The organism is Bacteroides sp. (assembly GCF_030151085.1).
GTDB lineage: Bacteria > Bacteroidota > Bacteroidia > Bacteroidales > Bacteroidaceae > Bacteroides.
In genome coordinates this window covers 1-57,671 of sequence record NZ_JASLER010000060.1, presented here as the reverse complement: position 1 = coordinate 57,671, position 57,671 = coordinate 1, and the positions used below count along the sequence as shown (strand labels likewise).

The 57,671-nt window shown below is 40.4% G+C and carries 39 protein-coding genes and 1 pseudogene (1 of these 40 running past the window's edge); 29 read left to right on the top strand and 11 right to left on the bottom strand.

Features of this window, described 5'->3' with window-relative positions:
• A protein-coding gene (locus Q1W14_RS12500) for a hypothetical protein (protein WP_300701923.1) crosses the window boundary here: on the top strand, positions 1 to 630 show its 3' portion. 567 nt of this gene lie to the left of the window's left edge; the window shows 630 of its 1,197 coding nt (coding positions 568–1,197); the start codon falls outside the window, past its left edge; it ends in the stop codon at positions 628 to 630.
• A gap of 288 nt (positions 631 to 918) precedes the next feature.
• Here Q1W14_RS12500 and Q1W14_RS12495 read toward each other — a convergent pair whose 3' ends face one another.
• The gene (locus Q1W14_RS12495; RefSeq protein WP_300701854.1) at positions 919 to 2,388 is read right to left on the bottom strand and encodes a family 10 glycosylhydrolase; all 1,470 of its coding nucleotides are present in this window, start codon (positions 2,386 to 2,388) and stop codon (positions 919 to 921) included.
• Positions 2,389 to 2,524: 136 nt separating this feature from the next.
• Here Q1W14_RS12495 and Q1W14_RS12490 point away from each other — a divergent pair, with 136 nt between their 5' ends.
• The 3 genes from Q1W14_RS12490 to Q1W14_RS12480 are packed head-to-tail and all read left to right on the top strand — an operon-like array spanning position 2,525 to position 4,683.
• Positions 2,525 to 3,955 carry a carbon starvation CstA family protein gene (locus tag Q1W14_RS12490; protein ID WP_300701852.1) on the top strand — a complete coding sequence of 477 codons (1,431 nt, stop codon included), beginning with the start codon at positions 2,525 to 2,527 and terminating at the stop codon, positions 3,953 to 3,955.
• Positions 3,955 to 4,176 carry a hypothetical protein gene (locus tag Q1W14_RS12485; protein WP_300701850.1) on the top strand — a complete coding sequence of 74 codons (222 nt, stop codon included), beginning with the start codon at positions 3,955 to 3,957 and terminating at the stop codon, positions 4,174 to 4,176. Before Q1W14_RS12490 ends, Q1W14_RS12485 begins: the two co-directional genes overlap by 1 nt.
• Positions 4,177 to 4,197: 21 nt before the next feature.
• The gene (locus tag Q1W14_RS12480; RefSeq protein WP_300701849.1) at positions 4,198 to 4,683 is read left to right on the top strand and encodes an outer membrane beta-barrel protein; all 486 of its coding nucleotides are present in this window, start codon (positions 4,198 to 4,200) and stop codon (positions 4,681 to 4,683) included.
• Positions 4,684 to 4,778: 95 nt separating this feature from the next.
• Here Q1W14_RS12480 and uvrA read toward each other — a convergent pair whose 3' ends face one another.
• Positions 4,779 to 7,556, bottom strand: a complete 2,778-nt coding sequence (uvrA, locus tag Q1W14_RS12475) for an excinuclease ABC subunit UvrA (RefSeq protein ID WP_300701848.1) — start codon at positions 7,554 to 7,556, stop codon at positions 4,779 to 4,781.
• Between the two features lie 243 nt (positions 7,557 to 7,799).
• On the opposite strand from uvrA, the gene Q1W14_RS12470 reads away from it, so the two are divergent.
• A complete protein-coding gene (locus tag Q1W14_RS12470) occupies positions 7,800 to 9,749 on the top strand; it encodes a HAMP domain-containing sensor histidine kinase (RefSeq protein ID WP_300701847.1) in 1,950 nt (649 codons plus the stop codon).
• A gap of 39 nt (positions 9,750 to 9,788) precedes the next feature.
• Positions 9,789 to 11,300, top strand: a complete 1,512-nt coding sequence (locus Q1W14_RS12465; RefSeq protein ID WP_300701846.1) for a family 10 glycosylhydrolase — start codon at positions 9,789 to 9,791, stop codon at positions 11,298 to 11,300.
• 79 nt (positions 11,301 to 11,379) lie between these two features.
• Here the strand turns inward: Q1W14_RS12465 and Q1W14_RS12460 are convergent, their stop codons facing one another.
• From Q1W14_RS12460 to Q1W14_RS12440, 5 genes are all read right to left on the bottom strand, one after another.
• Entirely contained in the window at positions 11,380 to 11,928 is a 549-nt protein-coding gene (locus Q1W14_RS12460) for a chromate transporter (RefSeq protein ID WP_300701845.1), read from the bottom strand.
• 52 nt (positions 11,929 to 11,980) lie between these two features.
• Positions 11,981 to 12,523 (bottom strand): chromate transporter, encoded by a 543-nt coding sequence (locus Q1W14_RS12455; RefSeq protein ID WP_300701844.1) that lies wholly within the window; start codon positions 12,521 to 12,523, stop codon positions 11,981 to 11,983.
• A 22-nt stretch (positions 12,524 to 12,545) separates the two neighbouring features.
• Positions 12,546 to 16,583, bottom strand: a complete 4,038-nt coding sequence (locus Q1W14_RS12450) for a response regulator (protein WP_300701843.1) — start codon at positions 16,581 to 16,583, stop codon at positions 12,546 to 12,548.
• A 178-nt stretch (positions 16,584 to 16,761) separates the two neighbouring features.
• The gene (gene purL, locus Q1W14_RS12445; RefSeq protein WP_300701842.1) at positions 16,762 to 20,466 is read right to left on the bottom strand and encodes a phosphoribosylformylglycinamidine synthase; all 3,705 of its coding nucleotides are present in this window, start codon (positions 20,464 to 20,466) and stop codon (positions 16,762 to 16,764) included.
• A 140-nt stretch (positions 20,467 to 20,606) separates the two neighbouring features.
• Positions 20,607 to 22,865, bottom strand: coding sequence for a family 20 glycosylhydrolase (locus Q1W14_RS12440; protein WP_300701841.1), 2,259 nt, complete (start codon positions 22,863 to 22,865; stop codon positions 20,607 to 20,609).
• A 139-nt stretch (positions 22,866 to 23,004) separates the two neighbouring features.
• On the opposite strand from Q1W14_RS12440, the gene Q1W14_RS12435 reads away from it, so the two are divergent.
• From Q1W14_RS12435 to Q1W14_RS12420, 4 genes are read left to right on the top strand one after another with little or no spacing between them, the layout of a single operon-like run.
• Positions 23,005 to 23,658, top strand: a complete 654-nt coding sequence (locus Q1W14_RS12435) for a LysE family transporter (protein ID WP_300701840.1) — start codon at positions 23,005 to 23,007, stop codon at positions 23,656 to 23,658.
• A 34-nt stretch (positions 23,659 to 23,692) separates the two neighbouring features.
• Positions 23,693 to 24,229 carry a DUF4924 family protein gene (locus tag Q1W14_RS12430; RefSeq protein ID WP_300701839.1) on the top strand — a complete coding sequence of 179 codons (537 nt, stop codon included), beginning with the start codon at positions 23,693 to 23,695 and terminating at the stop codon, positions 24,227 to 24,229.
• A 48-nt stretch (positions 24,230 to 24,277) separates the two neighbouring features.
• The gene (gene rfbD / locus Q1W14_RS12425) at positions 24,278 to 25,132 is read left to right on the top strand and encodes a dTDP-4-dehydrorhamnose reductase (RefSeq protein WP_300701838.1); all 855 of its coding nucleotides are present in this window, start codon (positions 24,278 to 24,280) and stop codon (positions 25,130 to 25,132) included.
• 21 nt (positions 25,133 to 25,153) lie between these two features.
• The gene (locus Q1W14_RS12420) at positions 25,154 to 26,728 is read left to right on the top strand and encodes a peptide chain release factor 3 (protein WP_300701837.1); all 1,575 of its coding nucleotides are present in this window, start codon (positions 25,154 to 25,156) and stop codon (positions 26,726 to 26,728) included.
• 114 nt (positions 26,729 to 26,842) lie between these two features.
• On the opposite strand, the gene Q1W14_RS12415 is transcribed toward Q1W14_RS12420, so the two are convergent.
• On the bottom strand, positions 26,843 to 28,846 hold the full coding sequence (locus Q1W14_RS12415) for a HAMP domain-containing sensor histidine kinase (protein WP_300701836.1): 2,004 nt from the start codon (positions 28,844 to 28,846) through the stop codon (positions 26,843 to 26,845).
• Between the two features lie 110 nt (positions 28,847 to 28,956).
• Between Q1W14_RS12415 and Q1W14_RS12410 the strand changes: the two genes are divergently transcribed.
• Complete coding sequence (locus Q1W14_RS12410; RefSeq protein ID WP_300701835.1) at positions 28,957 to 29,937, top strand: hypothetical protein; 981 nt, start codon at positions 28,957 to 28,959, stop codon at positions 29,935 to 29,937.
• Positions 29,938 to 29,948: 11 nt separating this feature from the next.
• Here Q1W14_RS12410 and Q1W14_RS12405 read toward each other — a convergent pair whose 3' ends face one another.
• Positions 29,949 to 30,416, bottom strand: a complete 468-nt coding sequence (locus tag Q1W14_RS12405) for a YdeI/OmpD-associated family protein (RefSeq protein ID WP_300701834.1) — start codon at positions 30,414 to 30,416, stop codon at positions 29,949 to 29,951.
• A 277-nt stretch (positions 30,417 to 30,693) separates the two neighbouring features.
• On the opposite strand from Q1W14_RS12405, the gene Q1W14_RS12400 reads away from it, so the two are divergent.
• On the top strand, positions 30,694 to 30,906 hold the full coding sequence (locus Q1W14_RS12400; protein WP_300701833.1) for a hypothetical protein: 213 nt from the start codon (positions 30,694 to 30,696) through the stop codon (positions 30,904 to 30,906).
• 82 nt (positions 30,907 to 30,988) lie between these two features.
• Entirely contained in the window at positions 30,989 to 31,639 is a 651-nt protein-coding gene (locus Q1W14_RS12395) for a DUF234 domain-containing protein (protein ID WP_300701832.1), read from the top strand.
• Positions 31,640 to 32,006: 367 nt separating this feature from the next.
• On the opposite strand, the gene Q1W14_RS12390 is transcribed toward Q1W14_RS12395, so the two are convergent.
• Positions 32,007 to 32,384 carry a hypothetical protein gene (locus Q1W14_RS12390; RefSeq protein WP_300701831.1) on the bottom strand — a complete coding sequence of 126 codons (378 nt, stop codon included), beginning with the start codon at positions 32,382 to 32,384 and terminating at the stop codon, positions 32,007 to 32,009.
• 36 nt (positions 32,385 to 32,420) lie between these two features.
• On the bottom strand, positions 32,421 to 32,609 hold the full coding sequence (locus Q1W14_RS12385; RefSeq protein WP_300701830.1) for a hypothetical protein: 189 nt from the start codon (positions 32,607 to 32,609) through the stop codon (positions 32,421 to 32,423).
• Between the two features lie 540 nt (positions 32,610 to 33,149).
• On the opposite strand from Q1W14_RS12385, the gene Q1W14_RS12380 reads away from it, so the two are divergent.
• The 16 genes and pseudogenes from Q1W14_RS12380 to Q1W14_RS12305 form a co-directional block, all read left to right on the top strand.
• A complete protein-coding gene (locus Q1W14_RS12380; protein ID WP_300701921.1) occupies positions 33,150 to 33,614 on the top strand; it encodes an HU family DNA-binding protein in 465 nt (154 codons plus the stop codon).
• Positions 33,615 to 33,785: 171 nt separating this feature from the next.
• Positions 33,786 to 34,766, top strand: coding sequence for a restriction endonuclease subunit M (locus Q1W14_RS12375; RefSeq protein ID WP_300701829.1), 981 nt, complete (start codon positions 33,786 to 33,788; stop codon positions 34,764 to 34,766).
• 4 nt (positions 34,767 to 34,770) lie between these two features.
• Positions 34,771 to 38,700, top strand: coding sequence for an Eco57I restriction-modification methylase domain-containing protein (locus tag Q1W14_RS12370; protein ID WP_300701828.1), 3,930 nt, complete (start codon positions 34,771 to 34,773; stop codon positions 38,698 to 38,700).
• Positions 38,701 to 38,860: 160 nt separating this feature from the next.
• Positions 38,861 to 39,118, top strand: coding sequence for an OadG family transporter subunit (locus Q1W14_RS12365; protein WP_294586037.1), 258 nt, complete (start codon positions 38,861 to 38,863; stop codon positions 39,116 to 39,118).
• Positions 39,119 to 39,156: 38 nt separating this feature from the next.
• Positions 39,157 to 40,992 carry a biotin/lipoyl-containing protein gene (locus tag Q1W14_RS12360; protein WP_300701827.1) on the top strand — a complete coding sequence of 612 codons (1,836 nt, stop codon included), beginning with the start codon at positions 39,157 to 39,159 and terminating at the stop codon, positions 40,990 to 40,992.
• Positions 40,992 to 42,227: a sodium ion-translocating decarboxylase subunit beta gene (locus Q1W14_RS12355; protein WP_300701826.1), complete on the top strand. Its 1,236-nt coding sequence runs from the start codon at positions 40,992 to 40,994 to the stop codon at positions 42,225 to 42,227. Before Q1W14_RS12360 ends, Q1W14_RS12355 begins: the two co-directional genes overlap by 1 nt.
• Before the next feature lie 253 nt (positions 42,228 to 42,480).
• Positions 42,481 to 43,071: an RNA polymerase sigma-70 factor gene (locus tag Q1W14_RS12350; protein ID WP_300701919.1), complete on the top strand. Its 591-nt coding sequence runs from the start codon at positions 42,481 to 42,483 to the stop codon at positions 43,069 to 43,071.
• Positions 43,072 to 43,234: 163 nt separating this feature from the next.
• On the top strand, positions 43,235 to 44,260 hold the full coding sequence (locus Q1W14_RS12345; RefSeq protein ID WP_300701825.1) for a FecR family protein: 1,026 nt from the start codon (positions 43,235 to 43,237) through the stop codon (positions 44,258 to 44,260).
• A 136-nt stretch (positions 44,261 to 44,396) separates the two neighbouring features.
• Positions 44,397 to 47,831, top strand: coding sequence for a TonB-dependent receptor (locus Q1W14_RS12340; protein ID WP_300701824.1), 3,435 nt, complete (start codon positions 44,397 to 44,399; stop codon positions 47,829 to 47,831).
• 15 nt (positions 47,832 to 47,846) lie between these two features.
• A complete protein-coding gene (locus tag Q1W14_RS12335) occupies positions 47,847 to 49,763 on the top strand; it encodes a RagB/SusD family nutrient uptake outer membrane protein (protein ID WP_300701823.1) in 1,917 nt (638 codons plus the stop codon).
• 21 nt (positions 49,764 to 49,784) lie between these two features.
• Positions 49,785 to 50,543 (top strand): DUF3823 domain-containing protein, encoded by a 759-nt coding sequence (locus Q1W14_RS12330; RefSeq protein ID WP_300701822.1) that lies wholly within the window; start codon positions 49,785 to 49,787, stop codon positions 50,541 to 50,543.
• 139 nt (positions 50,544 to 50,682) lie between these two features.
• Positions 50,683 to 52,656, top strand: coding sequence for a glycoside hydrolase family 97 protein (locus Q1W14_RS12325; protein WP_300701821.1), 1,974 nt, complete (start codon positions 50,683 to 50,685; stop codon positions 52,654 to 52,656).
• A 40-nt stretch (positions 52,657 to 52,696) separates the two neighbouring features.
• Positions 52,697 to 54,145 carry a glycoside hydrolase family 125 protein gene (locus Q1W14_RS12320; protein ID WP_300701820.1) on the top strand — a complete coding sequence of 483 codons (1,449 nt, stop codon included), beginning with the start codon at positions 52,697 to 52,699 and terminating at the stop codon, positions 54,143 to 54,145.
• A gap of 44 nt (positions 54,146 to 54,189) precedes the next feature.
• The gene (locus tag Q1W14_RS12315) at positions 54,190 to 56,130 is read left to right on the top strand and encodes a glycoside hydrolase family 172 protein (RefSeq protein WP_300701819.1); all 1,941 of its coding nucleotides are present in this window, start codon (positions 54,190 to 54,192) and stop codon (positions 56,128 to 56,130) included.
• Between the two features lie 37 nt (positions 56,131 to 56,167).
• Positions 56,168 to 57,307, top strand: a complete 1,140-nt coding sequence (locus Q1W14_RS12310) for a DUF4185 domain-containing protein (RefSeq protein WP_300701818.1) — start codon at positions 56,168 to 56,170, stop codon at positions 57,305 to 57,307.
• Between the two features lie 25 nt (positions 57,308 to 57,332).
• Positions 57,333 to 57,671: pseudogene (locus Q1W14_RS12305) on the top strand (glycoside hydrolase family 92 protein); the annotation flags it as partial.

The following is a 57,671-nucleotide window of genomic DNA, read 5'->3' as shown; positions in this document are numbered from 1 at the left end:
TGGTGTCGTCATGTCTTGAATGAACAGCAAGGTATTATCGGGCAACCTGTATGTAATAAGGTCGAAGATTTTGCTCTTGAATTTTATTCCGACGGGCATGGTAAGATACTTTTTACCGGTTATTCTCTCTTCTCGACTAATGGAACAGGAGCCTACCTTGGCAATCTGTTGGTATCTCCAGAACAGGTGGAGAGCTGGATAACTGCTTATTTTCCATTGGATACTTTGGTGCGGGTACGTGAAAGGGTACAGAAGTTGTTATCCACGGTGTTTGGAGAAGCTTATACAGGATATCTGGGTGTAGATATGATGGTTTGTCGTGATGAAGAAGGAAGCTATCTCATTCATCCTTGTGTAGAGATCAATCTGCGTATGAATATGGGGGTAGTGGCACATCTGTTTCGTGAAAATTATGTAGCGCCGGGCACAACCGGTAACTTTAAAATTGATTATTATCCTACGAACGAAGCTTTGCAGGACGTACATAAAAAAGCGATGGCAAGGTATCCTATTGTGATTGAGAACGGACGTCTGGTTTCCGGTTATCTTCCGTTAGTACCGGTTACGCCGAAAAGCCGGTATTGTGCTTATGTATTATGTTATGTAAGTACGACGGGAAATGTAAAATGAGTTTTCTGATTTACTTGTTCTATCCTTTAAGGTATCTATACCGTGTGGAAAACACATCTATACCTAAGGTATTAAAGTCTTATACCGAGAGATGAAAAGATCCGGATGTATTACACAAAAAGATCCCCATCTTTTACCCTAAAAGACCCGGAACTTTTTTATAAATAGACCCGGATCTTTTCATCTCTCGATATACGACTCTGAGGCGTTAAGTACTAATGAGAGATATACTACGTCCATGCATGTCAGAGACTGCAAAGGTATTCAAGAAATGAATAAGACTATAAATCAATTTTTTGCGTGAAGTATTTGGCTACTTTTACTTTCGTTTCCGCAGCGATCTATAGCCGTAACGGCAAAATATTTCTTAGTTGTCCACGGGCGTATCGGAGCATATAGGAACTCTGTACCCTGTACACGTTGTGCCAGAATGTTTTCAGGGTTGGAGGTATCTACCGGAAAAGTATCCGAACCGTAGATGACATAAGTCGGTGCGTTTCGCTTATCATTATCGGTAGCAGGTTGCCAGCGCAGTAAAGTGTAGCCATCTCCTTGATGCTCAATACTAAGATTGGTAGGAGCAGTGGGAGGGACATTATCAATCCACGGCATAGCGGGTTGCAAGGCTTGAGCGGTATAATAATTTTCTTCCAAAATATCATAAAGATTCTGGGTATTATCCATCAAATACTTGACGCGATAATGCGCTTCGCCATCCAGCTTTTGCGCACGGATAAAATTAATCTGGCGCTCTATTTCATCTATGGTCCAGTTTCCTTCATCAGGATGGAGGAAATAAATGCCGAGTCCGGGGATAATCTGTCGTCCGTTACTTTGCTCTTTCCAGTCGAGAGCGAAAGGATAAAAACCGTTGCCACGGAAATACATCATAGGATAAACCTGGTCTTGAATGCCTTCTCCCAACCATCCTTCTACATCTTGGTTAACCGTATGGAAAGCATTCCATCCGCGTGAAGAGTATCGGGAAGTATCACGATATTTTCCTACAGGGCAAGTACTTACTTTTACCCACGGTTTCAGGGCTTTTACACCTTTATATATATAGCGTACAATTTCTGTGATATTATCCCGTCTCCATTGGGCGAGGCTGCGTCCGTTGCTGTACTTCTTATAATCGTAACTATCAGGAAAGCGGGGTGCATTCTCCGGATAACGCAGGTAATCGAAGTGTACTCCGTCTACATCGTAACGCTCTACTACCTCACGTACCAGGCTCATCAAGTATTCTTTGGTTTGCGGATGACCGGGATTGAGGAAATATTCACGTTTATAGGGTACGCAAATATCCGATTTCCTTTTGGTTACCGATTCATTGCCTAAAGCGGCGACATGCTTGCGGTTTCCTAAAGGGATAGTCACCATCCAAGCATGGCATTCCATTCCCCGTTTATGGCATTCTTGAACGGCAAATTCAAGTGGATCATAACCGGGATTACCTCCGGTTTTGCCCGTCAATATGGAGTTATAAGGTTCGATGGAAGACTTGTAGAGCACGTCTCCACGAGTCCGGGTCTGAAATAGTATCGTATTGAAATTGGCAGCTTTAAGCTTGTCCAGTATCTCGATAAGCTCGTCCTGTTGCTTGCGTATGCCTTCGGGAGAAGTGGCACGAGTGCGGGGCCAATCCAGTCCATAAACGGCGGTGATCCATGCTGCGCGTACCTCATATTTGGGAGGTTGTGCGGCAAGAGGTAGGATGAATGCAATATATAATAAGATAAAGATTATTCGTTTCATATAAAATTTTCCGTTTTCAACTTTTAGCGAAGCTGAACTTAACTAAATTGGGGCGAAGATAAGCAAAACACCTGATAAATTTGTGGAGTTTAGATAGAAACTATTACATTTGCATACTTAAAAAGATTAACACGTCATGATTACATTTACACTTTGTTTGTTGACATTGATTGTGGGTTATTTTGTTTATGGACGTTTTATTGAGCGCATATTCGGTCCGGATGACCGAAAGACTCCCGCTTTGACAAAAACTGATGGGGTTGACTATATTCCTTTGCCTACGTGGAAAATTTTTATGATTCAATTCCTCAATATTGCTGGCTTGGGACCAATCTTTGGGGCTATTATGGGAGCCAAATTCGGTACTGCCTCTTATCTATGGATTGTATTTGGAAGTATTTTTGCCGGTGCGGTACATGATTATTTTGCCGGTATGCTTTCTTTGCGTTATGGTGGTGAAAGCCTCCCGGAAATCATCGGGCGTTATCTGGGATTGACCACCAAACAAGTAATGCGTGGCTTTACAGTAATCCTGATGATATTGGTAGGAGCTGTGTTTGTAGCTGGCCCCGCAGGGCTATTGGCAAAACTGACGCCTGAACATCTGGATACTACTTTCTGGATTATTGTTGTTTTTGCTTATTATATATTGGCTACTTTACTACCTGTTGATAAGATTATAGGTAAGATATATCCACTTTTTGCTGTAGCTTTACTATTTATGGCTGTGGGAATTTTGGTAATGCTTTATGTACACCATCCTGTTTTGCCCGAAATTTGGGAGGGTATACAGAATACACACCCTAATGCTGCTTTACTGCCTATCTTCCCAATTATGTTTGTCAGTATTGCCTGCGGAGCAATTAGTGGTTTTCATGCTACACAAAGTCCGCTTATGGCACGTTGTATGACAAGCGAGCGTCATGGCCGTCCGGTATTTTATGGGGCGATGATCACCGAAGGTATTGTTGCTTTGATATGGGCTGCTGCCGCTACATACTTCTTTCATGAAAACGGAATGGGCGAGACGAATGCCGCCGTTGTAGTAGATGCTATCACTAAAAATTGGCTGGGAACTGTAGGAGGTGTACTGGCTATTCTTGGGGTGATTGCGGCCCCAATCACCAGTGGCGATACGGCTTTCCGTTCAGCTCGTCTTATAGTAGCAGATTTCTTGGGATTGGAACAAAAGTCTATGTGCCGTCGTTTATATATATGTATTCCTATGTTTGTTGTAGCGATTGCACTTTTGCTTTACAGCATGCGTGATAAGGATGGTTTCGATATGATCTGGCGTTACTTTGCATGGACCAACCAGACATTGGCTGTTTTTACTTTATGGGCAATTACTGTTTATTTGGTGCGTGAGAAAAAGGGACATATTTTTTATGTTACTTATCTTCCCGCACTATTTATGACGGCAGTATGTACTACGTATATCTGCGTGGCACCTGAAGGATTTGGGGTTAAGCCGCAGGCATCCGGAATTATTGGTATTCTGGCTGTGGTAATAGCAGCCATCTGGTTTAATATCTGGTATTTTAAGACGACTAAAAAACTTTGGTAATGAAAAAATTTAAAAAATCTACCGGCTTAACTTTGGCCTTACTTATTTATGTTACTGCAACTGCGGCATATTTCTTGCCCCGTAATACAGAAATCAGTAATACAGAAAAGTATGTTACCGTTGCTGTTTCCTATATTATTGTTTTAGTGTTGTGGCTGGTTCTTCGTAAGAAGGAAGAGCTACAGAGGAAACGGCGTGAAGAAGATAATAAACTACATTAATTTACTCAAAAACCAAACAAGATGAAAAAACTTGCATTATTCGTTTGCTTGATCGTTGTCACAGTAGCAGCTCAGGCACAGTTTGAAAAAGGAAAATGGATTGTAAATCCGTCAATCACAGGTTTAGAACTATCACATGACACAGGAACTGACAAGACGAGTTTTGGCCTTGAGGCTAAAGGTGGTGCATTCTTGCTGGACAACGTTGCACTGTTGGTAAATGCCGGTGCTTCTTGGAATGCCGGTGGTTCTGATATTGATGTCTATACTCTCGGTGTCGGTGGACGTTATTATTTCAACAAGATAGGTGTATATCTTGGTGCTGATGTGAATTTAGATCGTTGGGACTGGAGTGGCAGTGATGATACGAAGGTATCATTTGGCTTGGAGGCAGGTTATGCTTTTTTCATTACCCGTACAGTAACTATTGAACCTGCTGCTTACTGGAATGTAAATGACGACCGTTCCAAGTTTGGCCTAAAGGTCGGATTCGGCTTGTATTTCTAATAAATTTAGCTACTATATCGTCCCCTAAGATGATTTTATTCATCATAGGGGACGTTTTATTTTGTCTTATGAGACGAATTATTATGTCATGATAATTAGTTTACTTGCAGTTTATCTTTCAGAAATTGCCCGGTATAACTGGCAGCGCAATCAGCCACTTCTTCCGGTGTACCCGATATTACAAGATTTCCACCTTTGTCTCCACCTTCAGGTCCCAAATCAATCACATAATCCGCACACTTTACCACATCAAGATTGTGTTCTATGATAACGATGGTGTGACCGCGACGTATCAAGGCGTCGAATGCTTCGAGCAATTTTTTGATGTCGTGGAAGTGCAGACCTGTAGTAGGCTCATCGAAGATGAATAGAGTAGGATCTGCTTTTTCCTGGCTGAGGTAGTATGCTAGTTTTACACGTTGGTTTTCACCGCCCGAAAGGGTAGAGGAAGATTGTCCTAGTTTGATGTAACCTAAACCGACATCTTGTAGTGGCTGCAATTTCTTGACAATTTTCTTCAGTCCATGTTTGGTGAAGAATTCCACGGCTTGATTTACTGTCATTTCCAGTACGTCAAAAATATTGGTATCATGGAACTTTACTTCCAGTGTATCGGCTTTAAAGCGCTTGCCGTGGCAAGATTCACATTCTAATACCAAGTCAGCCATGAATTGCATCTCTACAGTAATGGTTCCTTCACCTTTACATTCTTCACATCGTCCGCCTTCACTGTTGAAACTGAAGTAACCGGGACTATAACCCATTTGTTTGGCAAGTGCTTGGTCTGCCCATAGCTTGCGGATTTCATCGTAAGCTTTTATATAGGTAACGGGGTTACTACGTGACGATTTACCAATCGGGTTTTGGTCGACAAATTCTACATTGCGCAGATTCTGCAGGTCTCCGCTAATAGATACAAACTCACCCGGGCGCTCGCTGCATTCATCCAGTTCGCGTTTCAGAGCCCGGAAAAAGATGTCGCGCACCAATGTACTCTTACCCGAACCACTGACACCGGTTACTACGGTCATCACATTCAGTGGGAAACGTACATTTACACCTTTCAGATTATTCTCGCGAGCACCTTTTATTTCTATATAATTGTTCCATGGACGGCGATGTTCCGGTATCGGGATGATTTCTTCACCTAACAGATAGCGTACAGTGTAGCTGTTACTGTCTTTTTGCAGGTCGTTCATATCGCCCTCATAGACCACTTCTCCACCAAGGCGTCCTGCTTTGGGACCTATATCGATGATATAGTCTGCTGCACGGATTATCTCCTCATCATGTTCTACAACTACCACTGTATTTCCCAATTGTTGTAACTGTCGGAGTACGTGAATCAGTTTATCTGTATCGCGACTATGCAACCCGATACTTGGCTCATCGAGTATATAAAGACTTCCCACCAAGCTACTACCCAATGAAGTAGCAAGATTGATACGCTGGCTTTCACCACCGGAGAGCGAATTACTTAAGCGGTTCAAGGTGAGGTAGCCTAAACCTACATCTAGCAGGAATTGGATGCGACTGTTTATTTCTAATAAAATGCGACGTGCTACATCGGCATCATGCTGTTCCAGTTTCAGATTGTCGAAGAATAGTTTTAACTCAGTGATCGGCAAATCAACCAATTGAGAGATATTATGACCGCCTACACGTACATAGCCGGCTTCCGGTTTCAAACGGGTTCCATGACACTTCGGACAGAGCGTTTTGCCACGATAGCGGGCAAGCATGACGCGATATTGTATCTTGTATTGGTTCTCTTGTACCATTTTGAAGAAAGCATTGATTCCTTCAAAATAGGGAGTTCCCTCCCACAGCATGCGGCGTTGCTCGTCAGTCAGTTCATAGTAGGGAGTAAAAATCGGGAGACCGGCTTTTTCTGCACCATGTATTACCATATCACGCCATTCACCCATCTTGTCACCCCGCCAACAAACTACGGCTCCATCGTATACTGATAAGGAACGGTTAGGTATTACCAAATGCTCGTCAATACCAATAACACGACCAAAACCTTCGCATTCAGGACAAGCACCGATAGGGGAGTTGAAAGAGAACATCTGGTCATTGGGCTCTTCGAAAGTAATGCCGTCTGCTTCGAATTTAGTGCTGAAACGATAAAGACAAGTACTGCCATCCGACTGATAGAAGCGCAGGAGACAGGAACCATCGCCTTCATACATCGCAGTCTCTGCCGAATCGGTTAGGCGGCTAATGGAATCTTTTTCCGAAGAAGCCACCATACGGTCGATTAGTAAAAAAACAGTATCACCAGCTTTAGGCTTATATTCATCAATACGCACCATCTCACCATTCACTTCCAGACGATTGAAGCCCTGCTTCATATCTATCTCCAGCTGTTGCTGCATGGTACGATCTTCACGCAATAGGACCGGAGCGAGTACAGTATACCTTGTACCTTCGGGATATTCCAACATACACTTTACGATGTCTTCCGCCGAGTGCTTCTTAACTTCTTGTCCACTGACAGGACTGAAAGTTTTTCCAACGCGGGCATAAAGTAACCGTAGGTATTCGTATATTTCAGTTGAAGTTCCTACTGTAGAGCGTGGATTACGACTGCTGACTTTTTGTTCGATAGCAATAGCTGGTGGAATTCCTTTGATAAAGTCGCACTCCGGTTTACTCATACGACCTAAAAACTGGCGGGCGTAACTGCTGAGGCTTTCCACATATCTGCGTTGCCCTTCAGCATATAAAGTGTCGAACGCAAGTGAAGATTTACCGGAACCGGACAAGCCAGTGATGACTACTAACTTATTACGGGGAATCTCTACGTCGATATTCTTCAAGTTGTTGACGCGAGCTCCTTTTATGATAATTGATGTATTTTCTGCCATATCAGGGTCACTTAAGTGATTTAGGATGCAAAGATAATGCAAACCGAGAGCAGAATAAAATGAACTCGTTCATTTTTTATGCCGAGGTGCAGCTTATCTTCGCTTTTGAGGCAAAGATAACCACAACCGCGAAAAAATCCATAACATTGGCAAGGTTAAGATTTGTTATACTTTCAATTGACTGCTAAATTACTTTAAATAAAAGCATTAAATTCGCCTCAACTCTTATTTAATTATCCGGACATGATAAAGCATAATGCGAAATTGTTTTTTGCAATACTGATCCTGGGAATTTATCCTTTAGTATTGCAAGCTACTGATATTCATGGAGAAATGAAAATTCTGGCAGATAGCGCAATAAATATGTTGGGGCAAAAACAATTGCCTGCTGTGAATGCTCGATGGATGAAGCTGGCAAAGCAACAAAATGATACGACGCAGATTGTTTATGCCTATAACAACCTGACTTCGCATTACTATCAATTAGGGGATATCGATAGCCTACAGAAGTACACTTATGAATATATGGATTGGTGTGAGAAATACAACTACTCCCAAGAACGTTATACATCTTGGCGTCAGTATATTCAGCGTATGACGGAGAAAGGTATGCAGGAAGAGGCCATGGCTGAAACTGCTAAACTGCATGATGATGCTAAAAATGCAAAAGATAAATACGGATTGGCTTGCGGCGAAATGTGTATCGGTTATAACCATCGTGTTTTTGGAAACAATGTGCAGCTTTGTATTGAATCCTATAATAATGCTTTGAAACTCTTCGAGGAAGGTGATTATTATCGTGATGCCAATGTGGTTCTACTCAATATTATTCAGACTCATCTTTCTCGCAGTGAATATGTTGATGCCGAAAATTATCTTAATAAATTGACTCAACTGGAAGATAAGATGAATCGGAAAAAGATAGCAATAGATCCTTCTCTTCATTTGCGTTTCTGTGAGTTTCGTGTAATCAGCTTGCTTGCAAATAAAGGTAAAGAAGCAGCGGAACCTTTTATCAAGGAAACCGATAAATACTATCGGCAAAATCCCGGAAGTTCTACTCTGGAAGCATGGTATGGTTATAAAATTATGTGCTGCCGTATATTGGGAGATTTAAAGGAGAATATCGCCTATGTAGATTCTCTTATGAACTATCAGAAATCTTTAGGACTTTGTTATCCCTACAATTATTATATGAAAGCCCAATTGCAAGAGCAATTAGGTGATTATCATGCAGCGTGCCGGAACTATTCATTGTATGCTACTGTAAACGATTCTGTTCGAACTGCTGAGTTGGATGATAAATTAAGCAAATATACTGCCCAGTTTGAGGTGGATCGTTTGAAGATGGAAAAGCTTGAATTAAGTGCCAAACTGAGCCGTGAAAGATTAGTGGTAGCGTTAGTGGCAGGCGGTTTAATCTTTTTGCTATTGTTGATTATCACCTATCTATATGTTCGCACACTTTCAATGAATCGTAAATTGAAAGTCGCACGTTTGGCAGTACATAAAATGAGCCATGTGAAAAGTTCTTTTATTCAGCATATCACACATGAAATCCGTACTCCGCTGAATTCAATCGTGGGTTTCTCCACGTTATTGTCTGAAGGAGGGCTTGATGAGCCCGAAAGAATAGATTATGCTGCTCAGGTAGAGAGTAACAATATTTATCTGTTAGGATTGATGGAGAATATACTTATCATTGCAGATATGGATTCTTTGGCTGTAGATAAACCTAGGGAAGTAGTAAATATTGATGCATGCATCCGGGAGTGTGCCGGTGAATTGCGTTCTGTCCTTAAACCTGAGGTTAAATTAGAGTGCATGCCAATGGTGGATACTTCAACCATTTTTACGGTACATTCATGGTTGAAGATCGTATTGATGTCTTTACTGGATAATGCTGTGAAGTTTACCGAGAAAGGTTATATCCGTATATCATGTAGCGAAGATAAATCACATCGGATATTGCGTATCATGATAGAAGATACGGGAATTGGACTTAGACCGGAAGAGGCTGAACATATTTTTGAACGTTTCTTCAAAGTAGACCTTTTCACAAAAGGTTCCGGTTTAGGACTTGCTATCGCTCATGAAATAACAGAAATGGTGGGAGGACGTGTTTATTGGGATTCCACTTATCAGGATGGATGCCGTTTCGTGATAGAATGGCCTATGTCGGATAAACCTTGAAGATGAATAATTTGTATATTGTAAAACTATAACTAGAAAATGAGAGTAAAATCCCTTTTATGTGCATTCCTCCTGTCATTAGTGGCTGGAGGAATGTTTGCGCAAATGCAGAAGGCGTCTGCATATCCTAAACGTGAATTTCGTGCTGCTTGGATTCAGTCGGTAAACGGACAGTTTCGTGGTGTACCTACTGAGCAATTAAAGAAGACGTTGATTGGTCAGTTGAATTCTTTGCAAGGTGCAGGTATCAATGCTATAATATTTCAGGTGCGTCCCGAAGCGGATGCTTTGTATGCTTCTCAATTTGAACCATGGAGCCGTTTTCTTACAGGAGTACAAGGCAAAGTACCGGAACCTTATTGGGACCCTATGCAGTTTATGATTGAAGAATGTCATAAACGTGGAATGGAGTTTCATGCATGGATTAATCCCTATCGTGTAAAGACTACCTCAAAGAGTGAGTTAGCTCCTACTCATATATACAATATCCATCCCGAATGGTTTGTTACTTATGGCGACCAATTGTTTTTTGACCCTGCATTACCTGAAAGCCGACGTCATATTTGTATGGTTGTGAGCGATATCGTATCTCGTTATGATGTGGATGCCATTCACATGGACGACTACTTCTATCCTTATCCTGCCAAAGGAAAAGATTTCCCGGATGATGCCAGCTTTGCTCGTTATGGCGGGGGATTTACCAATAAAGCAGATTGGCGTCGTAGTAATGTAAACGTTTTGATTAAGAAGATACACGAGACTGTACGTGAGATTAAACCATGGGTGAAGTTTGGGGTTTCTCCATTCGGCATTTATCGTAATGAGAGCAGTGACCCGCTGGGTAGTAAAACTAAAGGTTTGCAGAATTATGATGATTTATATGCAGACGTTTTGCTGTGGGCGCGTGAAGGCTGGATCGATTATAATATTCCTCAAATTTATTGGCAAATAGGACATCCGGTTGCCGATTACGAAACATTGGTGAAGTGGTGGGCTAAGAATTCAGAAAACCGTCCCTTGTTTATTGGTCAATCAGTAATGAATACGGTGCAGAATGTCGATCCGATTAATCCTAAAATGAATCAACTTCCTCGTAAGATGGCTTTGCAACGTGCATATCAAACAATAGGCGGTAGTTGCCAGTGGCCTGCAAGTGCAGTTGTTGAAAATGCTGGTAAATATAGGGATGCTCTGATAGCCGAATATCATAAATATCCTGCTATTCCCCCTGTCTTCGACTTTATGGATAATAAAGCACCAGAAAAAGTACGTAAAGTAAAACCGGTTTGGACGGCAGATGGCTATATTCTATTCTGGACGGCCCCAAAGTATAAAGAAGAAATGGATCGTGCGGTGCAATACGTTATTTACCGTTTCGATGCCAATGAAAAGGTGAATTTGGATGATCCTTCTCATATCGTAGCTATTACTCGTGATAGTTTTTATAAGTTGCCATATGACAATGGAAAAACGAAATATCGATATGTAGTAACGGCGCTCGACCGCTTGCATAATGAATCGAAGTCAGTGGGAAAAAAGATCAAATTATAGGCCTACACCCTTTCTGTACTAAGGCTACACCCTTTGCCCCAAATGGCTACACCTTTTGGGGTAAAGGGTGTAGCCATTTTTAATATAGTATAAGTCCTGCTATGCCACATGCTATAATCATCAGTATAGGGTTGGCTTTATATTTTCTGGTGCCGACAAAAGCTACAATAAAAATGAGGCAACTAATAATGAACGAATACATATCATTCTGTGGAGTGCTAAAGTTCTCTGAATTCATAAGTACTAAAGCTGCAGAAGCCAACAGACCCACTACTGCGGGACGAAGTCCACTAAATATAGCTTCTACAATCGGGTGCTTCTGATATTTTAGAAAGAACTTACTGATAGTTAGCATTAGAATAAAAGATGGAAGCACTACAGCAAAGGTAGCAACTATGGAACCCCATACGCTGCCGGATGCGGTAAATCCTACGTAGGTAGCAGAGTTTATACCTATCGGTCCGGGAGTCATTTGGCTGATAGCCACAATATCTGTAAACTCTTGTGCAGTGAGCCAACCATAACGAGTTACCACTTCACCTTGTATCATTGAAAGCATAGCATATCCACCGCCGAAGCCAAATAGGCCGATCTTAAAGAAAGTATAGAAGAGTTGTAAGAAGATCATGATTTTAGTAATTAGTAATTAATGATTAGTGATTAATGCGCAACCTTAATTTTTAGTTTTTCGGGCAGCGTAGGCGTCCGTAAAAATATCCTCCTACACCTGCTGCAATGATAATCCAAATAGGAGAGAAGCCCAGTAACCAAATGAGTAGGGCGGAAACAATCGGAATCCAGATGGTATAACGATTGATTTTGGCTGATTTAGCCATGCTAAAAGTAGGTGCGGCAATCAATGCAACTACAGCAGGACGAATTCCTTTGAAAATACGCTCTACAATCGTATTATCTTTGAAATTATGGAAGAACAATGCGATTGTGAGGATGATGAGGAATGAAGGCAATATGGTGCCCAAAGCTGTAATAATACTCCCTCGTAATCCGCGCAACCGATAGCCTATAAAGATTGATATATTCACAGCAAGAATACCCGGAGCTGACTGTGAGATGGCAAGCAGATCAATAAAATCTTCCTTGGCTATCCAATTTCGTTTAGTTACAATTTCGTTTTCAATAAGCGGTACCATGGCATAGCCGCCTCCTATAGTAAAAGCTCCAATTTTGAAGAATATGGTGAATGCTTCTAAATAAATATTCATTTTCATCACTTTATCGCTACTATCACTCTATCGTTTTATCACTTTTGCTTCCGTTTTCTTTTGCATATTGGCTGGGACTTACCTCAAAATGCTTCTTAAAGACTTCACGGAAGTATTTGGCATCACTGAAACCAGTCATTTCTGCAACTTCGGTGACAGAATACTTTTGCTCTTTCAATAGTTGGGCAGCACGTTTAAGGCGAATTACCCTGATATAATCTGCTGGTGATTCGTCCGTTAAGGCCTTTATCTTGTTATAGAAACTTGTACGGCTCATGTTCAACAAGTTACAAAGTACATCTACATTGAAACTTGGATTGTCTAAGTTGTCTTCTACATGTTTCTTGACAGTTGCTATGAACTTCCAGTCTAAGTCAGAAGAGCAATTGATACATTCTATGTCATGTTCATCGTCATTTAGATCCAGATCAGCGTATTTCCGACGTAGCAAGGCGCGGTTAGTCAAGAGGTTAGTAATAGTAGCACGTAATATTCCGATATTGAACGGCTTCACTATATATTCATCTGCTCCTACCTGCAAACCTTCAATCACATTCTTGTCATTATTCAATGCTGTGAGCAGGATAATAGGGATGTGGGAGGTGTCAATATCATTTTTCAGTACTTTACATAACTCATCACCTCGCATTTCGGGCATCATAATATCCGAAATGATTAGGTCGGGTTGGAACTCTTTGACAATAATAAGTGCCATTTTGCCATTCGAACATATCTGAATGATATATTGGTCAGATAATGTATTACGCAGATATTCTCTTAATTCATCATTATCCTCTACAATAAGCAACTTTGAGCGTTTATCGTTGGCCTGTGTCTGTGACAAGGTATCATCATAACCATTTGTAGCGGATGGTGTGGGTAATGGAACGTTAACAGGTACTCCCGAAGATGTGTAAACCACTCTTTCTGCATTTGGTTTAGGACGTCGGATAGCTTTTCGATAATGTCTTTCTCCTTTAGGGAAAGTTACTTTTACTGTAGAACCTTTTCCTTCTGTACTGTTGAAATTGAGCTTGCCTTTGTGTAAATGAACAAGTTTATAAACCAGAAGCAATCCAATACCACTACCTGTTACTTTAGAGTTAATAGCATTACTACCTCTAAAGTGAATCTTGAATAATTTCTTCTGCTCTGAAGCCGGAACACCGATACCGGTATCTTTTACTTCAATACTCCATGAGTCTTCCGTATCCGCGGCATATATGCTTACACTTCCTCCGTCAGGAGTATATTTTAATGCATTGGAAATTATATTCTTCAAGATTGAATCCATCTTATCTTTATCCAACCAGATATTAAGATAGCGGAAATTACTTTCGAAAGTAAAGTTGATATGCTTGACATCTGCGTACGGACGGAACGCATTCACGGTCTCTTCCATATAAGTGCTTAGTTCATATTCGGAAACATATAGAGTTCCTGAATAAGTATCTGCACGTTCAAAATTGATTAAGTTAGTAGTAAGGCGCAATAAAGCATTCACATTACGCAAGGCAGTATTCATGTTATTACGTCCACTATCGGTCAGATCTTCGTGATCAATAAGTTCTTCTAATGGTGCTTTGATAAGGGTAAGCGGAGTACGTATATCATGTGCCGTATTGACAAAGAAACGTATTTTTTCATCAGAAACTTTTCGTTGCTTTCGTAATATAATGACACGAAGTGCAATACTTGCAATAGACACGATGACAATGGCATACAACAGAAGTGCCCATATACTGAACCAAATGGGCTGTTCAATAATGATATCCATTGTACGTTCTTCCAAGACAACGCGGCGGTCTTCATTAGAAATTGCACGAACACGCAATTTATATTTACCGGGACTTAAGTTTGTAAAGCGGATAACATTCTCTTGTCCGGGCCGACTCCAACCATCATAAAAGCCTTCTAGCTTCCAAGAATACAAAATAAGTGACGGGTAATCGTAATTAATAGATGATACCTGCAATGAAAAGATATTCTGATTATATTTCAATTGTAAGATCTTAGTCTTATCAATATCCAGTTCCAGTGGTGAATCTTCATCTTTCGGATAAACAGTTTGATAAAATAACCGTAGATCACTGAACACCATTTTGAAATCATAATCGCGAGGCAGTGTCATGTTTTTGCTGAATTCAACAGCACCGTCCGTGCTACCAAATACGAAATCACCGTTTTTCCTTAAAATACCAGAAGTGGCGTTGAAGTGGTCAGTTTTCAACCCTTGTTCTTTTGTCCAGTTATGGAATGTCTTTTCTATCGGATTAAAACAAGTTATCCCATTTTCCGTACTAAGAAATAGATCTCTCTTTTTATCGTATATAATAGTGTAAATGTTATTTGAGATTAAAGCGCAGTTATCTCTATGGAAATGTTCGAATGTATTCTTTGTAGGATTATATATGAGCAAACCAGCATTATTGGTGCCAATATACAATAAATTGTCGGGAGTTTGAGCTAAAGAATATATGTAGAAAGACTCGACGGGCATCTTGACCTCCTGAAATTTGCCGGTCTTTTTTTCTAATAAGTATAATCCTGTAGCGGTACCAATCCACATGTGTTCAGGATCTTTTTCTATGATTGAAGTAATGCCATTAAGTCCAGGAATATATCGTACTTTCTTGTTTGAGAAATCGATTTCTTTTAAATTGTAGTATCCACCGGACCAAATCATTCCATCGGATGTTTTCATTATTGCCCGTATATATTTGTCAGGACGGCCATGTGGTCCTCCAAATGGGATGGGTTTGAAAATATCGAATGACAAATTCTTCTTATTTATCTGATAAATACCAGAACTGTAACCACCTGCCCAAATGATGCCGGGAGACACTTCACAAAGTGATACAAATGTATTATTTTTAATAGGATTGTCAACGTTAAACACACTGAAGAAGTTGTGCCAATTGTTCGTTTTACTCATATATAAACTAATACCATTGTTGGTAGCAAACCATAAATCACCCTCTTCATCTTCAACAATAGCATTAACTTGGTCGTTGATGAGCGATTGTGGATTACCTACGGAATGTTTGATCCAATTATAATCGGAATAACGATTATTGCGTACCGTAATTCCGATCGGATAATTTGCCATCCAGATGCGTTGATCATCATCGATATATAAGTCATTGATTGTGTTACCGTTCATTGCGTTATAACGATTATAATCGGCAATGATATATGGAGCGCATTCGTAAGTCTTAGTGTTCATCTTATAAACTCCTGCACCATCAGTGGCAATGAGTATTTCATCAGGATTAAAAGAACGTATACAATTGATGCTGACATCCATAAGACCAGCATCTAAATGCATGATATCATGCTCATTCAGATCATATACATACATTCCCCGTTGAAATGTTCCTATAAACACTTTGTTAGAGAGCTCGTGGTAAAAAACTTCATTGATTTGTATCTTTAATGTGTCTAATTTGGGACATGGGCTCAACATTAAGGTATTGCTATTCAATGTTGCATAATGAATACCGACATCGGTACCAATGAAATAGTGTGTGGCATCTATTTGAGCTATATCTGTGATGCTTTCGCCTATTTCATTTTTAATGAGTATTACTTTTTGAGTATTTGTATTGTATAAATACAATGCATCTTCATTGCAAAGCCATACAACATTGTTGGTGTCAATGAAACCATAAGAAACAGGTATAGGGCGTCCTTTAACTTCACTTTCTGGTAATTTATATACCAATTGGAAGCGGTCATGTTTGCTGTCATAGCAAAACACACGTCCTTTTTTACCAATTTCCCATAGAGTTCCTTTGACGTCAATATAAAGCCAATTCAAGTTCATCATTGAATTTACTTCCTCATCGCCATCCATTAACTTATATTGTTTGAACTCTTTTCCGTTATAACGGTCGATACCATCATGGGTAAGAAACCACATGTAACCTATGTGATCTTTTTGTATGGCATATACCCGTCTATTGCTTAACCCATCTTCTACTCCGATGTATTTATATGTCTGTGCTACACTTATAAGTGGAAGTAGTAGCAGTATGTAGAAAAAGAATAACTTTCTCATGATTGTCGAATTGGTTTAGAGTGTTGATGTGAATAGGGGGAATTGTAAAATTAACACAAAAGTAGTGATTTTGTTTGATAAAAGCAAGAAAGAGTACGAAGATGTATAAAAACAGTGCAGGCGTGGATTTATTGATAAACCCACGCCTGCCGGAAACTTGTAAAATATAAGACTTTGTTTACTTTTTCTTGTTTTCTACCCACTTACGTGCGTTTACAAATGCTTCGATCCAAGGAGTAACTTGGTCGCTGTTTACGCGGTCGGCAGGATAATAAGCATTCTGCCAAGGGAAAATAGCACGTTCCAAGTGAGGCATCAAAGCAAGATGACGTCCGTCGGTACTTGCCAAGGCAGCTATGGAATAGTCTGAACCATTAGGGTTGGCAGGGTATTCGTCATAGCTATATTTTGCAACTACATTATACTTATCTTCATCGTAAGGCAAAGAGAACTTACCTTCTCCGTGTGCTACCCAGATACCCAACTTGCTACCACTTAATGAACCGAACATCACACTACGGTTAGTAGGAATAGTAAGTCCGAGGAATCTTGATTCAAACTTATGAGATTCGTTATGAAGCATCTTGCCATTTTTCTTATGTTCAGGGTTGATCAGGTTAAGTTCCATCATTAACTGGCAACCATTACAAACACCCAGTGAAAGAGTATCTTCACGCGCATAATATTTGTCGAGAGCTTCTTTAGCCTTCGGATTGAAGAGGAATGCTCCTGCCCATCCTTTGGCGGAACCGAGAACGTCGGAGTTGGAGAAACCACCACAGTAAACAATCATGTTTACATCATCCAGTGTTTCGCGTCCGCTGATAAGGTCGGTCATAGTGACGTCTTTTACGTCGAAGCCTGCCAAATAAAGCGAGTAAGCCATCTCGCGTTCACCATTGGTACCTTTTTCGCGAATAATAGCAGCACGAATACCCGAAGGAGTACGACGGTTAGGATCAATACCGTATTGTGAGAACTTGCCTTTAAAGTCGGGCATAAACGATACTTCCAGCGGTTGCATCTTATAGTTCTCGAATCGTTTCTTGGCGCAACCGTTCATAGATTGCTTGCGGTCGAGTAAATAAGAAGAAGAATACCAAACATCGCGCATATAGTCAATACCGAATTGATAGGTTGCGCCATCTTTAGATACAAGTATATGGCGTTCGTCTGTCGGCTTGCCGAGTTTCACATAACCTACGCCTGCATCTTCCAATATCTCCTTAACAGCTTCTTTGTGCTTGTCACTTACCTGAATTACGATACCGGGATTTTCGGCAAACAGAATTTTGATAAGATCTTGTTCTTTGATTTTATCCAGTTCTATTTCCATACCGCCTTCTACATTAGAGAAGCACATTTCGAGTAATGTGGTGATAAGACCACCAGCTGAAATATCGTGTCCGGCAAGGATCAAACCTTTGTTTACTAATTCCTGTACAGCCAGAAAAGCGTCACGGAAGTATTCTGCATCCTGTACACAAGGTACTTCTTCGCCCACTTTGCCCAATGACTGTGCAAAAGCAGAGCCACCTAACTTCAATTGGTCAAAACTGAAATCTATATGATAGATAGTTGTCTTTTCATTGTTAACAAGAACAGGAGATACAACTTTCTTCACGTCAGAAACTTCACCTCCGGCAGAAACGATTACAGTACCGGGAGCAATTACTTTACTTCCGTCAGGGTATTTCTGAGTCATGGAGAGTGAGTCTTTACCGGTCGGTACATTGATTTGCAATGCGCAGCAGAAGTCGCTCAACGCTTTAACGGCGGTATAGAGACGTGCATCTTCACCTTCTTGTGAGCGACAAGGCCACATCCAGTTGGCGGAAAGTGATACGCTGTCAAGACCTTCGGCAAGCGGTGCCCAAACCAAGTTGGTCAATGCTTCGCTTACAGAAAGAATAGAGCCGGCAGCCGGATCGGCAAGCGCAGCCTGCGGAGCATGTCCTAAAGAGGTAGCGATACCTTTTTCTCCACGGTAATCCATAGCTACCACACCACAGTCGCTCAAGGGCAACTGGAGTTCTCCCTGACACTGCTGACGGGCAATCTTACCGGTTACTGAACGGTCTACTTTGTTCGTTAACCAGTCCTTACATGCAACAGCTTCCAGCTGAAGTACGTTGGTCAGATATTCGTGTAACTGTGAAAGTTCATATTTAGGCATTTCATAGTGACGTTCTACGGTCTTGTCAATCATATAAGTCTTAGGAGAAGAACCGAACATTTGCTCTACGGCAAGGTCAAACGGGCGAACACCGTCAGCTTGTTGGAAAGAGAAACGATGATCGCCGGTAGTTTCACCTACTACGTACATAGGAGCACGCTCACGTTCGGCAATCTGGCGTACATGATCGATAGCTTCTTCACGGATGAGCAAGCCCATACGTTCCTGGCTTTCATTGGCGATGATTTCTTTGGCAGACAGGGTTTTGTCACCGATTGGCAACTTATCCATGTTGATCACTCCACCGCATTCTTCCACTAACTCTGACAAGCAGTTAACGTGTCCGGCAGAACCGTGGTCGTGTATGGAGACTACAGGATTAGTTTCTTCCTCGCAGAGGGCACGTACTACATTATAGGCGCGTTTCTGCATTTCGGCATTGGCACGTTGCACGGCGTTCAATTCTATACCGCTACTATAGCGTCCTGTATCTACTGATGATACAGAACCACCACCCAAACCGATACGATAATTATCACCACCAATAACAACGACTTTATTTCCTGCTTCCGGAGTACCTTTCAAGCAGTCACGTTGAGTACCGTAACCTACACCACCGGCAAGCATAATTACTTTGTCGTAACCATAAACTTCTTCATTCTCTTTGTGCTCGAAAGTCAGTACTGAACCACAAATCAGCGGCTGACCGAACTTGTTACCGAAGTCACTTGCACCATTCGAAGCTTTAATCAGAATCTGTTCAGGAGTCTGATACAGCCATTCGCGTACCGGAAGAATATCTTCCCAAGGACGTTCTTCGTCTGTACGGGGATAAGAGGTCATATAGACAGCCGTTCCGGCAATCGGCATAGAGCCTTTACCACCACCCATACGGTCGCGTATTTCACCACCGGTACCGGTAGATGCACCGTTAAAAGGCTCAACTGTTGTCGGGAAGTTATGAGTCTCAGCTTTCAGAGAGATAACACTTTTGATATCTTTTACTTGGAAGAAATCAGGCTTGGCGTGGTTTGCCGGAGCAAACTGTTCAACTACCGGACCTTCGGCAAAAGCTACATTATCTTTATAGGCTGAAATAATCTTGTTAGGGTTTTCTTGGGTAGTCTTCTTTATCATCTGGAAGAGAGAAGATTCTTGCTCTACTCCGTCAATAACGAATGTTCCACCAAAGATTTTATGACGGCAATGTTCTGAATTGATTTGGGCAAAGCCAAACACTTCAGAGTCAGTAAGACGGCGACCTAAGTCATTTTCTACCTTTTTGAGGTAGTCCATTTCTTCTTTAGACAGTGCCAGGCCTTCTTTTTCATTGTAAGCCTCGAGGTCTTCAATGTAGATAATCGGCTCGGGCTGACGGTTCGTTGTGAATACATTCTGGTCCAGACCATTGTACATACGTTGCAACATCGGGTCACGATCTGCATTTTCATCCTTTACGGGGAAGTATTCCTCGATACGGGCGATACCGCTCAGACCCATGTTCTGGGTGATTTCCACGGCATTTGTACTCCAAGGAGTAATCATTTCGCGGCGCGGACCAACAAAATGTCCTTTCAGGTTGTCTTCACTTTCGGAGGTAGCTTCTCCAAAAAGCCAGCAGAGCTCGTCGCTTTCTGCTTGTGTTAGTTCGTGGTCGCATTCTACGGCAATCACGCTCTTGGATGGGGTTCTGAAAAAAAGAATCATATTTTATATTTACGATTTATGATTTACGACTTTACAAGTGAAGTTACTAGCACTTAGTATCTTCGTTATTTCTTCTTCGGGTGCAAAGATATACAAAATCAGTGGGCAGAAAAAAAAACAGAAACTAAAAAATAGTAGAATCATTGAATCACTATCTCGTCTGTGAATAAGAATTGCTTTTTTCCTTGTATAGCATGGAAACGTACATAGCGTGCCGGAACTGGTGCGCCTATCCAGCCGAAATCTCGGAATATGACATCTTTATTAGCTTCTTCTTCGCTGCAATTATCACTTCCCAGCAGGGTGAAATCTTTTCCATCTGTCGATATCCATACTTCTACCTTGGCAGGTAGGAATACTTGCGGAGTACGGATTTGCATAAAATTGGCTACTACCCGATGAATGGGAGTGGTCTTGCCTAAGTCGATAGTAGCATCTAAATCGTTGGGGCAGAAGCCTTGCCAGCGTCCGTCCATGTAACTTTTACCACCACGAAGTCCGTCTAGCAGACCTGTATCACCACCACCTTTGTAGACTTCCTTATGTTGGTAATATCCTCCTTGGGAGGCATAAGTTATTTTCTTTCCTATACCTTTATGATAATCGGTACGTAGATGGAGGCTCTTGCCGAGTGGAGTTGTTTTGTCGAACAGACGGGCAGTCAGCAGGATGGAATCTTTTACGATAAATGGCTTCTTATATAATTTGGAAGATGAAGTTGGTTCAGAACCATCCGTTGTATAGCGGATATCGATAGGATGCTTTTCGGAGGTTAGAGAGAGTATGATTCTCTTTTTAGCATAATCTACTGTTTGATTGGTTTGAACCAGCTCTGATAGGGTGAATGGATTGTACCCTTTGGCCTTGATGTATCGGATTTCGTTGTTAATACGGCGCTTGAAACTTTCGGGGTGTTTGTTCTTTAATGGAGTCCAACCTACTTCGGACAGGGCAATGATGCGAGGGTATATCATGTATTCACCATGCTCATAAGTCGGTATGTATTCGGCCCATACATTGCCTTGTACACCTAAAATGTATTTGCTGACCTCTGTACCTAGTGTGTCGGGTGCAGGATTGTATGAATAGGTTTGCTCGATAGGTACACAAGCACCGAAAGCGAGTGGCTGGGTTTCAGGATCGTCCTGATAATGATCTAGGTAGCAATGACTCTCAGGGGTCATGATGGCATAATGTCCCATGCGGGCTGCGGCGATGCCACCTTCTGTTCCTCGCCATGACATTACGGTTGCATTAGGAGCTAGACCACCATCCAGGATTTCGTCCCAGCCAATGATGTCACGTCCTTTGGAGTTGATATACTTTTCTATTCGGGATATCATGTAGCTTTGCAGTTCACTTTCGTTCTTCAGTCCTTCGTCTTTCATACGTTGTTGGCACTTGGGACATGCTTTCCAGTGACGTCTGCTGGCTTCATCTCCACCAATATGTATATAGTGTGAAGGAAAGATGCGTATAACCTCGTCCAGTACGTCTTCGAAGAATTTGAATGTTTCTTCATTGCCGATACAAACTTCTCCCGATGTATAAGGCTCACCTGTACAGGAAAGCTGGGGATAGGCAGCCAGCACTTCGCTGGAATGTCCCGGCATTTCTATTTCGGGAATAACGGTGATATGTCGCAGGCGAGCATATTCCAAAACTTCACGTACATCGGCTTCGGTGTAATAACCACCATAAGCGCCTTCTTCATTCTTTTCGCAATAATGATGGTCATATTTTCCCCAATCTTGCAGATTGGCAGCTTTTCGCCAAGCGGCAAATTCAGTCAGACGGGGATAGCCGGGGATTTCTAGTCTCCAGCCAGCTCCGTCAGTCAGATGCCAGTGCAGACGATTCATTTTATAGGTTGCTATGAGGTCGAGTTGCTTCATAACATACTCTTTATTGAAGAAATGGCGTGAAACGTCCAGATGGAGGCCACGGTAAGGAAACCGGGGCTCGTCCTTGATAGTGGTGATGGGTAATTCTTTCCCATTTCTGGCAAGTTGTGCCAAAGTTTGCAGGGCATAGAAAGCACCGGTAGCAGATTTAGCCTCAATGCTTACACTTTTTTTATTTATTGCCAGGTTGTAGCCTTCTTCCGAAATAGAACTCTCAGGAGTAACGTTAATGCTAATAAAGGGTCTGTCAGTCGATTTATTGTCGACGAACTTCATTGGGATAGGGCAGCTTGGCAAATAAGCTAGCAAATCGTCCATGTCGGCTTTCGGTAAATTGGCCGTAAAGGTGACAATGGATGGAAGTTTGACTGTTTTTGAAGTGGTTTTTTCGAACTGTGGATAGGGAATCATACTCAGTTCTTTGGGCGTTCCACAGGCTGCTAGCATAAGTGCAGCAATAGAAACAATGATTAGGGGGCTTTTCAATAATTTCATTTCGCAGTGTTATTATGTTCGGGGTAAATATACTGAATAATCTTCAAAAGTGATAATCTTTACTTTTTAAAATCCTTTTCCACCGAAAAAACGTTAACACTATTCGTTCATCTCATAAAAAAGTCCGATATTTGCAGCCATGATTCAGATAGAAACCATATTTGACATATTGTGGAAAGGGTTCATTATCGGCGTCATTGTGTCGGCGCCATTGGGTCCTGTAGGTGTATTATGTATCCAACGTACTTTGAATAAAGGACGATGGTATGGTTTCGTAACAGGAATCGGGGCTTCGTTGAGCGATATTGCTTACGCCTTGTTGACAGGTTACGGAATGAGTTTTGTATTCGATTACGTCAATAAAAATATTTTTTATTTGCAGTTGTTTGGCAGCATTATGCTATTGGCATTTGGAATTTACACTTTCCGCAGTAATCCCGTACAATCCATTCGACCTATTTCTACTAATAAAGGATCATACTTCCATAACTTCATAACAGCTTTTGCTGTCACACTTTCCAATCCGCTTATCATTTTCTTGTTTATTGGTCTTTTTGCCCGTTTTGCTTTTGTTAGTGAAGGGGTATTGGTTTTTGAGGCTGTAACCGGATATTTGGCTATTGCGTTAGGTGCTCTGGCATGGTGGTTTGGTATTACCTTTTTTGTTAATAAAGTACGTACACAATTCAACTTGCGCGGTATTTGGATAATGAACCGTATTATCGGAGGTATTGTTATTGTGGTATCTGCGCTCGGATTAGTGTTCACATTGATGGGCGAATCACTGTATTAATTGATAACTGACAATTGATAATTGACCATTCAGAATGAAGATAGCACAACAACTGAAAGAAAAGAATATAGCCGAATACCTTATTTATATGTGGCAGGTAGAGGACTTGATTCGTGCCAATAAGTGCGACATTGATGAAATACGTCGCAATATTATTTCCCGTTATCCCGAAGAAGAACATCCGGCATTGGAGGAATGGTATGGAAACCTTGTTGAGATGATGCGCTCTGAGGGAGTTGTGGAGAAAGGACATCTGCAAATCAATCGTAATGTTATTCAGAATTTGATGGATTTGCATGTAGCTTTATTGGCTTCTACTAAATATCCGTTTTATAATGCCGCTTATTTTAAAGCATTGCCTTTTATCGTAGAATTGCGCCAAAAGAATGGTCAGCAAGAATCAGAGTTGGAGACTTGCTTTGAGGCTCTTTATGGGGTATTGCTGCTGCGTTTGCAAAAGAAGGAAATCAGTCAGGGGACTACTAAGGCAATAGAAGCTATCAGCTGTTTCATTTCACTACTTGCCAATTATTATGACAAGGAGAAACGGGGTGAATTGGAACTGGATTAAGAAAGAATTGTTCATCGTAACATCAATATATAAAGTATAACTTTTTAAATGAATATTTTAGTTACCGGTGCCAACGGTCAACTTGGCAATGAGATGCGAGTGTTGTCGCAGGAGAATCTTCAGCATGCTTATTTCTTCACTGATGTACAGGAATTGGATATTTGCGACGAGCAGGCAGTACGTGCGTTTGTGGCAGATAATCAGGTGGATGTTATTGTGAATTGTGCTGCATATACAGCGGTGGATAAAGCAGAAGATAATCAGGAATTTTGCGACAAGCTCAATCATTTGGCTCCCGGCTATCTGGCAGCTGCTGCCGAAGCTTGTGGTGCTGCATTGATACAGGTATCTACTGATTATGTATTTGATGGAACGGGACATATCCCTTATACAGAGGAGGTGACGCCTTGTCCTAATTCTGTATATGGTTCTACTAAGTTGGCAGGCGAGCAGGCAGTGATGAAGAATTGCAGTCGCGCGATGGTTATCCGTACTGCATGGTTATATTCCATTTATGGAAATAACTTTGTAAAGACAATGCTTCGCTTGGGACGTGAGCGTGAAACACTGGGGGTTGTTTTCGACCAGATAGGTACGCCTACATACGCTAATGACTTGGCACGTGTCATCTTTGCGGCAATCAATCAGGGCATTGTTCCGGGTGTTTATCATTTTAGCGATGAAGGAGTTTGCTCTTGGTACGACTTTACTTTGGCAATACATCGCATAGCAGGCATAACAACATGCAAAGTAAGTCCCTTGCATACCGATGAATTTCCTGCAAAAGCTCCACGTCCTAATTATTCCGTACTTGATAAAACAAAGATAAAAAATACATTCGGCATAGAAATCCCTCATTGGGAAACAAGCCTTGCCGTCTGCATAGAGAATTTAGAAAAGTGATTATAATGATTATTATTTAATATGGCTAATAACAGCGAAATAGAACGTAGACGAACGTTTGCGATTATCGCGCATCCGGATGCCGGTAAGACATCGTTGACCGAGAAGTTACTGCTTTTTGGTGGACAAATTCAGGTGGCGGGTGCCGTGAAGAGCAACAAAATAAAGAAAACGGCAACATCAGACTGGATGGATATCGAGAAACAGCGTGGTATCTCTGTTACCACTTCTGTGATGGAATTCGATTATCAGGACTATAAGATTAATATCCTTGATACTCCGGGTCACCAGGACTTTGCCGAAGATACCTACCGTACACTTACTGCTGTGGATAGTGTTATTATCGTGGTGGATGGTGCAAAAGGTGTGGAAACACAAACCCGTAAGTTGATGGAAGTATGCCGCATGCGCAATACGCCGGTTATTATTTTCGTCAATAAGATGGACCGTGAAGCGAAAGATCCTTTCGACTTGCTGGACGAGTTGGAGGAAGAACTCTCCATCCACGTTCGTCCGTTGACGTGGCCTATTGAAAGTGGTATCCGTTTTAAAGGCGTATATAATATCTATGAACATAACCTGAACCTCTTCCAGCCTTCCAAGCAGGTTGTGACGGAGAAGGTAGAGGTAGATATTCATACTGAAGAACTTGACAAACAGATCGGTACATCATTGGCAGAAAAGTTACGTGGTGAATTGGAACTGATTGACGGAGTTTATCCGGAGTTTCAGACAGACGAATATCTGAAAGGTGAACTTGCTCCTGTATTCTTCGGCTCGGCACTGAATAACTTTGGTGTTCAGGAAATGTTGGACTGCTTTGTGGAGATAGCTCCGAGTCCTCGTCCCGTAAATGCTGAAGAGCGTGAAGTAGAGCCCGATGAACCTAAGTTTACCGGTTTTGTTTTTAAGATTACAGCTAATATCGACCCGAACCACCGTTCATGTATTGCTTTCTGCAAGATTTGTTCCGGTAAGTTTGTGCGTAATGCTCCTTATTATCATGTACGCCATGGTAAAACAGTACGTTTTTCTTCGCCTACTCAGTTTATGGCGCAGCGCAAGACAACGGTAGATGAAGCATGGGCGGGAGATATTATAGGCTTGCCGGATAACGGTACATTCAAGATAGGCGATACATTGACTGAAGGCGAAATGCTTCATTTCCGTGGCCTGCCAAGCTTCTCACCAGAGATGTTTAAATATATAGAGAATGCAGACCCGATGAAGCAGAAGCAGCTTGCCAAAGGTGTGGACCAATTGATGGACGAAGGTGTGGCACAGTTGTTTGTCAATCAGTTTAACGGGCGTAAGATTATCGGTACGGTAGGCCAGTTGCAGTTTGAGGTTATTCAGTATCGTTTGGAGAATGAATACAGTGCTAAATGTCGTTGGGAGCCGCTGAGTTTATATAAAGCTTGCTGGATTGAGAGTGATGATCTTGAAGAGCTGGAAGCTTTCAAAAAACGTAAATACCAGTATATGGCAAAAGACCGTGAGGGTAGGGATGTATTTCTTGCCGATAGCGGATACGTATTGCAAATGGCACAGATGGACTTCAAAAATATCAAGTTCCACTTTACGAGCGAATTTTGATAAATCGCGATAGCTTATAAATAAAGAAAGGGCTTTATCAATTTAGTGAAATCTATATTGATAAAGCCCTTTCTCTTTAGTTATGCTTTGAATAATGGGCGTAATGAAGTTTACTTAGTTGATCGGTAATGTTACGATCATGCGTGTACCTTCCGTATATTCGGAATCAATTTTAATATCTCCGCCAAGTCGCTTGATGATAAGTTGGCAAAGGTACAATCCCAATCCATTACCCGGAATAAAAGTATTTAGTTTGTAGAAACGTTCGAATACGTTCTCATGTCTTTCTTTGGGGATACCGCAACCTGTATCTGTAATGCAAATTGTGATATTTTTCAGTGCTTCATTCTTTTGATAGTTTAAAGATATCTGCCCTTTTTCGGTAAACTTATTCGCATTTTCCAGTAAATGTTCAATGACTTGAGTCAGATATTGCTCATTTGTTATAATGAACATGCTATCTTCAGCGATATCCAATTTATATTCTATACCGTCTTTCCTTTTAAGCTGTTCCATTTTTTGAACACAGATACTTCTTAAATCTGTGGACTGGCAGGGTAGCTTTTCTTCGGAAACATCCAGATTGGCTACTTCCAGCATGCTGTTGACAAGGTTTGTCAGTAGGGCTGTGCTCTTTTGTATTTCTGCGGGAAACTCCCGGCGCATTTCTATGTCAATATCATCATTCATTATTAGGTCTGAAAAACCTACGATGGCATTGAGTGGGGTACGTATTTCATGGCAAATGGAGTTGATGAACTCTTGTTTCATCTTCTCGCTTTCTTGTGCCTTTCCATGAAGAACTTTCAACTCCATCTTCATTCTCTTTTCTTTTTTCCAGGAAAAGTAGAAGTAGGTACTGATGGTGACTAAGACAATCAGTAGGATAGTGAGAGAAACAAGTAAGATTTGTTTGTTTCTCATCTCCAACATTGTTTTCTCGTTATTGAGTGTATTGAGATCGTATTTTACTTGTAACTCATTCAGCTGTTTGTTGGTTGTTTCTGTGGTCAATGAGTCTTGTATCTGATACGAAATCTTCAGATACTTCAGGGCATTGGGGTAATCTTTGGACTCCTCAAAAAGTATGGAATTTACATAGTAAAGACCGGGAAGATTTTGAGGGGCGAGTTTGTGAGCAAATTTAATAAGAGAATCATTAGCTGCTATGGATTTGGGAATGTTCTTTTTAGTACGACTATTGGAATAGTAATTATTGAGACAAAGGTAATAATTGTATTTATCAGCTATATCAGTCAATGATTTACCTATTTCCTGGATTCTGTTCCAATAATATTCCTCCTGTTCTATTGTAAGGAAAGACAAATGAGTGGATATAAAGGAATAGCGTTGGAGTAAGTCTAATTCTATGTGATAAAATGGACGATGTGTTTGGTAATCGGTATTAAATTTATCATCTTCAAGTGCAATGAGTTTTTCTATTAGTTTGATAGATTCTTTGTTTGTCTGAGCTTGAGCATGGGCGAGAGCCTGTCGCCAGATGATAAATTTCAGATAGATAAATTTTATATCTTTAGGCAATGACTCGGCTAGTTTTGCAGCTTTGTCCAGATATGGTATAGACTTTTCATATTGATCGTTCATATAAAAACTATCTCCTATGATGTATGAAGAAGCAATTTCTTTATAAATGTCGTTTGCTTCATTTGTATCGTTATCTAAAAAACTTAATTCATCCTTGATAACTTCATCTCTTTTTTCGGTATAGCATAATGAATCGAAAAGGCGCATGCGATAAAAAGGCAATAAATATTTAAGTTCCTCCGGAGTGGCTATTTGTTTTAAGTAATTAGTATATTTTACGATGGAGTCTTTTTGGTCTGCTTTAATTTCTTCAATCACAATGTCGTGGAGTGCATTCATCATGCACTTCCGATCCTCAATCTTTGATGCTTCTTGATACATTTTCCATAAATACTGTTTTATTTCAGAAGGATTGAGTGTAATATCTGCTAAGTTTCTGTATATTTGGATATTATGTTTGGGGGAGTCGGATGTTTTTAGTATAGACAGCAAACTATCTGTTGCCTGAGGTGTATTATAGGCAAATATAGTTGAACTAATCAATATGAATATAGTAGTAATTATGTGCCTCATATTGCATCATGCTTTTATGATGATGCAAATCTACACTTTTTTTGATAATAATTGTTGTTTTCGAATTATTTTCACAATCTTTGTTCCTCGAAACAACCGAACGTAAACTAATGATAAAAATTGCGTGTCTTTCTATTCTTACTTTCCTTTTAGTACTGACAGCCTGTTCATCCCCTGCCGATAAGACTTTACTGAATTATGAACAATCCCTTTGCCATGCCGACTCGCTGGTGCATGCCGGTAAGGCTGATAGTGCCCGGACCGCTCATTTGATCTCTGACCTGCACCGTGAATATGACCAAGTAAAAGAACATTCCGGGGGAAAGCGTGTCCGCATGGTGCCCGCTGACAAGCGGAAACAATTCCTATGGGGCGCATTCACCGCATTGATGATAGGCTTGAACGTATGGTTGTCCATCGGGAATATAAAGTTCGTAAATGACCGTAAGCACCGTCGCTATTTGGTCGATCTAAGTGAGAATGAACAACGCTTGCGCAATAATCAGCTTGAAAAAAATGAATTGCAGGAGTGCTTGGAGGAAATGTCGCTGACGGATGATGAACGGGAAGAAGTGAGTCAGTCATTGATGAACCTTATGGAGCACGGCAACCAGTTGCAAGAAGAAAATGAAAACCTTCGTACGCGTCTCGAAAAGTATGAAAAGCGTTCTCTGCCTCGTGAAATGGAATTACTAAAAAAAGAGGGTGAACGTGCCAGTCGACTGGATGCACAAGTACAGGTGCTCACCTCTACGCTGATAGACGATGACGAGGTAATGAAACGTCTCCGTTGTGAACCCAAATACCTTTCTGATGCTGATTATAATCACTTACAACAACTGACGGATCGCGTATATGATGGCTTTACCACCCGTCTTTCCGAACGCTTTCCCCAACTTACTCCTGCCGATTTGCAACTTTGCTTGTTGATGCGCTTGCGATTTGCGAATGCACAGATAGCTACACTTACCGCTGTTTCTTCTGCCTCAGTGTCACAGCAAAAGTTCCGCTTGAAGAAACGACTGCTGCAAACGGACGAAACTTTATTCAAGGAGGGGGAGACGCTGGATGTGTTTGTGTGTGAGTGCTGATGTCATCCACTCTAATAAAACCTCTCTCCGTTTTGCACCATCGTAATGGTTTTAGCTATCCGGTTTACTTTGGTCTGTTCGGTTTGGGCGGAATTAATCCAATCGATAAATGCCTTTTTCTGACCGTCACTGTAAGCTTCAAACTTTTCCAATGCTCCGTCTTCGTACTTCATACATAGAAGTAACTCTTCCGGAATTATCAGTGTTGCACTATCTTCGTATAGAGTAATATGTACTGTGTCAGGAGCTTCCTTCCCTATTTTTTTCCTTATTGCAGCCTTTATCGGCAAACCTACATTACCGTTCCCAATAGGCATCAAGGTTGCTTTGGGTAATTCGTGTTGATCTATTTTACCGCATACTTTTAGCATCCCAAAGGGAGTTTTAGGCATCGCAATCTCCGGTATTTCGACAAATGTCCAACTTCCCGTTTTCTGTAATTGATAGTCTTTGTCTACTAATAGTTTTTCTGTTTTCATGTATATGGTTCTTTGTACAATTTCAGTCGGAAAAGACAAATCGCTATTTCTATTAATATGGCAAATATAAGTTTTCTTGTGTGTTTCTGCTCTTGTGCAACATAAATGTATAAGACTAATTTGAAAAACTGCATTTCAATCTCGCTCTATAGTAGTTCCCCGTTAAGCTAATGGAGAATAATGATAGACTGTATTTGAAAAAAGATTGCCTTTGTATTATAATCTCCGTTATTATAATGTGGATTATAAAATGTAACTATATGATATATAATATTATATGGGGTTTAGGGAAGAGAAGGATAGCTGGATATATTGCGTAGTGAACAAGATTTTGTCCTTTTATGCCACCCGTGAGCATCTTAATTGGGTGATTGATGAATTTCAGAAGTCCTTCTACGTTCGCAAGAGCATTTTTTCCGATATGCAGGAATTGTGGGACAAATATAAGGTGGAGATGCGGATTAACCTTATTACTTGCGGTTCTATTTAATCGTTTACTCTTTCTACTTTAAAGTATATTTTCTCCTAATTATTGACCTTCTTGCAAAAATGAAGATTTTACCTGAAAGCAGATGTTAGCGTATTTCACCAATTTATATATGCCTTTCTTGATGGAGGGGAGCGACCTCATTAATTTGGAGTTTCGTCGAGAAAGCGGCATATTTTACTCCATATTGAGTTTGGTGCCCGATGGTAAAAATACTTCCGGTGAGATAGATTCTGTACTTGATACTACTTCGAGTGCTTATTTGCGCAATCTGGAAATCAATTATTCGTTGTTGCGCAAGCTTCGTCCTGTTTTTGCGTCCGAACGCAGCAGGGGAGTAAAGTATCAACTGAACGATAATTTTCTGCAGTTCTGGTTCCGCTTCATTTATCCCAATCTGGACTTGGTAGAAAGTCACCGTTGGGATTTGTTGCTTGAGATTGTGGAGCAAGGATACAGTGTCTATTCAGGTTGGGTATTGGAACGCTACTTCCAGCAGCGATTTCGTGAGGAAGAACGCTTTTCGCTGATAGGCAATTGGTGGGACGGAAAAGGGGAGAACGAAATAGATATTGTTGCCGTAAATAGGATAGACCACCAGGCACGCATTGCCGAAGTCAAAGTAAACCCAAGAAAGATCTCCTTGCTGGAACTGGAGCGGAAAGCGCAAAAAGTGCTGGGAAATCTGAAGAAATACAAGGTGGAGTATCGGAGGTATTCGATGGAGGATATGTAATTCGCAAAATGATATTTTTATACAAAAATACTGGTGGAAGCATTTTTTTTTGCTATTTTCTAGAGTTATCTTATTACTGTTTATTATAGAGGGTATCTCAGTCGTTATGTCAGGCTGCCTCTGTCGTTATGTGAGGCTACCTCAGTCGTTATGTCAGACTACCACAGTCGTTATGTTAGGATACCCCGCTCAGAAGTGCTTCTGGGCGAGGGTTTTTGTGCTTAGATGAAGGAAAATGTCTTTTTGTGTCTCTTATCCCGTTTTCGAAAAAATATTTGAGGGACTTTCTTCGTTATTCTGTTTTCTTTATAATTTGCAACAGATACTTCACGTTCTCTATGTGTGTCCGAAAGATATTGGACAATAATTAGGCTCTGCCACTCTCTTTCATTAGATTCAATAGGAATTCCACTTGATAGCCAATATTTTCCGATGTGCATCTGCGGCTTTTGCTTGAAAGATACTGCTGTGCTATGTACATTCCGAATCCCTCAATCAGTTGCTTCATTCCTAAAGTGTGATAACTACCTAAAAGATTGACAAAGTAATGGAATTTTCCAAGTGTTACGAGTAGGTTTTCCAACCGTTCAATATCCGGCCTCTGCACAAAGTAAGTTCCCATATTAACAAAACGGTTCAACGTAAGATAGAAGGTCATCATTTCTTCGTCTGAAGTAAAGATTGCGTGCATAAACTGAGTTTCGTCCCCCGGGCGAACCTGCTCATTGTTCAAAATAGCTTCCATAAGCATTAATTTTTTGAATAGGTGAATAAATAAGGTTCAAAGGGAAGAACGGAAGAGTGGATTTATAGAAATAAAAGAAGCGGTTTCGCCTGTCCCATTGCTCTTCACCAACACGCTAGGCGGGGTAGTAGGTGCATTAACACTCCACATGGGGGTACGAAACCGCCATATAGAATGCACGTAAGCAGGCATAAAAATGCCTGCCACATCATAGGCAGGTTTCACCCACCTAACGTATTTTTGATAAAGAGCATTGCAAATCTACAACATATATCTGATAAAGCCAAAAAGGAGCACTGAAATATAAGTCTCTCAACCAACTTCGGAAACTCTTGAATAATCTATATAGTTACTCTTCCTTAATTTGTAGAGATATTGAAGATTGTAGAGATACCGAAGAATGCTGTCCTTCATTATCAGTGAGTTAGGCTTATCGGCTGTAGAGATGGTCATGGTGACTATAACTTTTCACGTTTTGAGGTCTTTGTTGCCTTGTAGAGATGCACATTTATTAAACAGTTGATAATTAGGAGATTGGTTGAAATGGTTGTAGAGACGGTTTTCTTGCTTTTCTTTGTTTCCCACCCTAACTTTGCAACATCGAATCTGAGAGAAACGAAAGACTGAATCGTTGAGGCCTCACGATAAAATTCTTTCTTATACTTCTTAAAAGAGATGTGGTCTCGGTCAGTCCTTAACCTGACCGGTCAAAGCAGTGATGACTGGTTCGCTTGCAACTATTTTTATTTACTTAATACATTATTAATTATGTTCTACAAGAAAAATCAACAAAAAATCAATGGTTTATGGTATCCTAAATCTATTACATGGGGTAAAGCTATTACAACCAATCAGGTAGCGGACCAATTGGCATTGCTTTCTACTACGACTCGTGGTGACGCGTATGCCATCGTCAAGAATCTGGGAAATGTACTTTCTCTTTATATGGCACAAGGACGTACGGTGAAAATAGACGGAGTTGGTACCTTTTATTATACGGCTGCTGCAAATAAGCAAGGAGTAAAAACCGCTAAAGAAGTAAGTGCTTCCCAGATAGTAGGGGTGCGTGTCCGTTTTATTCCCGAGGTTGAACGCGACGTTAATAGTAAGATTACCACCCGCAGTATGGTAGATAGCAATATCTGTTGGGAGGAGTGGGGCAAGACCTCCGGTAATGAGAGCGGAAATACCGGTGGTGCAGGTGACGAGAACGATAATCCTTTGGGATAATCCCCTCAGCCTTCCGTCTTCAGTGACGTTTCGCTTATAGTAAATAGCCCTGTGCAACCTCCTTTGGGAAGCACGGGGCTATTTCTTTTAATGTTTCCTCTCTTTTTCACCTTTTCATCACATAATAATTCATATATTTGCATATAAAGATTAACTACGGTACATATAAATATGGTTTCGAAGAACCTTGTTGACATAAGAGAGAATGATATCATCAAGTATGATAGAGAATTACTTCCTATTCTGCTGCACGATAACAGTTCGAATCAAAATATACTCTGGGCTACAGATAATTATATATTTATGGGCGAAGAATACAAGGCTTCCGCTCCTATTCAATGCAAACTTGTCACAGGTAAAAATGGTGATATCATCAAGCCAAGAGTCAGTAAAAGTAAAGAAGAACAATTAACCCGTACCAGGGGAAAAGCTGAAGTCTTTTCACCCTCATGGCTATGTAACCAACAAAACAATTTGGTAGATAATGCTTGGTTTGGCGCTGAGGGACTTTTTAATCATGAAATAGATAACCATTGGGAAACCAATTTGAATCCTATTCCCTTTCCCACAGCAGATGGAAAAACCTGGCAAGACTATGTGAAAAACATGCGCATGGAAATCACCTGTGGAGAAGCTCCTTATTTAGCAAGCCGCTATGATGCCATTACCGGAGAAACTATAGCAGTTGCAGATAGAATCGGACTTCTGGATAGAAAGCTACGTGTTGTCTCTGAAAATCTAAGCACCAAAAAGGCGTGGTGTAAATGGGCAATCATAGCCTTTCAAAGTATTTATGGCTATGAGTGGCAAGGTGACAACCTGCTTATTGCCCGCGAGAATCTGCTTTTCACTTTTATAGACCATTATCAAGCGAAATTCCGAAGTAAGCCTTCTATTAAATATTTAAAGAACATTGCTGAAATTATCTCTTGGAATATTTGGCAGATGGACGGATTGAAGTTTGTCATTCCTAATAGCTGCACCTGCAACGAAGCAACTGCTGGGGATTTATCCGAATCGGAAAACACTGCCATTCAATCATGCGAAGGGTGTAAAAACAATGATGTACATCAACACAATGGAATCTATTGCGAGATTAAAGACTGGAATGCCGGGAAGACGGTAAAATTTGTATCACTACTAAAAAAATAAATATATGATTGTTGATACAGGCATATTAGACAAACTTATTGTTGGTAGAGTTGAGCCACATATATATGCTTTCTCTACTCAAACGGTACCCAACTATCTGAAAGTTGGCGATACTTATCGTCCCCTGGAGCAACGGTTGAATGAATGGCGCAAGCACTTCCCGGATTTGGTAGAGCGGTTTTCTGTAGTAGCCAAAGTGGATGATGCTACCTTTTTCCGCGATTTCTCCATCCATAATTTCCTGGAGCGAGAGAAGAAACTAAACAGGCTTCAGCCGGATACAATAAAAGATATTCCTTATTATTCAAAGGAATTTTTCGAGAATGCCACAGTCGATGATGTAAAAGATGCGCTGGCCGACATAAAATCTGCTTTTCAAAACAATCATAATAAATATCAATTCTACTCTTTTGACGAAAGTCGGGTTCCCTTGACTTATAGATATAGAGATGAAGAAACCTTTCCTCCTCGTAAGAATCAGCAAGAAGTCATTGACAGGTATAAAGCCGCAGTTGCAGAAGGGCGGAAAAATTTGTTGATGTATGCAGTCATGCGTTTCGGAAAGTCGTTTACTTCTATGTGCTGCGCTGCCGAGACCGGCGCAAATCTTGTCGTTGTTGTTTCCGCTAAAGGGGATGTGAAGGAAGAGTGGAAATATGCTGTTGAAAGCCATGTAAGGTTTGGTGAATACGAATTTATGGATGATACTTCTCTGCTTAAAAGCAAGAAGGCACTATCCAATATGCTGAAGACCAAAAAAGTGGTGCTCTTCCTTACTTTGCAGAACTTGATGGGGAAGAAAATAAAAACGAAGCATAAGGAAGTATTCGAACGAACGATTGATTTGCTTATTGTGGACGAAAGCCATTATGGTGCAAGAGCAGAAGAATACGGAAAGGTATTGACTGTTACAAAAACACAATGGAAGCAGGAGTGTGCTGATGCAGATCTGGCAGATGAATATGAAGATAGTGAGGCCCTGAAAGCTCTGAAAGCCAACGTTCGATTACATTTGTCCGGTACACCTTACCGCATTTTGATGGGCAGTGAATTTCAGCCGGAAGACATTATAGGCTTTTGCCAGTATACGGATATTGTCAATATTCAGGAGAAGTGGGATCAAGATCATCTGTTGGAAGACAATGTGAAGGAATGGGATAATCCATACTTTGGTTTTCCTCAAATGGTTCGTTTTGCATTCAATCCCAATGAATCTTCTATTAAGAAAATGGAAGAATTGGAGAAATCCGGCGTCACGAATGCTTTCTCTGAGTTATTCCGCCCGTTATCTATCAGCAAAGATACCTCTCCTAATCATGGGCATCGGATATTTAAACATGAACAGGAAATCCTGGATTTACTGGAAGTCATTGACGGATCGAAACAAGATGAGAATGTACTTGGCTTTTTAGATTATGACAAGATTAAGGAAGGGAAAATGTGCCGGAACATCGTCTGCGTCCTGCCTTACCGAGCTTCTTGTGATGCTTTGGAAAACTTGATTACTTGCAACAAAGATAAATTCAGGAACCTCGGAGATTACCAAATCGTCAATATTTCCGGCGTTGAAAATGAGCAAACTTATGAGAATACTTCATCTGTAAAAGAGAAAATACGGAGTTGCGAAGCCGAAGGTAAGAAGACATTAACGCTTACCGTGAACCGTATGCTCACCGGCAGCACGGTGGAACAATGGGACACCATGCTCTTTCTGAAAGAATGTGCCTCCCCTCAAGAATATGACCAAGCCATATTTCGTCTGCAAAACCAGTATGTACGTAAATATATACACGCTGAAAATGAAGTTGTCAAGTACAACATGAAGCCACAAACCCTTCTGATTGATTTCGATCCAAACAGGATGTTCCGTTTGCAGGAGAGGAAATCATTTGTTTGCAATATGAATATGGATAAAAGCGGCAACTCTAAACTGGAAGAACGCATAAAAGAAGAGTTGCGCATTTCGCCTATCATTATACTCAATAAAAATAAGTTGCAAGAAGTCGTGGCGACGGATATTCTGGATGCTGTGCGTGAGTACTCTGCTAAAAGGAGCTTGAAAGATGAGGCTATGGAAATCCCTATAGACTATTCGCTATTTACTGATCCGACAATTCTGAGTGAAATAGAGGCATTGTCACCTATAGACTCATCCAAAGGTTTGGATATAAAGCCAAGTCAAGGTGAAGAAGACAATATGGATGTACCGACTGACGGAGGAGAAAGTGGAGAACCTGCCGATAATACTTTCGATGACCAACAGCCCGATACACAGGAAAATACAGAAAAAGAATTACTTGGTAAAAAGTTAGCTACCTACTATGCACAGATCTTGTTTTTTGCCTTTCTTACCAATTCTAATGTAAAGTCATTGGAAGAAGTAATTGATGCGATCAATTTGAATGCTGATAATAAACGCATTGCCCGTAACGTAGGTTTAAAGCTAAGTATTCTGAAAATCTTTCAGCGTAAATTCAATTCGACAGCCATGAATCTGTTGGATTATAAAATTCAGAATTTGAATTCAAAAGGGCAAGACGAGGATCTGAAACCACAGGAAAGGGTAGAAGCTGCAATGAGAAAGTTCGGTAAACTATCGCCTTCCGAAGTAGTTACCCCGATGCACATGGCAGAAAAGATGGTTAATATATTATCCGAATCCGACATAAGTGAGCATACCAAGATACTTGATTTAGGGTCTAAGCATGGCGAATTCGCTAGTGCGCTTTATGCAAGGTTTGGCAACAAAGTAAAAGACCATATTTATTCTATTCCGACATCAAGCCTTGCTTATGAATTTACTCGTAAGGTTTATGCTCTGCTTGGATTGCCGGTAGAGAATATTTTCTCTGATTTTATTGCTTATGATTTAATAGACGATACAAAAAATGAAATGATAATACAGGAATTGCAAGATATGAAATTTGATGTGATAATTGGTAATCCGCCCTATCAGACTGATACAAAAGATACCAGTGATAAGCCTATATACTATAAGTTTGTGGATGTAGCGTATAGCCTGTCTCCCAAAGTATGCCTTATAACGCCGGCTCGTTTTCTTTTTAATGCAGGCAAGACGCCTGAACAATGGAATAGGAAGATGTTGAATAACGAGCATATATCTGTTGAGTATTATAATCCTAAATCAGCAGATGTATTTCCGGATGTACTTTTGAAAGGCGGAGTGGCGGTTACATATAAGGATGATGATAAAAACTTTGGGGTTATTGGGTTATATACGCATTATGCAGAATTAAACTCAATTCTTAAGAAAGTCATTAATATGGATAATTTTGAATCGCTAACAAACTCAATTTATTTGCAGAATAAGTTTTGTTTGGATGTGCTTTACCAAGATTATCCCGATTATAAGAATTTCATTGGTAGCAATGGGCGTGAAAAGCGGCTTACTACAAATATTTTTTCACTTTTAGATCTATTTAAAAAGGATAGGGAATCAGATACTCAGGTTGAGATTATAGGGCTAATAAATAATGTACGTTGTACCCGATATATAGAGCCAAAGTATATTTTAGAACATCAGAATCTGTTTAAGTATAAAGTGTTATTACCGAAAACTAATAATACCGGTCAATTAGGTGAGGTACTGTCTAATCCCTTAGTGGCAGAACCTGGAATTGGTTATACACAATCTTTTATTGCTATAGGAGATTTTGAAACTGTGAATGAGGCTGCCAATGCTTTAAAATATATAAAAACCAAATTTGCACGAACGTTACTTGGAACTTTAAAAGTGACACAGGATACCAATAAAGGAACATGGCAGAATGTTCCTCTACAAGATTTCACCGAGAACTCTGATATTGATTGGAATCAATCCATTGACGAAATAGATGAGCAGCTTTATGAAAAGTATGGATTAAACGATGAGGAAATCACATTCATAAAGAGTAGAATACAAGAGATGGTATAAAAAACAAAATATGCATAAACAATTGTAATAGAGGCGTATTTCTATTCTTCTTATATTGATTTAGTGTTTTTTAGGTTTTATTTCTGCTAACTTTTTACGGATTATCGCTAATTTCGAACGATTTTTTGTAAAACCGATCAAACAACTAATAATTTATAATATGGAAAACTTGAATACGGCGATTCTGCTGATGATAGTAGGTATGACAACGGTCTTCGCTATCCTGCTGATTGTAATCTGTTTAGGAAAAGGTCTTATAGCACTTGTAAATAAATATGCACCTGAAGAGGTGGTACCGGCAAAATCTGGTGCAGGTGGTCCCGCACCTGTCCCCGGCAATATATTGGCTGCTATTAGTGCTGCCGTCACAGTGGTGACGCAAGGCAAGGGCAAAGTAGCTAAAGTAGAAAAAATCTGAAATAAAAATCTTATATAAACACACACCGTAAATTTAGTATGAAAAAAGAAATTAAGTTCAGCTTGGTATTCAGGGATATGTGGCAAAGTGCCGGAAAATATGTTCCTCGTGTTGACCAGCTGGTGAAAGTTGCTCCTGCTATTATTGAAATGGGCTGTTTTGCCCGTGTAGAAACTAATGGAGGAGGTTTTGAACAAGTGAATCTGTTGTTTGGGGAAAATCCGAATAAAGCTGTACGCGAATGGACAAAACCATTTCATGAAGCCGGTATTCAGACACACATGTTAGACCGTGCTTTGAATGGCCTTCGCATGAGTCCGGTTCCTGCCGATGTACGCAAACTCTTTTATAAAGTGAAGAAAGCGCAAGGTACGGACATTACACGTACATTCTGTGGTTTGAATGATACGCGTAATATCATTCCTTCTATAGGTTATGCTAAGGAAGCGGGGATGATTTCACAATGTTCACTCTGTATCACACATTCTCCTATCCATACGGTAGAGTATTACACCAAAATGGCATTGAAGCTTATTAAAGCAGGTGCTGATGAAATTTGTATCAAAGATATGGCAGGTATCGGACGTCCGGTGTCATTGGGCAAGATCGTTGCTAATATCAAGGCTGCTCATCCTGAAATTCCTATTCAATATCATAGCCATGCCGGTCCGGGTTTCAATATGGCAAGCATTCTTGAAGTATGCGAAGCCGGTTGCGACTACATCGACGTAGGTATGGAACCACTTTCTTGGGGTACGGGACATGCCGATTTACTTAGCGTGCAAGCTATGCTGAAAGATGCAGGCTTCCAGGTTCCTGAAATCAATATGGAGGCATACATGAAAGTGCGTTCTCTTATTCAGGAATTTATGGACGACTTCCTTGGTCTCTATATCAGCCCGAAAAATCGTTTGATGAATTCTTTACTGATAGGTCCCGGACTTCCCGGTGGTATGATGGGTAGCTTGATGGCTGACTTAGAATCAAACCTTGAATCTATCAATAAATATAAGGCAAAACATAACCTGCCATTCATGACGCAAGATCAACTGCTTATCAAGCTGTTCAACGAAGTTGCATACGTATGGCCACGTGTAGGTTATCCTCCATTGGTCACCCCATTCAGCCAGTATGTCAAGAACTTGGCGATGATGAATGTTATCGCTATGGAAAAAGGCAAAGAACGTTGGGGTATGATTGCTGACGATATTTGGGATATGCTGCTCGGTAAAGCCGGTAAGTTACCGGGTGAACTGGCTCCTGAAATTATTGAGAAGGCAGAGCGCGAAGGACGTAAGTTCTTCACTGGTAATCCGCAAGATAACTATCCCGACGCTCTTGACAAATATCGTAAGATGATGAAAGAGAATAAATGGGAACTTGGCGATGACGATGAAGAACTCTTTGAATATGCCATGCATCCGGCACAATACGAAGCCTATATGAGTGGTAAAGCAAAAGAAGACTTCCTTGCCGACGTTGAGAAAAAACGCAAAGAGCGTGACAAGACTCCCGAAGATGATAACAAACCTAAAACACTTACCGTACAGGTGGATGGTCAGGCTTACCGCGTAACGGTAGCTTACGGTGATATCGACCTTCCGGCTTCGGCAACCGAAAAAGTAACCTCTCCCGTTGGCGAAGGACAAGACGTTCCCGCTCCATTGGAAGGCAAGTTCTTTCTTACTAAGAACGCACAGGAGACTCCGCTTAAAGTAGGTGATAAGGTAGCTCAAGGTGACCTTCTCTGCTACATAGAAGCCATGAAAACGTACAATGCCATTCGTGCCGACTTTGCCGGAACGGTTGTTGCCATTTGCGTCAATTCGGGTGATTCTGTTTCTGAAGATGATGTATTAATGAAGATAGGATAATGGAAGAAATATTTGCAAAACTCTATGACATGACGGCGTTCAGCAATATCATTGCCGATCCGTCGTTCCTCGTGATGTATGCCATTGCTTTCATCCTGCTTTATTTAGGTATTAAGAAACACTACGAACCGCTGTTATTGGTGCCCATCGCTTTCGGTGTGCTTATTGCCAATTTTCCCGGTGGTGACATGGGAGTGATTCAAGCAGATGAAAACGGAATGGTCATGGTGAACGGGGCATTGAAGAACATTTGGGAGATGCCGTTGCACGAGATTGCGCACGACCTCGGACTAATGAACTTCATCTATTATATGTTGATTAAGACCGGTTTCTTGCCTCCTATCATCTTTATGGGTGTAGGTGCGTTGACAGACTTTGGTCCGATGCTCCGTAACTTACGACTCTCTATCTTTGGAGCGGCTGCACAGTTGGGTATCTTTACCGTATTGTTATGTGCAGTAATGATTGGTTTTACTCCACAGGAAGCTGCTGCATTGGGTATTATCGGTGGTGCTGATGGTCCGACGGCTATCTTTACGACGATTAAACTGGCTCCTCATTTGCTGGGTCCGATTGCTATTGCTGCTTATTCTTATATGGCACTAGTACCGGTTATCATTCCTTTGGTTGTGAAACTGCTTTGTAGCAAGAAGGAGTTGATGATTAATATGAAAGAACAGGAGAAACTCTATCCGACAAAAACAGAGATTAAGAACCTGCGTGTATTGAAGATTATTTTCCCTATAGCTGTTACGACGGTTGTAGCTCTTTTCGTGCCAACTGCAGTACCATTGGTGGGTATGTTGATGTTCGGTAATCTGCTCAAGGAAATAGGTTCCGATACCAGCCGCTTGTTTGATGCAGCTGCAAACAGCATTATGAATGCGGCTACTATATTCTTAGGCTTGAGTGTTGGTGCTACCATGACAAGTACCGCTTTCTTGAACTGGACGACTATCGGTATAGTTGTGGGTGGCTTCTTGGCATTCGCATTGTCTATTTCAGGTGGTATTTTCTTCGTGAAATTAGTGAATTGCTTCAGTAAAAAGAAGATCAATCCGCTGATCGGTGCAACCGGACTGAGTGCAGTACCTATGGCAAGCCGTGTTTGCAATGATATTGCTACTAAGTACGACCCTAAGAATCATGTATTGAATTACTGTATGTCCAGTAATATTTCCGGTGTTATCGGTTCTGCGGTAGCGGCGGGTGTACTGATTTCGTTCTTGGGATAAAGCCTTAAGATATTTATTATTTTATTTGGGTGCGAACTACACGAGTGTATGGCAAAATACCATGCAGTAGTGAAGTTCGCACTTATTTTGTTTATTAATGAATAAAACAACTCATATAGAGTGTTCTTTTGCAATGTCACCTTTTTTATTGGGGTCTTGCTATTTAATTAATAATATTAAATTATATTTGCCTGCAATTATTATGAAATAATAAATAGACCTACAAATCTAAAAAATGAATTTGCACAAGATGATGAAGGCGACAATTGTTGATGAATCGGTGATAGATGGCATAAACCGAGGGGATGAAAGATCCTTTGCTATTTTGTATAATAACTATTATACCTACTTGTGTACCTGTGCGGCAGGGTACATTTTTGATGCAGATGCATCGAAAGAAGTGGTGAATGATGTCTTTGTACATGTATGGAATAAGCGGACAGAACTGGAATTTCCTATTCATTCTTATCTGTTGCGTTGTGTGCAAAATGGTTGTTTGAATTATATACGTTCGTTACGTTCGCGCGAACGGGTACTCGATGAATTTCAAGAAGATTTGTTATTCTTTCAGGAAGAGTATTGTCAGGGTGGGGAAACTCCTTTAGAATTGCTTGAAGTGGAAGAACTGAAGAAGCAAGTACACTTAGCAGTCAGCCAGTTGCCCGAGAAGTGCCGAGCCATCTTTGAGAAATATCTCTATAAAAACCTATCTCCGCAAGAAATAGCCGATGAATGCAATTTGTCGGTAAATACAGTTCGTGTGCAGATAAAGAATGCTTTTGATAGATTGAAAAAGCATTTCGGACCTGCTGTCTTTATTTTGTGCCTATATCTTATCAAATAATAATTCTACAGTTTTTTCTCTCATTTACCTCTTATTATTAATAGGTTACAAAAGTGTAGCTATACATGATTAAAATAAATTGAAAAAAAATGCATCTCACATAAATGATTGTGGATTGAGACGTGTATTATATATGAGAACAGAAATATAAAAGAGTTAGTGTATGAAAACAGAATATGAGGATTTTGATAGGTGGATGATAGATTATATGGCTGGATGTCTGCCTGAAGAAGAATTGCAGGGTTTTCATGCACTTTTAAAATCGGACGAGTATTACCAAAAACGTTTTAAGGAATTGTCCAAAGAACATGCAAGATTGCTCATTCCTCATTTTGCCAAGACGGAAGTAGATAATTATGAGAAATTACTTCATCGGTTGAATGTGAAAAAGGGTACTCACTCTTTAACATTATCGCCCCGGTGGGTCTTGTGGAGAAATGTACGCCGTATTGCCGCAACGGTTGCTTTGTTGATAACATCTTCTGTGGCATGTTATTACATTTGGGATGACATACAGAGGTCGACGCAGGACGTGGTACTGTGCCAGATGGAAGTTCCGTTGGGATCGCATACCAAGGTTGTATTGCCTGATGGATCGGTAGTCTGCTTGAATTCCGGTTCGGTTTTGAAATACGATCCGGCTTTTACGAGAAATAAGAATAGGGAGGTTTATCTGGTTGGCGAAGGATATTTTGAAGTACATAAAAATCCGGAAAAACCCTTTATTGTGCATACAGAAGGTCTGAATGTAAAGGTATTGGGAACAGTTTTCAATGTCAGGGCTTATAAAGAAGAACCCAATATTGAAGTAGCCCTTGTGGAAGGAAAGGTAAACGTATTCTCAAAATCGGAGACAACAGGAAATGTGGTACTGAAACCCAACCAGCGTGCTGTTTATGACAAACAGTCGGGGCGGCTCCTCTCGGATGTTGTTGATGCAGAAATCATGACTCAATGGACTACAGGGCGCCTGAGCTTTGTAAATACCTCGCTGGTAGATATAATGAAAGATATAGAACGAAAATTCAATGTACGTATTGATATTCTGTCTGAATGTATGAAGTCTGAAATCTTCTCGGGAAGTATCAGCACCAAACTGTCTTTAGACGAGATTCTGGATTATTTGGACGTAGATGATAAATACGAATGGGAGAGGAAAGGAAATGTGATCACAATAACTAATAAATGAATGTCTAACTAAAAAAATATAAAATATGATGAGATGAAAAACACAACTTAAAAAAGAATCGGAGATACATATTGGTCCCATGTACTCCGACTCGTGAATCTAAAAACTATTAACATAATTTTTACACAACAAATATATGAAAAATAATCATAATCAAGGAATGATTTGTCTAATTTATCATTCTGGACGGTTTTTTATGCCTGTACGGTCGTTCATAATGTTTGCCTTATTATCTGTGTTGACAACTGTAATGGCTTATGCGTCCCCACTACAAGATGTCCGTATTACAGTACAGCAGAAAAATGTATCCCTTACTCAAGTATTCAAAGAGATTGAAAAACAATCAGGGTATTCTTTCCTAGTAAGAAATAACGATGTCAATACTAACGAGAAAGTTTCTGTCGACGCCAAAAATAAATCGGTAGAGCAAGTGCTGGAGATGTTGTTCTCCGGAAAGAACCTTAAATATGAGGTTGTAGGTAAGCGCATTACTATTTATAAACCTATCCGTAAACAAGAATCGACTTCGGACGGAGCACGCAAAATAAAAGGACGGGTGACTGATGTTAGTAATGAGTCCATTATTGGAGCTTCGATTATGGTCAATGGTACGAACAATGGTACTATCACCGATATAGACGGATATTTCTCTTTGGATGTTCCTGCAAATGCTACACACTTGAATGTAACTTATATAGGCTATGCAGCCCAAGTAGTCTCCATCGGTAGACGAACGGAGATTAATATTACAATGAAGGAAGACCTGCAAATGTTGGATGAAGTGGTTGTAGTGGGGTATGGTACTCAGAAGAAAGTGACTCTGACCGGTGCTGTAGCCTCCATAAAAGAAGCCGAATTAATGTCTACAAAGAATGAAAATACTCAGAATATGTTGACCGGTAAGATTGCAGGTGTACGTGTTATGCAGAAGTCTGCCGAACCAGGTTCTTTCAATAATAACTTTGATATTCGTGGTATGGGCGATGCTTTGATAATCATCGATGGAATACCACGTGACAATATGACGCGCCTGGCTCCTAATGATATTGAATCGATTTCTGTGTTGAAAGATGCATCGGCAGCCATTTATGGTGTACGGGCAGCCAATGGTGTTGTGCTGATTACAACAAAGAAGGGTACTAAAGACCATGTTGAGTTGGAATATTCCGGGAATATAGGCTGGCAGAATCCTTCTGGTGCCGTTAAGATGGTGAGCGCTGCTGACTGGATGACATTGAAGAATGAGAAAAGTATGCACAATGTCAATGGTGGTGTTCTAGTTTATCCATTGGATGAGATTGAGGCTTATCGTAACGGAACTAAGCAAGGCACTGACTGGTATGATGCAGTGATGCGCCCGTTGGCTCCCCAGACTCAACATACATTAAGTGCCCGTGGTGGTAATGAAAGAGTTCAGTATTATCTCAGTGCAGGATATATGTATCAGGAATCATTCCTGCGTAGTGAAAGCTTGGATTACGACCGTTTTAATCTTCGCTCCAATATTTCCGCCAAGATTACTGATCGTCTAACTGTAGATTTCAACATGAGTGGAATAATGGATCAGAAAGACCAACCATATACAAATGCTGACTGGATTATCCGTGCAATGCAGCGTGCACCAGCTACTCAGCCCATCTATGCCAATAATAATCCGGCTTATTTAATGTATGGTTGGATTGAAGGCGATAATCCGGTGGCAATGATGGATGCCGACCAGGTAGGTAATAAAACATATAATAATAAATGGTTTCAGTCTTCTTTTCAAGCAACATATGATGTTCCTTGGATTCAGGGTTTGAAACTCAAAGGTATGTTCAGTTATGATTATCAGATAGCGGACAATCGTATTTTTATGAAAACATTCAACGAATATGATTATGATGCAGCTAAGGACATTTATACTCCTCGTAAACTTCAGTCACCGGGTAACTTTACCCGTGAACACTTTACTAAACAATCTTGGTTATATCATGTTTCACTGGACTATGCACATTCTTTTGCCGGGAAGCATAATGTAAGCGGTTTATTGCTATTGGAAGGTCAACGCCGCGACGGTGACAACTTTTGGGCGAGGCGTGAAATGTCTTTGAATCTGGAACAATTATTTGCTGGAAACACAGCAAACCAACAAGGTAATATGAATACGGGTGACAATGATCTTTATCAGAGAGCCAATATGGGGTTGGTAGGTAAATTCGGTTATGATTATCGCTCTAAATATCTGGCAGAATTTAGCTTCCGTTATGATGGTTCTTCCAAGTTCGGAGGCGGTTCACAATGGGGCTTCTTCCCTTCTGGTTCTTTGGGATGGCGTATTTCAGAAGAAGAGTTTTGGAAAGAGTCTTGTTTGTCTTTCATTAACAATGCCAAATTGCGTGCCTCCTATGGTAAATTGGGAGATGATAGCGCATCAAGCTATCAGTTTGTTACAGGATACACTTATCCGGCGGGTGGTGGTGCCAGTGACCGTCCCGGAGGCTATGTATTCAATGGCTCTTATGTAAATGCTGTGGCCAATAAAGGTATTGCCAATCCATATATCACTTGGTATATAGCCAAAACTTTTGATATAGGTGTTGACTTAGATGCCTGGAACGGATTATTAGGTATTTCTGCGGATTATTTTAGCCGTTCCCGTACCGGTCTTTTGGCGACTCGTGCCACTAGTCTTCCTACAGTGGTTGGCGCAGGATTGCCGCAAGAAAATCTGAATGGAGACTTTACACATGGTATAGATCTTGAAATATCTCATTATAATCATATTGGTGACTTAAACTACAATGTAAAAGGTATATTCTCTTATACTCGTACGGAGAGCAGATACGTTGAACGCGGTGAATCGGGTAACTCTTATGAAAACTGGAGAAATAACAATACTAACCGTTATCAAAACATTGTTTGGGGACATGGAGATGGTGGCCGTTATACTTCTTACTATGATATTGCCAATAGTCCTATTTTTGTGAATTATGGAACATTACCGGGTGACTATAGGTATGAGGACTGGAATGGTGATGGTATTAATTCTGATTTGGACACACATCCCATTGGTTATGAAAATCGTCCGTTAATTAATTTTAGTTTGAATGTCGGCGCTGAGTGGAAAGGTTTTGATTTGAACCTGTTATTCCAGGGTGCAGCTATGCAATATAACCGCTACATAGAACAATTACGTGAACCTATGTGGGGACATCCTAACTCAAATGCATTGGATTATTTTATGGATAGATGGCATCCGGCTGATCCAACTGTTGATCCTTATGATCCAAATACAAAGTGGATAAGTGGCGAATATGCTTACACTGGAACTTTGCCATACGAATGGTCTGAGTATAATATACATAATTCAAGTTATGTCCGTTTGAAAAGTGCTGAATTAGGCTACACTTTCCCTCGTAAATGGCTTGGAAGAAGTGGTGTCAAGAGCTTACGTTTGTATGCTAACGGTTATAATTTGTTTACTATCAAGGCAGTACCGTTCGATCCCGAACACTCTGGTAATGATACTTGGGGAAACCTATATCCGTTGAACAGAACCTTCTCAGTTGGAGTAAACGTTAAATTTTAATCAATAAGAAGAATTATGAAAACATTAAAGAATATATTGTGCCTGTCACTTCTTGTAGGAATGTCCGCATGTATTGATTTGGATCTTCCACCGTTGAATGTTGTACAAAATGCTGATGTATTTGGTTCACAAAGTGGTATCAATAGTTATTTGGCACGTGTTTATAGTGGAATGCCGATGGAAGATTTTCGCTATTCGCCAGAGAGAGGCTTTTTCAACGGTTATGTAATGACTGGAATGAGTGTAATGGATGGAGAAGCCATCTGTGGTAATCAAGGCAAGGGAGCGCAAAGTGAGAATACGAAGTATTGGGGAGATGCTTATAAATCTTTGCGTGATATCAACTATTTTTTGCAAACTCTTCCCGAATATGCTTCAAACTTTCATGAATCGGACATGAACACCTGGAAAGGAGAAATGTTGTTCAATCGTGCTTTTATCTATTTTGCTATGGTGAAACGCTATGGTGGTGTGCCTATGGTGAATGAGGTGTTGAATTATCCGGGGCAATCTATAGAGGGACTGAAAATACCACGCTCTTCAGAAGATGCTGTATACCAGCAAATAAAGAAGGATTTGGAAGATGCTTATAATTTATTGCCTGAAACCAACGAGTTGGGACGTGCAACGAAGTATGCTGCCCTTGCATTGAAGTCAAGATCCATGTTGTATGCTGGTTCCATAGCAAAATACAATGAGATTGAGTTAGTTGATAAGAAGACCAATAATCAGTTATGCGGTATTCCTTCAGAGAAGGCAATAGGATATTTTAAGGAGGCTTATGATGCTGCAAAAATGTTGGAAGGTCATTTCTCTTTATATAAAAAAGAATGGACGGCAGACAATAAGGAAGCTCAATATCAGAATTTCGTGAATATGTATTTCGATAATAACAGTCCTGAAAATATTTTGATTCGTCAATATTTATATCCGAACTCGACACATAGTTATGACTGTTTTTCAATTCCCCGTCAGTTTATGGTCGGCGGTTATTCCTCAGCAGTAGGACCTACACTGGAATTTGTGGAGATGTTCGATGGATTTCCTAAAAACGAAGATGGTCATATCAAGACTACTGAAAATGGTAAATATGTATTGTATGACAAGTTGACGGACCTGTTTAAGAATGCAGAACCACGTCTGCGCGCCACGGTTATTTTGCCTGGTGAACAATTCAAAGGAGAAGCTGTAGAAATGTGGCGCGGTATCTATACCGGTCCGATAGATGGCGGAATTTCTCCATTGATTCCGGAAGGTACTTTGGCAAAGTATGAATCAACTGAGTGCAAAAAGAATATTGTGACCAGTGCTAATGGCGGAGAGCAAGAACCTTACAAGTTATCTAATGGAGAAATGATGAATCCGGCTGGTCGTAGCGGTTGCTTTTACAATGATGAAGCTGGTGCCATATCTGGTTTTTCTGTTCGTAAATATTTGGACTCCAAACTGGAAGCTTCACTTGTGGTACTAAACCGCTCTACCCAGTCATGGATTGAGTTCAGATACGGAGAGGTATTGCTCAATCGTGCTGAAGCAGCGATAGAGTTAGCAGAGGCCGGTCAAGGGAATGCATACAAAGAAGACGCTTACTCATGTGTCAATGCTATTCGTGAGCGTGCCGGTGCTACCATGCTGACTAATGCTTCAGCCGTGACAAAAGAGATTGTTCGTACGGAAAGACGCAAGGAATTAGGTTTTGAGAATAAAGCATGGTGGGATTTGAAACGCTGGCGCACACTGGATAAAGAACAAAATAATAAGATTTATAGAATCTTGATGCCATTTTATGCAGATAAGGCTAACAAATGGTTTTTCGATGCTCGTTATGATGAAAAGAATACCCGCTATACAGTAGATTCACGTTGGTACTATTTGGACATTCCGGTAAATATTATCAATAGTGATGGGCTAGTACAGAATCCCGGTTATTAAATTTATTAAAGTAAAGAAGATATGAAAAAGATAGTTTATTTTTTAGCAGTAAGCTTCATGGTGCTGGCTGAAACCTCTTGCCAGAAGTTCGATAATTATGATGAACCTCAGGAGACATTGAGAGGGACTATAATTGATAAGGAAACAAAAGCTCCATTCTTTACAGAAACAGGAAACAACGGGGTGCGTATCAAACTGATGGAATATAGTTGGAGTGATAATCCTACACCTTATTATTTCACTGTCAAACAAGATGGTACATTTAATAATACCAAGATATTTAAAGGGGATTATAATATTGAGCCCGAAGGAGCGTTTGTTCCTTTAGTTTTGCGAAATGCCAAGGGGGAAATTATTTCTGATGCTAGTATAACTATGGGTGTTAAAGGTACGGTGAATCTAAATTTTGAAGTAGAGCCTTTCTTGCGTGTGGAATATGTCGGTGAACCCGTAATCGATGGACGCAAGATTACTGTGAAAGCTAGAATAACCCGTGGCACAGCAAACCCGGATTATCAGCAGGAAATATCAGATGTATATCTGTTTATCAATGGTTCGAGTCCTTATGTCGGTAGTAATAACTTTGATGATCGTTATGACAAGCATTTGGGTGGGGAAGAAATAAAAAATATCATTGGAGAAACGATAACCTTGACTACTGAAGGTGAACTTCCAGCAGGTCGTACTTATTATCTTCGTGTCGGAGCTCGTATTAATAAGGATATTGCAGGAGCGAAGCGATATAATTATGCAGATGTAAAAACAGTCAGTATTCCTTAATTCTTTTTATCTGATTTGATTTTTAAAGTTACAACTTATTGGCTTAATCAGCTTGTCTTTTATGCTGTATTTATTTAATATTGCTTGACAAGTTAATTAGGCCAATAGTTAACTACACCCTATAATATACTATTAAGAAATGAAAAATAGACTTGTCTTATGTCTCGCTTTTTTTTGTTCAGTGTTTGCCTCAGCCCAACAAAAGGTTTCCGTCTTGTCGCCTGACGGTAAACTTAAATTCTCTTTGGAAGTGTCACCAGAGGTGCTTTCATATAAGGTCGATTATAGAAATAAACCTTTGGTAACCAATTCTCTATTAGGCTTTGATTTGGATAGCGGAGAGTTTTGTGGTAATCTTGAAATAGGTAAAGTATATCGTAAGACTATTGATGAAAGCTACACATTGCTTATAGGTAAGGTCAGTACTGCCCGTAATTATTGTAAGGAAATAGTCGTACCTTTACTAGACTCCACTACAAAACGTAAGATTAATCTGATTGTTAGAGCATTTAATGATGGAATAGCCTTCCGTTATGAGTTTCCTAAGCAGCAAGGATGGAATGCATATGTAATGTACGATGAGAAGACACAGTTTAATTTGACAGGCAATCCGAAGGCATTGTTGATGTATCTTCCAGGATATGCAAATACGCATGAGAATCTTTATACGCATGTAATGTATGATAGCATTGCCACACAACGCTTGATAGAGATGCCTGTAACTTTTGAATTTGCTAACAATACTTTTGCTTCTATTACAGAAGCAGCTGTGCGCGATTATGCGGGCATGTATTTAGTAAAGGAAGAGAATAAATTAGTAGGCAAACTTTCTCCGCGTCTCGGACAGGAAAAGATTAAAGTGGAAATTAACTCCTTTCCGCATTGTACTCCGTGGCGTGTGATTTCTGTTGCTGACCGCATTGGGGGGCTACTTGAAACTAATATATTGACAAGTTTGAATGAGCCGTGCAAACTGGAAGATACCTCATGGATAAAGCCGTGTCGCACTACCTTTACATGGTGGAATGGAAATGTAGTTCCTGACAGTACTTTCTCCCCGGGAAACAACTTTGATACGAATAAATATTATATTGATTTTGCTGCCCGTAACGGTCTTGATGCTCACGGTATTTATGGTTATGCAGAAACTCCATGGTATTATGATGAAAACTTTAACTTTGGGAATGCCGGTCCGAATGCTGATGTAACCAAGCCAATTCCATGTCTGGATATGCCACGTATAGCAGAGTATGCTAAAAGTAAAGGAGTTGGAATACATCTTTGGGTACATTGGCGTCCTTTATATAATAAATTGGATGAGGCTTTTGAGCTATACGAAAAGTGGGGAGTAAAAGGGTTGATGGTCGACTTCATGGAGCGTGACGATCAGGAAATGATACGTATTCAGGAGGATATATTAAAATGTGCTGCCAAGCATCGTCTTTTCATTCAGTTTCATGGTTCTAGTAAACCTTCCGGTCTAATACGTACCTATCCGAATGAGTTTACACGCGAAGGTACTCTTAACTATGAAATATGTAAATGGGATAATGTTGTCAATGCCGACCATGATATTTCCATTCCGTTCACCCGTATGCTTGCAGGTGCTACAGACTATCATTTGGGTGGTTTTCGCGCCTTGCCACGCTCTAAATTTAAAACTCGCTATGTGAATCCGTATGTTATGAGTACTCGTTGTCACATGTTAGCCATGTATGTAGTACTCGAAAATCATCTAACTTCTTTGTGTGATGCGCCTGAAGCTTATGAGGGACAACCTGGATTTGAGGTATTACGTGTAGTTCCGGGTACATGGGATGAAATACGGGTACCGCTGGCAGAAATAAATCAGTATGTAACAATTGCCCGTCGCAGTGGTACAGACTGGTGGGTAGGAACTTTAAATAATAGCACAGCACGCGATTTGCAACTGAGGCTTGATTTTTTAGATGATGGTGATTATGAAGCCACGGTTTATACAGATGCCTCAGACGTAAATGAGAATGCAAATCACTTGAATAAGGAAGTACGTAAGGTTACAAGAAAAGAGGTAATTAATATGCCATTGGCAGTAGACGGTGGTTCGGTACTGCATATAGTTAAGATTCAATAGGTTCTAAATAAATAAGATTTAACGAATAGTTTGTAATATCATGAATAGAAGAAATTTTCTAAAAAGAATGGGGCTTTTAGGTGCTGGATATGCCTTGAATGGCAACCTGATCTATGCTAATTCAAAAAAAAACGTCATTGCAAGTCCTCTTACTCCATTTCCTACTGTAAGAAAAACTGCATCGGAAAGGAAATTTAGAAGTCCGGCAATTGAAAAGGCCATCGATACTTTCAATAAGAAAGTGAAAAATAAAGAGCTGGCATGGCTTTTCGAAAACTGCTTTCCCAATACATTGGATACAACCATTCATTATTCAGAGAAAGATGGTCGTCCGGATACTTATGTAATTACTGGAGATATTGATGCTATGTGGCTAAGAGATAGTTCTGCACAGGTTTATCCGTATTTGGATTTTATGTCGGAAGATAAGCAGTTACAAAAGATGATTGCCGGCGTTATTAATAAACAGACTGCATTCATTTTGAAAGATCCGTATGCTAATGCTTTCCATAATGATGACACTCAATATACCAGATGGACAAGTGATCATACAGAAATGAAACCAGGTGTGCATGAACGCAAATATGAGCTGGATTCACTTTGTTACCCCATTCGTTTAGCGTATGGTTATTGGAAGAAAAGCCATGATAGCTCTCCCTTTGATGCACAGTGGAAGAAGTCAATAGAAACAATACTGAGAGTATGTAAAGAACAGCAACGAAAGAACGGTAACGGTCCCTACAATTTTCGTCGAACTTCAGAATGGGCTATTGATGCTGTGCCGATGGGAGGGGGTGGATATAAAGTCAATCCGGTAGGTCTTATCTGTTCTACTTTCAGACCAAGTGATGATGCTACAGTTTTCCCTTTCCTTATCCCTTCTAACTTCTTTGCTGTTGTCAGCCTTAAACAAGCATCGGAAATGGTACGTAAGATATCAAAAGACAATGAGTTGGCAGATCAACTGAAGACATTGAGTCATGAAGTTTACAAAGCTCTGCAAGATTATGCTGTGGTTAATCACCCTAAATATGGCAAAATCTATGCTTTTGAGATTGATGGTTTCGGGTCTGCATATTTGAGTGATGATGCCAATGTTCCCAATTTATTGGCACTTCCTTATTTAGGCGGAACAGACCGTAATGATCCGGTATATGAAAATACAAGAAAATTTGTATGGTCCGAAGGTAATTCATTTTTCTTTAGAGGAACTGCAGCCGAAGGAATTGGAGGTCATCATATTGGTGTTGATATGATATGGCCAATGAGCATTATCATGAGAGCATTGACTTCTAACAATGACAGGGAAATTCAGCAATGTATACAGACTTTGCAGAAAACACATGGCGGTACTGGTTTCATGCATGAATCTTTCCATAAGGACGATCCTAAAAAGTTCACCAGAAGTTGGTTTGCTTGGGCAAATACATTATTCGGTGAATTACTTTGGAAGACATTTAATGAGAAGCCTTACTTATTGGAATACTAGGAATACTGTAAAATAGAACATATTAATTAAAAACTACAAAAAAAATGAATATCTTAAGAAATACATTTTTAGTACTATCGGCTATATTACTATTATGCAATCAGCAAGTTATGTCTCAGGAAACATATCGGTGGACTGATGAACTGGTGCTGTTGAAGAGGATTGATAAACTTCCCGAATATCGTACGGAGTCTTATGTTGAGCAGTTCTCAAGTTATGATAGACGTTGGGGGAATGATGACGGATTTGCCGGAACTTATTCTTTCTTACGCAAAGAAGGCGATAAACTTGTCATTGCAGAAATGGAGGGCCCGGGAGTAATCAATCGTATTTGGACACCCACACCTACGGATAACATGCTCTATTTTTACTTTGATGGTCAAAAGGAGCCGGGGCTGAAAATCAAATTCTCCGATCTGTTTTCAGGCAATGTTTACCCTTTCACTAAACCGGTTTGTGGAAATGAAATCGGTGGTTTCTATTGCTACCTTCCCATCACTTATAAGAAATCATGTAAGATTATCTTTGATGGACCTAAATTGGAGTTTATCCAGATACAATACCGAACTTTACCCAATAAGAAGGTTGAAACCTATACAGGAGAATTTACCCAACAAGATAAAGAACTACTTGCTGAGGTAAACAATATATGGGCTGATATAACCCCTGAGGTAGCAAGTTATACCTTGGGAAAATCAGTTGACGTGCAAGTTAAAGAAACAATGCTCACGATCAAACCTGGTGAAGAATATCCTTTCTTTGAGATGAACAATGCCGGAAGAATAGTGGGTATGGAGATTGATGGTGGTACTTCTTTTGAAGGTTTGTACAAAGACGTACTACTTTCTGCACAGTGGGATAATGAGAAAGTTGAAGCAATTTATGCTCCTGTTGCTGATCTCTTTGGATATGCTTTTGGTAAAGGAGCTATGCGTAGTATCTTGATGGGTAAACAAGGTACTTCCAACTATTGCTATTTTCCGATGCCCTTTGACAAAACAGCATCGCTAAAGATGATTTATAAGAAAAGAAATGGCGTGCAACAATCTCCTGTCTCCGTCAATATAAAGGTTTATTATAATAACAATAAACGGGATATAGAAAAGGAAGGTAAGTTTTATTCTATATGGCATCGTGAGAAGACTCCGATAGGAACCTTCCATCCTTTCTTGGAACAAAAGGGTAAAGGACATTATGTAGGTACCATACATCAGGCCCAAGGATTACGTCCGGGTATGACTCTTTTCTTTGAGGGCGATGACAGCACTTATGTAGATAATAAGATGAGATTGCATGGAACTGGTTCTGAAGATTACTATAATGGTGGTTGGTATGCTTTGCTGGATCGCTGGGACCGAGGTAACAGTCTTTCTATTCACGGATGTTTGGATTATTCTCTTCCGATGAATCGTACCGGTGGTTATCGTTTCTTCTTGTCAGACAAGATGCCCTATGAAAAAGAAATATATCATGGTATGGAACATGGTGAGGTGGGAAATAACTTCCCGGTTGATTATACTACTATCTCTTTCTTTTATGCAGCGCAACCTCTGCTGAAAAAAGCTGAACCTTCCAATGAACAACGTTCTGTTTACTTGCCTGATGTACATGTCTATTTTCCACAGTTAATGCAACTGACTGTAGGTGGGGGAGTTCAAGTAGTACATGACCGAGGCATTCGCATGACTACTCAGAAGAATGGAATGGTACGTATCATGTTGGATGATGTACCGGAAGGTAAGTACAAGGTACTTGTTAATTACTTTGAGAAACCTGATGGGGCAGATTTTCAAATTTGGCAGCGTCAGAAACAACTGTCAGGTTGGATTTCAACTAAAGGAAATGAAGAACTATTTAAAACCGGTGTGCATGTCGGCGATATGGAACTTACCGAACAGACAAATTCTATTACCGTACATGTCAGAGCCAAAGGAGATGGAAACCAATTTGAACTGGCATTAATAACCCTTGAGAGAATAAAATAAATACTTGCTTTTCGTTGGATATGATAACTTTAAAAATATGAAAATTAAATATAGCAGTCTCTTTTTGTTTCTTAACTTTATGGCTTGTAGTATAATAGGAAATGCAGGCACAATGCAATCTGATGAATTAAAGGATAAGAATGGTAAGGTGCTTACAGTTACTAATGTCTGTAGAATAGCCAGGGTCACCGGAGATGCTCTTCCTGATGAAACTCTTTATAATCCTAATAATACGGGCCGTGATTATGATGTATATGGCTCAGACTTAGGAATAATGTGGCATACAAGTAAAAATCAGGTAGGTCTTTTCTTTGGTGATACCAGTGGGAAAGGTTTTGTTGTTGACAAAAATGGTGGTAATGGTTCTAACTGGCGTTCTAATGTTGTAGCTTTTTCGTCAGATATTAATTTAGAAGATGGGCTAAAAATAGATTCTATGCTGTTGGATTCAGAAGGTAAAGCACGTGAAATTTGTGCCGGTGGAAAGACTAATCCCCAAGTATACCAGACTTCTATTCCTACTGCGGCAATTCGTGCCGGTAAACTGGATTGTGTGCATTATATGAACATCCGAGATTGGGGTGGTCCACACGGTCGTTGGCTCACTAACTTTTCGTCTCTTTATGCCTCTGAAGATGGTGGAAGTACTTGGACACGTAGACAAGAAGTCACTTTTGCCCCTGATAGTCATTTTTCTCAAGTTACTTATGCAAAGAGAAAAGGTTGGATTTATATGATTGGTACCCAGTCTGGGCGTGGGGATGCTGCTTATTTGGCTCGTTTTCGTGAAAAGGATATTCTCGAAATGCAATCTTATGAATACTGGAATAGCGAGCGGAAGGAGTGGGTTCGCGGTGAAGAGACTGCTGCTACTCCTATTCTCCGGGGACCTGTCGGAGAGGCGTCGTTGCTGTGGCATAAAAAATTTAAACGCTGGATTCTAACTTATAACTATGATCCTAATTTTGATAAGAATCCTGTAACGGAAAAAAGTGCTATTCTTTATTGTACTTCAGAAGATATTACGCAATGGGGAACTCCCAAAGTATTATATCCAACTCATTACTGTGCCTATATGCATCCTCTCAAAGATAATGAAGACAGAATTTGGTTTATTTCGTCTAAATGGGGACCCTATAATACTTTTTTAATGAGTGCGGACTTACGAATGGAATAAAATCAAAAATTAGACGTTTGGTATCATGAGAAAATACTTATTATTGATTTGTTTTTTAAGCAGTGCCCTTTGGATACAGGCTAAGGACTTCACTCAGTATGTTAGCCCCTTGATAGGTACACAGTCAAGTTTTGAACTTTCTACGGGTAACACTTACCCTGCTATTGCTCGCCCCTGGGGTATGAACTTCTGGACTCCTCAAACCGGAAAAATGGGTGATGGCTGGCAATATGTATATACAGCTAACAAGATTCGTGGATTCAAACAAACGCACCAACCTAGTCCGTGGATTAACGATTACGGTCAGTTTTCCATTATGCCGGTAGTTGGCAAGCCTGAATTCGATGAAGACAAGCGCGCCAGC

Excerpts from the sequence above, each read along its gene's own strand:
- Q1W14_RS12465 (WP_300701846.1), top strand. The coding sequence starts at position 9,789 with ATGAGAGTAAAATCCCTTTTATGTGCATTCCTCCTGTCATTAGTGGCT.
- Q1W14_RS12450 (WP_300701843.1), bottom strand. The coding sequence starts at position 16,583 with ATGAGAAAGTTATTCTTTTTCTACATACTGCTACTACTTCCACTTATA.
- Q1W14_RS12440 (WP_300701841.1), bottom strand. The coding sequence starts at position 22,865 with ATGAAATTATTGAAAAGCCCCCTAATCATTGTTTCTATTGCTGCACTT.
- Q1W14_RS12410 (WP_300701835.1), top strand. The coding sequence starts at position 28,957 with ATGATAAAAATTGCGTGTCTTTCTATTCTTACTTTCCTTTTAGTACTG.
- Q1W14_RS12350 (WP_300701919.1), top strand. The coding sequence starts at position 42,481 with ATGAAGGCGACAATTGTTGATGAATCGGTGATAGATGGCATAAACCGA.
- rfbD (WP_300701838.1), top strand. The coding sequence starts at position 24,278 with ATGAATATTTTAGTTACCGGTGCCAACGGTCAACTTGGCAATGAGATG.
- Q1W14_RS12320 (WP_300701820.1), top strand. The coding sequence starts at position 52,697 with ATGAATAGAAGAAATTTTCTAAAAAGAATGGGGCTTTTAGGTGCTGGA.
- Q1W14_RS12340 (WP_300701824.1), top strand. The coding sequence starts at position 44,397 with ATGAAAAATAATCATAATCAAGGAATGATTTGTCTAATTTATCATTCT.
- Q1W14_RS12330 (WP_300701822.1), top strand. The coding sequence starts at position 49,785 with ATGAAAAAGATAGTTTATTTTTTAGCAGTAAGCTTCATGGTGCTGGCT.
- Q1W14_RS12430 (WP_300701839.1), top strand. The coding sequence starts at position 23,693 with ATGAAGATAGCACAACAACTGAAAGAAAAGAATATAGCCGAATACCTT.
- Q1W14_RS12400 (WP_300701833.1), top strand. The coding sequence starts at position 30,694 with ATGGGGTTTAGGGAAGAGAAGGATAGCTGGATATATTGCGTAGTGAAC.
- Q1W14_RS12360 (WP_300701827.1), top strand. The coding sequence starts at position 39,157 with ATGAAAAAAGAAATTAAGTTCAGCTTGGTATTCAGGGATATGTGGCAA.
- Q1W14_RS12315 (WP_300701819.1), top strand. The coding sequence starts at position 54,190 with ATGAATATCTTAAGAAATACATTTTTAGTACTATCGGCTATATTACTA.
- Q1W14_RS12310 (WP_300701818.1), top strand. The coding sequence starts at position 56,168 with ATGAAAATTAAATATAGCAGTCTCTTTTTGTTTCTTAACTTTATGGCT.
- Q1W14_RS12375 (WP_300701829.1), top strand. The coding sequence starts at position 33,786 with ATGGTTTCGAAGAACCTTGTTGACATAAGAGAGAATGATATCATCAAG.
- Q1W14_RS12470 (WP_300701847.1), top strand. The coding sequence starts at position 7,800 with ATGATAAAGCATAATGCGAAATTGTTTTTTGCAATACTGATCCTGGGA.
- Q1W14_RS12460 (WP_300701845.1), bottom strand. The coding sequence starts at position 11,928 with ATGATCTTCTTACAACTCTTCTATACTTTCTTTAAGATCGGCCTATTT.
- Q1W14_RS12420 (WP_300701837.1), top strand. The coding sequence starts at position 25,154 with ATGGCTAATAACAGCGAAATAGAACGTAGACGAACGTTTGCGATTATC.
- Q1W14_RS12485 (WP_300701850.1), top strand. The coding sequence starts at position 3,955 with ATGAAAAAATTTAAAAAATCTACCGGCTTAACTTTGGCCTTACTTATT.
- Q1W14_RS12325 (WP_300701821.1), top strand. The coding sequence starts at position 50,683 with ATGAAAAATAGACTTGTCTTATGTCTCGCTTTTTTTTGTTCAGTGTTT.
- Q1W14_RS12480 (WP_300701849.1), top strand. The coding sequence starts at position 4,198 with ATGAAAAAACTTGCATTATTCGTTTGCTTGATCGTTGTCACAGTAGCA.
- uvrA (WP_300701848.1), bottom strand. The coding sequence starts at position 7,556 with ATGGCAGAAAATACATCAATTATCATAAAAGGAGCTCGCGTCAACAAC.
- Q1W14_RS12370 (WP_300701828.1), top strand. The coding sequence starts at position 34,771 with ATGATTGTTGATACAGGCATATTAGACAAACTTATTGTTGGTAGAGTT.
- Q1W14_RS12415 (WP_300701836.1), bottom strand. The coding sequence starts at position 28,846 with ATGAGGCACATAATTACTACTATATTCATATTGATTAGTTCAACTATA.
- Q1W14_RS12435 (WP_300701840.1), top strand. The coding sequence starts at position 23,005 with ATGATTCAGATAGAAACCATATTTGACATATTGTGGAAAGGGTTCATT.
- Q1W14_RS12365 (WP_294586037.1), top strand. The coding sequence starts at position 38,861 with ATGGAAAACTTGAATACGGCGATTCTGCTGATGATAGTAGGTATGACA.
- Q1W14_RS12455 (WP_300701844.1), bottom strand. The coding sequence starts at position 12,523 with ATGAATATTTATTTAGAAGCATTCACCATATTCTTCAAAATTGGAGCT.
- Q1W14_RS12355 (WP_300701826.1), top strand. The coding sequence starts at position 40,992 with ATGGAAGAAATATTTGCAAAACTCTATGACATGACGGCGTTCAGCAAT.
- Q1W14_RS12405 (WP_300701834.1), bottom strand. The coding sequence starts at position 30,416 with ATGAAAACAGAAAAACTATTAGTAGACAAAGACTATCAATTACAGAAA.
- Q1W14_RS12335 (WP_300701823.1), top strand. The coding sequence starts at position 47,847 with ATGAAAACATTAAAGAATATATTGTGCCTGTCACTTCTTGTAGGAATG.
- Q1W14_RS12345 (WP_300701825.1), top strand. The coding sequence starts at position 43,235 with ATGAAAACAGAATATGAGGATTTTGATAGGTGGATGATAGATTATATG.
- Q1W14_RS12395 (WP_300701832.1), top strand. The coding sequence starts at position 30,989 with ATGTTAGCGTATTTCACCAATTTATATATGCCTTTCTTGATGGAGGGG.
- Q1W14_RS12390 (WP_300701831.1), bottom strand. The coding sequence starts at position 32,384 with ATGGAAGCTATTTTGAACAATGAGCAGGTTCGCCCGGGGGACGAAACT.
- purL (WP_300701842.1), bottom strand. The coding sequence starts at position 20,466 with ATGATTCTTTTTTTCAGAACCCCATCCAAGAGCGTGATTGCCGTAGAA.
- Q1W14_RS12495 (WP_300701854.1), bottom strand. The coding sequence starts at position 2,388 with ATGAAACGAATAATCTTTATCTTATTATATATTGCATTCATCCTACCT.
- Q1W14_RS12490 (WP_300701852.1), top strand. The coding sequence starts at position 2,525 with ATGATTACATTTACACTTTGTTTGTTGACATTGATTGTGGGTTATTTT.